The 57,671-nt window shown below is 45.4% G+C and carries 49 protein-coding genes and 1 tRNA gene (1 of these 50 running past the window's edge); 22 read left to right on the top strand and 28 right to left on the bottom strand.

Annotated elements, in window-relative coordinates:
• From Q0386_RS01995 to Q0386_RS02010, 4 genes are all read right to left on the bottom strand, one after another.
• Nucleotides 1-1,002 (bottom strand): primase-helicase family protein (locus Q0386_RS01995; RefSeq protein ID WP_299026315.1); only part of this gene is annotated, 1,002 nt, incomplete at its 3' end.
• A 164-nt stretch (nucleotides 1,003-1,166) separates the two neighbouring features.
• Nucleotides 1,167-1,253: transfer RNA gene (locus Q0386_RS02000), tRNA-Leu, on the bottom strand.
• Between the two features lie 90 nt (nucleotides 1,254-1,343).
• Entirely contained in the window at nucleotides 1,344-1,646 is a 303-nt protein-coding gene (locus Q0386_RS02005; RefSeq protein WP_002948071.1) for an HU family DNA-binding protein, read from the bottom strand.
• A 120-nt stretch (nucleotides 1,647-1,766) separates the two neighbouring features.
• Nucleotides 1,767-2,504, bottom strand: coding sequence for a YaaA family protein (locus Q0386_RS02010; RefSeq protein WP_299026318.1), 738 nt, complete (start codon nucleotides 2,502-2,504; stop codon nucleotides 1,767-1,769).
• 120 nt (nucleotides 2,505-2,624) lie between these two features.
• Between Q0386_RS02010 and Q0386_RS02015 the strand changes: the two genes are divergently transcribed.
• Together Q0386_RS02015 and Q0386_RS02020 are read left to right on the top strand one after the other, a co-directional pair.
• The gene (locus Q0386_RS02015; protein ID WP_299026321.1) at nucleotides 2,625-4,871 is read left to right on the top strand and encodes a flagellin; all 2,247 of its coding nucleotides are present in this window, start codon (nucleotides 2,625-2,627) and stop codon (nucleotides 4,869-4,871) included.
• Nucleotides 4,872-5,050: 179 nt separating this feature from the next.
• A complete protein-coding gene (locus Q0386_RS02020) occupies nucleotides 5,051-7,156 on the top strand; it encodes a DNA translocase FtsK (protein ID WP_299026324.1) in 2,106 nt (701 codons plus the stop codon).
• Between the two features lie 188 nt (nucleotides 7,157-7,344).
• On the opposite strand, the gene Q0386_RS02025 is transcribed toward Q0386_RS02020, so the two are convergent.
• The 8 genes from Q0386_RS02025 to glmU all read right to left on the bottom strand — a co-directional run bounded on the left by Q0386_RS02025 (nucleotide 7,345) and on the right by glmU (nucleotide 15,347).
• The gene (locus tag Q0386_RS02025; RefSeq protein ID WP_299026327.1) at nucleotides 7,345-8,223 is read right to left on the bottom strand and encodes a DUF3137 domain-containing protein; all 879 of its coding nucleotides are present in this window, start codon (nucleotides 8,221-8,223) and stop codon (nucleotides 7,345-7,347) included.
• A 93-nt stretch (nucleotides 8,224-8,316) separates the two neighbouring features.
• The gene (gene truA / locus Q0386_RS02030; RefSeq protein WP_299026330.1) at nucleotides 8,317-9,300 is read right to left on the bottom strand and encodes a tRNA pseudouridine(38-40) synthase TruA; all 984 of its coding nucleotides are present in this window, start codon (nucleotides 9,298-9,300) and stop codon (nucleotides 8,317-8,319) included.
• Entirely contained in the window at nucleotides 9,301-10,326 is a 1,026-nt protein-coding gene (locus Q0386_RS02035; protein ID WP_299026333.1) for an LptF/LptG family permease, read from the bottom strand.
• Complete coding sequence (locus tag Q0386_RS02040; RefSeq protein WP_299026340.1) at nucleotides 10,319-11,140, bottom strand: A24 family peptidase; 822 nt, start codon at nucleotides 11,138-11,140, stop codon at nucleotides 10,319-10,321. The genes Q0386_RS02035 and Q0386_RS02040 overlap by 8 nt, the downstream gene beginning before the upstream one ends.
• Nucleotides 11,141-11,482: 342 nt before the next feature.
• On the bottom strand, nucleotides 11,483-12,184 hold the full coding sequence (gene uppS, locus Q0386_RS02045; protein WP_299026343.1) for a polyprenyl diphosphate synthase: 702 nt from the start codon (nucleotides 12,182-12,184) through the stop codon (nucleotides 11,483-11,485).
• Nucleotide 12,185: 1 nt separating this feature from the next.
• The gene (locus Q0386_RS02050; RefSeq protein WP_299026346.1) at nucleotides 12,186-12,866 is read right to left on the bottom strand and encodes a hypothetical protein; all 681 of its coding nucleotides are present in this window, start codon (nucleotides 12,864-12,866) and stop codon (nucleotides 12,186-12,188) included.
• A complete protein-coding gene (coaBC, locus tag Q0386_RS02055) occupies nucleotides 12,863-14,038 on the bottom strand; it encodes a bifunctional phosphopantothenoylcysteine decarboxylase/phosphopantothenate--cysteine ligase CoaBC (RefSeq protein WP_299026349.1) in 1,176 nt (391 codons plus the stop codon). The genes Q0386_RS02050 and coaBC overlap by 4 nt, the downstream gene beginning before the upstream one ends.
• Nucleotides 14,025-15,347 carry a bifunctional UDP-N-acetylglucosamine diphosphorylase/glucosamine-1-phosphate N-acetyltransferase GlmU gene (gene glmU / locus Q0386_RS02060; RefSeq protein WP_299026352.1) on the bottom strand — a complete coding sequence of 441 codons (1,323 nt, stop codon included), beginning with the start codon at nucleotides 15,345-15,347 and terminating at the stop codon, nucleotides 14,025-14,027. Before glmU ends, coaBC begins: the two co-directional genes overlap by 14 nt.
• Before the next feature lie 148 nt (nucleotides 15,348-15,495).
• On the opposite strand from glmU, the gene Q0386_RS02065 reads away from it, so the two are divergent.
• From Q0386_RS02065 to Q0386_RS02095, 7 genes are all read left to right on the top strand, one after another.
• Complete coding sequence (locus Q0386_RS02065) at nucleotides 15,496-16,644, top strand: PepSY domain-containing protein (protein ID WP_299026354.1); 1,149 nt, start codon at nucleotides 15,496-15,498, stop codon at nucleotides 16,642-16,644.
• 305 nt (nucleotides 16,645-16,949) lie between these two features.
• On the top strand, nucleotides 16,950-17,717 hold the full coding sequence (locus Q0386_RS02070; RefSeq protein ID WP_002950161.1) for a motility protein A: 768 nt from the start codon (nucleotides 16,950-16,952) through the stop codon (nucleotides 17,715-17,717).
• A gap of 5 nt (nucleotides 17,718-17,722) precedes the next feature.
• Complete coding sequence (locus Q0386_RS02075; RefSeq protein WP_299026358.1) at nucleotides 17,723-18,493, top strand: flagellar motor protein MotB; 771 nt, start codon at nucleotides 17,723-17,725, stop codon at nucleotides 18,491-18,493.
• 2 nt (nucleotides 18,494-18,495) lie between these two features.
• Nucleotides 18,496-19,236, top strand: coding sequence for a flagellar type III secretion system pore protein FliP (gene fliP / locus Q0386_RS02080; RefSeq protein WP_299026361.1), 741 nt, complete (start codon nucleotides 18,496-18,498; stop codon nucleotides 19,234-19,236).
• A gap of 143 nt (nucleotides 19,237-19,379) precedes the next feature.
• Nucleotides 19,380-20,699, top strand: a complete 1,320-nt coding sequence (locus Q0386_RS02085) for a TolC family protein (protein ID WP_299026364.1) — start codon at nucleotides 19,380-19,382, stop codon at nucleotides 20,697-20,699.
• Nucleotides 20,696-21,844, top strand: coding sequence for an efflux RND transporter periplasmic adaptor subunit (locus tag Q0386_RS02090; RefSeq protein ID WP_299026367.1), 1,149 nt, complete (start codon nucleotides 20,696-20,698; stop codon nucleotides 21,842-21,844). Before Q0386_RS02085 ends, Q0386_RS02090 begins: the two co-directional genes overlap by 4 nt.
• Nucleotides 21,837-24,857, top strand: a complete 3,021-nt coding sequence (locus Q0386_RS02095) for an efflux RND transporter permease subunit (RefSeq protein WP_299026370.1) — start codon at nucleotides 21,837-21,839, stop codon at nucleotides 24,855-24,857. Before Q0386_RS02090 ends, Q0386_RS02095 begins: the two co-directional genes overlap by 8 nt.
• Nucleotides 24,858-25,194: 337 nt before the next feature.
• Here Q0386_RS02095 and Q0386_RS02100 read toward each other — a convergent pair whose 3' ends face one another.
• On the bottom strand, nucleotides 25,195-26,091 hold the full coding sequence (locus Q0386_RS02100) for a hypothetical protein (RefSeq protein ID WP_299026373.1): 897 nt from the start codon (nucleotides 26,089-26,091) through the stop codon (nucleotides 25,195-25,197).
• A gap of 98 nt (nucleotides 26,092-26,189) precedes the next feature.
• Here Q0386_RS02100 and Q0386_RS02105 point away from each other — a divergent pair, with 98 nt between their 5' ends.
• The 3 genes from Q0386_RS02105 (at nucleotide 26,190) to Q0386_RS02115 (ending at nucleotide 29,771) form a co-directional block, all read left to right on the top strand.
• The gene (locus Q0386_RS02105; protein ID WP_299026376.1) at nucleotides 26,190-26,720 is read left to right on the top strand and encodes a PepSY-associated TM helix domain-containing protein; all 531 of its coding nucleotides are present in this window, start codon (nucleotides 26,190-26,192) and stop codon (nucleotides 26,718-26,720) included.
• Entirely contained in the window at nucleotides 26,717-28,855 is a 2,139-nt protein-coding gene (locus Q0386_RS02110; protein WP_299026380.1) for a TonB-dependent siderophore receptor, read from the top strand. Before Q0386_RS02105 ends, Q0386_RS02110 begins: the two co-directional genes overlap by 4 nt.
• 298 nt (nucleotides 28,856-29,153) lie before the next feature.
• Complete coding sequence (locus tag Q0386_RS02115) at nucleotides 29,154-29,771, top strand: tetratricopeptide repeat protein (protein ID WP_299026383.1); 618 nt, start codon at nucleotides 29,154-29,156, stop codon at nucleotides 29,769-29,771.
• A gap of 148 nt (nucleotides 29,772-29,919) precedes the next feature.
• Here the strand turns inward: Q0386_RS02115 and Q0386_RS02120 are convergent, their stop codons facing one another.
• From Q0386_RS02120 to Q0386_RS02135, 4 genes are all read right to left on the bottom strand, one after another.
• Entirely contained in the window at nucleotides 29,920-31,092 is a 1,173-nt protein-coding gene (locus tag Q0386_RS02120; protein ID WP_299026386.1) for a HAMP domain-containing sensor histidine kinase, read from the bottom strand.
• Entirely contained in the window at nucleotides 31,085-31,747 is a 663-nt protein-coding gene (locus Q0386_RS02125) for a response regulator transcription factor (protein ID WP_299026389.1), read from the bottom strand. Before Q0386_RS02125 ends, Q0386_RS02120 begins: the two co-directional genes overlap by 8 nt.
• Nucleotides 31,747-32,013 (bottom strand): hypothetical protein, encoded by a 267-nt coding sequence (locus Q0386_RS02130; RefSeq protein WP_299026392.1) that lies wholly within the window; start codon nucleotides 32,011-32,013, stop codon nucleotides 31,747-31,749. Before Q0386_RS02130 ends, Q0386_RS02125 begins: the two co-directional genes overlap by 1 nt.
• Before the next feature lie 64 nt (nucleotides 32,014-32,077).
• The gene (locus Q0386_RS02135) at nucleotides 32,078-32,989 is read right to left on the bottom strand and encodes an AEC family transporter (protein WP_299026394.1); all 912 of its coding nucleotides are present in this window, start codon (nucleotides 32,987-32,989) and stop codon (nucleotides 32,078-32,080) included.
• A 146-nt stretch (nucleotides 32,990-33,135) separates the two neighbouring features.
• On the opposite strand from Q0386_RS02135, the gene Q0386_RS02140 reads away from it, so the two are divergent.
• The 3 genes from Q0386_RS02140 to Q0386_RS02150 are packed head-to-tail and all read left to right on the top strand — an operon-like array spanning nucleotide 33,136 to nucleotide 37,636.
• Nucleotides 33,136-34,347: an efflux RND transporter periplasmic adaptor subunit gene (locus Q0386_RS02140; RefSeq protein WP_299026397.1), complete on the top strand. Its 1,212-nt coding sequence runs from the start codon at nucleotides 33,136-33,138 to the stop codon at nucleotides 34,345-34,347.
• A gap of 18 nt (nucleotides 34,348-34,365) precedes the next feature.
• On the top strand, nucleotides 34,366-36,291 hold the full coding sequence (locus Q0386_RS02145) for a MacB family efflux pump subunit (protein WP_299026565.1): 1,926 nt from the start codon (nucleotides 34,366-34,368) through the stop codon (nucleotides 36,289-36,291).
• A gap of 1 nt (nucleotide 36,292) precedes the next feature.
• Nucleotides 36,293-37,636, top strand: coding sequence for a TolC family protein (locus tag Q0386_RS02150; RefSeq protein ID WP_299026399.1), 1,344 nt, complete (start codon nucleotides 36,293-36,295; stop codon nucleotides 37,634-37,636).
• Between the two features lie 100 nt (nucleotides 37,637-37,736).
• Here Q0386_RS02150 and Q0386_RS02155 read toward each other — a convergent pair whose 3' ends face one another.
• A complete protein-coding gene (locus Q0386_RS02155; protein ID WP_299026401.1) occupies nucleotides 37,737-38,429 on the bottom strand; it encodes a CorA family divalent cation transporter in 693 nt (230 codons plus the stop codon).
• A 9-nt stretch (nucleotides 38,430-38,438) separates the two neighbouring features.
• Nucleotides 38,439-39,575 (bottom strand): tRNA guanosine(34) transglycosylase Tgt, encoded by a 1,137-nt coding sequence (tgt, locus tag Q0386_RS02160; protein ID WP_299026403.1) that lies wholly within the window; start codon nucleotides 39,573-39,575, stop codon nucleotides 38,439-38,441.
• Between the two features lie 35 nt (nucleotides 39,576-39,610).
• On the opposite strand from tgt, the gene Q0386_RS02165 reads away from it, so the two are divergent.
• Genes Q0386_RS02165 through Q0386_RS02195 form a run of 7 tightly spaced genes read left to right on the top strand, consistent with a single transcriptional unit; the run spans nucleotide 39,611 to nucleotide 47,832 of the window.
• Nucleotides 39,611-41,014, top strand: a complete 1,404-nt coding sequence (locus Q0386_RS02165) for a COG3400 family protein (RefSeq protein WP_299026404.1) — start codon at nucleotides 39,611-39,613, stop codon at nucleotides 41,012-41,014.
• Between the two features lie 33 nt (nucleotides 41,015-41,047).
• Nucleotides 41,048-42,085, top strand: coding sequence for a 3-dehydroquinate synthase (aroB, locus tag Q0386_RS02170; protein ID WP_299026407.1), 1,038 nt, complete (start codon nucleotides 41,048-41,050; stop codon nucleotides 42,083-42,085).
• The gene (locus Q0386_RS02175) at nucleotides 42,082-43,677 is read left to right on the top strand and encodes a mechanosensitive ion channel domain-containing protein (RefSeq protein WP_299026410.1); all 1,596 of its coding nucleotides are present in this window, start codon (nucleotides 42,082-42,084) and stop codon (nucleotides 43,675-43,677) included. The genes aroB and Q0386_RS02175 overlap by 4 nt, the downstream gene beginning before the upstream one ends.
• Complete coding sequence (gene mtaB, locus Q0386_RS02180) at nucleotides 43,667-44,956, top strand: tRNA (N(6)-L-threonylcarbamoyladenosine(37)-C(2))-methylthiotransferase MtaB (protein ID WP_299026413.1); 1,290 nt, start codon at nucleotides 43,667-43,669, stop codon at nucleotides 44,954-44,956. Before Q0386_RS02175 ends, mtaB begins: the two co-directional genes overlap by 11 nt.
• Nucleotides 44,943-46,610 (top strand): ATP-dependent metallopeptidase FtsH/Yme1/Tma family protein, encoded by a 1,668-nt coding sequence (locus Q0386_RS02185; protein ID WP_299026416.1) that lies wholly within the window; start codon nucleotides 44,943-44,945, stop codon nucleotides 46,608-46,610. The genes mtaB and Q0386_RS02185 overlap by 14 nt, the downstream gene beginning before the upstream one ends.
• 15 nt (nucleotides 46,611-46,625) lie before the next feature.
• Nucleotides 46,626-47,165, top strand: coding sequence for a molybdopterin adenylyltransferase (mog, locus tag Q0386_RS02190; RefSeq protein ID WP_299026419.1), 540 nt, complete (start codon nucleotides 46,626-46,628; stop codon nucleotides 47,163-47,165).
• Nucleotides 47,166-47,172: 7 nt separating this feature from the next.
• A complete protein-coding gene (locus Q0386_RS02195; protein WP_299026421.1) occupies nucleotides 47,173-47,832 on the top strand; it encodes a nitrogen fixation protein NifR in 660 nt (219 codons plus the stop codon).
• 249 nt (nucleotides 47,833-48,081) lie between these two features.
• Here Q0386_RS02195 and Q0386_RS02200 read toward each other — a convergent pair whose 3' ends face one another.
• From Q0386_RS02200 to Q0386_RS02240, 9 genes are all read right to left on the bottom strand, one after another.
• Nucleotides 48,082-48,708, bottom strand: coding sequence for a DedA family protein (locus Q0386_RS02200; protein WP_299026424.1), 627 nt, complete (start codon nucleotides 48,706-48,708; stop codon nucleotides 48,082-48,084).
• Between the two features lie 375 nt (nucleotides 48,709-49,083).
• Nucleotides 49,084-49,863, bottom strand: a complete 780-nt coding sequence (locus tag Q0386_RS02205) for a MetQ/NlpA family ABC transporter substrate-binding protein (RefSeq protein WP_299026427.1) — start codon at nucleotides 49,861-49,863, stop codon at nucleotides 49,084-49,086.
• 192 nt (nucleotides 49,864-50,055) lie between these two features.
• Nucleotides 50,056-50,829: a MetQ/NlpA family ABC transporter substrate-binding protein gene (locus tag Q0386_RS02210; protein WP_299026430.1), complete on the bottom strand. Its 774-nt coding sequence runs from the start codon at nucleotides 50,827-50,829 to the stop codon at nucleotides 50,056-50,058.
• Between the two features lie 151 nt (nucleotides 50,830-50,980).
• Nucleotides 50,981-51,754, bottom strand: coding sequence for a MetQ/NlpA family ABC transporter substrate-binding protein (locus tag Q0386_RS02215; protein WP_299026433.1), 774 nt, complete (start codon nucleotides 51,752-51,754; stop codon nucleotides 50,981-50,983).
• 256 nt (nucleotides 51,755-52,010) lie between these two features.
• Nucleotides 52,011-52,685: a methionine ABC transporter permease gene (locus Q0386_RS02220; RefSeq protein ID WP_299026567.1), complete on the bottom strand. Its 675-nt coding sequence runs from the start codon at nucleotides 52,683-52,685 to the stop codon at nucleotides 52,011-52,013.
• Nucleotides 52,685-53,641 carry a methionine ABC transporter ATP-binding protein gene (locus Q0386_RS02225; protein WP_299026436.1) on the bottom strand — a complete coding sequence of 319 codons (957 nt, stop codon included), beginning with the start codon at nucleotides 53,639-53,641 and terminating at the stop codon, nucleotides 52,685-52,687. Before Q0386_RS02225 ends, Q0386_RS02220 begins: the two co-directional genes overlap by 1 nt.
• A 31-nt stretch (nucleotides 53,642-53,672) precedes the next feature.
• Complete coding sequence (locus Q0386_RS02230; protein WP_002952600.1) at nucleotides 53,673-54,659, bottom strand: diaminopimelate dehydrogenase; 987 nt, start codon at nucleotides 54,657-54,659, stop codon at nucleotides 53,673-53,675.
• A gap of 33 nt (nucleotides 54,660-54,692) precedes the next feature.
• Nucleotides 54,693-54,836, bottom strand: coding sequence for a hypothetical protein (locus tag Q0386_RS02235; protein ID WP_002952601.1), 144 nt, complete (start codon nucleotides 54,834-54,836; stop codon nucleotides 54,693-54,695).
• Between the two features lie 40 nt (nucleotides 54,837-54,876).
• Nucleotides 54,877-57,671, bottom strand: partial view of a valine--tRNA ligase gene (locus tag Q0386_RS02240; protein ID WP_299026441.1) — the 3' portion only. It continues 7 nt past the right edge of the window; 2,795 of the gene's 2,802 nt are visible here — the last part of the coding sequence; the start codon falls outside the window, past its right edge; it ends in the stop codon at nucleotides 54,877-54,879.

The raw sequence follows: 57,671 nt of genomic DNA on the forward strand, positions 1-57,671 counted from the left end.
ATATTTTGTATCTGTTGTTACAACAGTGCCCACTATGTTTTTATCTTGTTTTCCAAGAATATTATGAATAAGCCCTTTCTTTTCTATATCTTTAATGGAATCGCTTGAAATATTGTCAAAATTGTAGAAAATTTTATTAGATTGTTCTTTTTTAAAATTTTTGTGCGATATCAATTCATTGTCTATTTTTAGGCAATACTTTTCTCCAAAAAGTGGCTTTACTATATTATTAAAAAAAATCTCTTTACCTGTTTTTTCTTTGCCAACAAGAACCAATATGCTTTTTAGTAATTTTTGGTCAAATTCTTTATTGCTATTATTCGCAATATATTTAAACATATTGGCCAGCCAACACATAATATAGTTAAATTTGTCCTTATTGTATCCAGATATGTGGTATAAATATTGCATTGTAATAGAATAAATATCGGGGGTTTTCAAAATAAAGATATTATGTAAAAGATTATCGCACCGGTAAAATTTATTTATGTAAAATGTTTTTCCACCATCATATGTTGCAAATCTTTCTTTATGAATATCAAAAACATCACCAAGTACAATAGGTAAAGTATCTAGTGCTACACAAACAACATCATTCCTCGGTTTAAATACCAACTTTTTTAAGGGATCTTGTATTTTGTTATATTTTTCTTCGCACTTTGAAATCCATATGCTTAGTTCAATGCTTGTTTTAAATATTTTTGTTTTTTTCCCAGACAGTTTGTTTAAAAAAAATTCTAGCTTTTGAAAAAGTATTTGATTGGACTTATTCTGGTGGTTATAAATTATATTGCCGTTTTGATTAATCCAAAAATAGTGACCATCGTCTGCCAAGCACAAAAATATGTTGTTTGTATCCCTTAAAATGGAATTATTATTATAGGCCATATTGTTGTTATTGCTATTATTGATCAAAACTGGATATTGATAGAATAAAGCTACTTGGTTTAAAATATTCTGATAATCTAATTGTTTTATATAACTGCAGTCTTCTACGCCCATGACATATCCTTAAATAATGCAATGAATAATTATACAATATCTAGTTGCTGAATTAATATAGAAAAATATAAAAGTAAAAAAATGTGTACCCTAATGTGTACCCTTGATTAAAATTTTGTATCTTTTGGATTTTTATAAATGCTTTGTAATAACGACAGGATCGATGGTGCCCGAGGTCGGACTCGAACCGACACAAGGTTGCCCTTACCAGATTTTGAGTCTGGCGCGTCTACCGGTTTCACCACTCGGGCTAATCAAAGAAGTGAGATTTTACCTTGAAAGATATAAAAAAGAGATTAAAAAACATGAAAGCCCAATCTTGAGCTTTCATGAAAGGGTGATTATTTCTTTTTGCCTTTTTTGCCTGCGCCTGCTACTACTGCTTCTTTTAATTTTTTGCCTACTTTAAATTTAACCGCTTTGCTAGCAGGAACATCTATAACTTTCGTAGTTCCCGGTACTCTTGCTTTTCTAGCGGCTCTTTCGGCAGTAGCGAATGTACCAAAGCCTATAAAGCTAATGCTATCGCCGTTTTTAAGAACCTCTTCGATAGTCTCTAGTGCGGCATCAACTACCTTTAGAGAATCTTTTTTAGAAAGACCGGCCTTGTCGGCAACAGCTTGAATAAAATCAGCTTTTTTCATAGAACCATCCTTAATAAGAAGTGATATGCGGGCATTTTACAACGTTTTTATAAAAAATACAATAGTTTTTAGCCGAAAATTTAACGATTTTTGCGCGAATTTGACTAAAAAGCTCGAATTTTAGACTATTTGCACCAAAAACTCGCTTTTTAGTCCAGTTTTTTTGATGTCTATAAGGCGCAAATTTTCTATATCGGTTTTGCAAAGTTCGCTGAAGTTTTTTACCCCGTTTTGCGCTACTTGCCTCAAAACTATCCCGCGGTATGCTTTGGCATAGTGACTGACGACTTTACCGTTTTTTAGAAATTTAAATGTCGCAAACGGTTTTTGTATGCGGTAAAATTTCTCGTAAAACTCGGCTCTAAGGTCTAAAATGTCGTCATCTCCTAGCCATTTATCTATCTCGCCGCTGAAATTTTGGCTATAAAATTCCTCCAAATTTAGCCCGTTTATCCGCTCGCCTTGCTTTAGTTTATATTCGGGCAGGGCGTCTGCGGCAAGTACCGGGCCGAATAAATTTGAAAAAATCAGCGTATTTTTATCTATAAACTCCTGTGCGGCGCTATCAAGACAACGGTAGTCAAGGTGCTTATATGCTACTCCGTCGTATCGCAAGATGGCTTTTACCGCTCCTTTTTTAAAAAGGCTTTCGCGCAAACTCGGCTCATCGGTCAAATTTTTAACTCCAAAAAGTTTTGAAATTTGCTCCAATCCGGCCGTTTGCAAGAATTCATCGTAAATTTTTAAAATTTTGCACCGCTTTTCATATAAATTTGGAAAAATAAAGGCGTCCTTATCTATAAATTTGTTTGAACCAACGGCGGTTTTGGCTTCGCTTGGCGAAAAGAGTATTTTCATTTATTCTCCTTAAATTTGTCAAAATCATATCTAAAACTAAATAAATTTTGAAATTTGACGATATAACGAGTGGAACTTTATTTGCTTACAAGAGCTCAATTAAATTTAAGGAAAAATGCGATGAGAATGACGAATCAGCTGATGAAATTTACGAATAACTACGACTATCAGACCAATATGAAAGCGCTTTACAAGCTAAATACGCAAATTTCAAGCGGTCTAAAAATCCAAAATTCTTTTGAGGATAGTAGTGTTTACAATGATGGCATGAGGCTTGATTACGAGGTTGCGACGCTTGAACAGGTGCAAACGGCGACGTCAAAGGCGCAACACTTTTCAAAAAATACAGACAAGGCTTTGGGTGAATTTAAGCAGCAGCTTCAAACTTTTAAAACAAAGCTGGTTCAAGGCGCCAATGAAATCCACTCGCAAACATCTCGCGAGGCTATCGCAAACGACCTTCAAGGTATCAAAAATCATCTAGTAAATATCGCCAACACCTCGATAAACGGGCAGTTTTTGTTCTCTGGAAGCGCTATAAATACAAAACCTATAAACGGCGATACGAATGAATATTTCGGCAATGCGCAAACAATGAAAGCTGTAGGCGGAGCTCAGGTAAATTTGACCTACAACCAAAACGGGCAGGAGCTATTTTTGGGCAAGGACGGCGACTATAATAAAAAAGTCACCTCCAATACGATGTTAAAAGCGCAAAATTTGGACGATAAAAATAAAACCGTTTATATCGATAGCGAGCATAAAATGCGCGATCTAATCGGTTTTAAATATGTAAAAGACGAAAAAACTCTAACCAATCAGGATTTCACCGGCACGGGCGTGAGGCGGTTTCAGGATACGACGTTTTTCTTGCAGGGTAAAAAACCAAACGGTACGAGCTTTACGAGTAAATTTAAGATGACTTCAGACGCCTCTATAAACGATCTGCTGGAAAAAATCGGTACCGAATACGGCAACACTCCGACTAATAAAGTCGTCGAAGTAACGATAAATAACCAGGGTCAAATCAACGTAAAAGACCTAAGCAAAGGCAATCAGGTTATTGATTTTCACATGATAGCGGCGACGAAAAAAGTGGCAAATGCAGATGCTCTAGCGGGCGGTATAGCAGGAGCCTCAAGTGCCTTTGATACGGTAGATAGCCTAACTAGCGGCGCAAATCCGCTCGAAGCCATGGTGCAGGCAAACCCAGACGACTATGAAATCACTGAATTTGTTAAGAGCAAATATGAAGACTTAGACGGCGCCGTCACAAACGCTTACGACTACGACAAGATAAACTTTAAACAAGAGGGCAGAAACCTAATAGGCACTGTATCGCAAGTAGAGCGCGGTAGCGGTAAATTTGCCGACGATAACACGACGCTAAGCCAAGTCGTGGGCTCAAAAGAGCTATATCCCGGCGAAAGAGACAAATACGACATGAATGATCAGGCCTTAAAAATGCAGATCAAATCTAAAAGCGGCGGAGATTATAAGGTTGACGTGATTTTCGGTAGCGCCGTACCGCCTGCAACATCAGGTAATGCTCAGGTAAGCATAACAAGACCGGATGGCACCACATACACTACCGAGGTTTGGGATAGTTTTTACAACGACACCACAAACCCGCCGACCACCGAGGGTAGAGAAACGCAGTCAAAAAATATGACTTTTAGGCAACTAAATGACATTATCGGTATGGTAGCTAGTGACAATGTTCCTGCGGGCGCCGGCGGTAGTGCCCAGGCTGATTATGTCGCCTACAAACAAGCTATCGCAAAATCGCAAGGCAGCGTAGAGGCAAATATGGATCACCGCGGCCGCATAAAAGTAACCGACAAGCAAAACGCCGTCACGCCGATAAAAGTCGGAATTTATGACGAGGTAAATTCTGATCAATTTTACGGAGATAGCACCGGTACGACGCCTGCAACCATGCAAGGAGACGGTTCACTATGGAACTTTTCGGCAAACAACGGTATCGAAATAGATAGCCCGAGCGTGGATATTTTTGATGACCTGGATAGGATGATAGAGGCTGTAAGAAGCGGTCAATACCGTGCCGATAGCCAGAGTGAACACCCGCGTAACTCCGGTATCCAAGGCGCGATCGAGAGACTGGATCATATCGCCGATCACGTAAACAAAATCCACACTAAAGTTGGAAATCAAACCAATACGCTAATACAGACCAACACGCACGCTAGCGTCATGGAGGTAAACGTAAAAACCGTCAAGGCCGATATCACAAATGCCGACTATGGCGAGACCTATATGAATCTCATGCAAAAAATGATGTCGTATCAGGCGATGTTGCAGTCTGTGGCTAAAATAAACCAGCTCTCGTTATTAAACTATATGTAAAAACTCGCTATAATCTACGGTTTTATTAAAGTTTCGTTATCAAAGCGGGCGGAGCTAAAATAGGGTCAAATTTTGATAAATTTGGCTCAAAACTTAGCTCTCTCGCAAATTTAAATTTACTAAATTTAAAAGGACGCGCCATTTTAAGAGAATCGGTTTTAGTCGTAGTTGTTTGTTTTTTGATATTTTTCGGGATCGCCACCATCGCGCCCGCGGCAAATTTCGTCGGTAGTTTTGGCAACGCGATAGGACTTTGGAACTTCAAACTTTTCGGCTTTATAGCTTACGTTTACCCTTTTGTTTTTATATTTTTCGCGTATTATATTTACAAATATTTTAACGGCTTTAACGCCGAATTTGCCCAGACCGCGCTTGGAGCGACACTACTATTTTTGGCGTTTTTGATGTTTCAATCAGGTGCGGACGCTAGCTACGGCGGACTGGTCGCAAACAGCATAAATGATGCGCTAAAAGACGTCGCCGGCGTGATAGGCATGTGGGTATTTATCTTGATGCTTTTTGTGCTGAGCTTTGGTCTCATCGCGCAGGATAACATCATAGCTATCCTAAAAAAGGCTTTCGTTGAGCCCAGCTCCAATGAGGATAAATTTGAAAATATGGGTGAGGTTAAACCAAAATCGCAAAAAAAACCTAGACAAATCAAAAAGCCTAAAGCTCAAAGCGAGTCAAATTTGAGCGAGGAAAACAGCGAAAAGCTAGAGGACGTAGACGAGCCGGACGATGAAGACGATGCGCAGGATGAAAGCGAGTCAAATTTAGAAGAAAAAAGTACTACTATAAACGGCGTCGAGATTCTAAACGAAGTCGCCGAAAACAAAAAACTACTCGAACAAATGGAAAAAGGCAAGGTCGAAAAACCTAAGGATTTCGCACTGCCGCCGCTTAAATTTTTAGCCGATCCGCCTAAAAGATCAAACAGCGTAAACGAAGCCGAAATCGATCAAAAAATCTCCGATCTACTCGATAAACTACGCAAATTTAAAATAGACGGCGACGTCGTGCGCACCTACACAGGGCCGATCGTCACGACTTTTGAGTTTCGTCAGGCGCCGCACATCAAGGTGAGTAAAATTTTAACCCTGCAAGACGACCTCGCGATGGCTCTACGCGCGCAGACTATCCGTATCCAGGCGCCGATCCCTGGCAAAGACGTCGTGGGTATCGAAGTGCCGAATCAAAACATCGAAACTGTCTATCTAAAGGAAATTTTAGATAGCGAGGTTTTCAAAAACTCGAGCAGTCCGCTAACTATCGCGCTGGGCAAGGATATCGTCGGCGCGCCCTTTGTTACCGATCTAAAAAAACTGCCCCACCTGCTAATCGCGGGCACGACGGGATCTGGCAAGAGCGTAGGTATAAATGCAATGCTGCTAAGCCTTCTATATCGCAACAGCCCACAGACGCTTCGCCTGATGATGATAGATCCAAAGATGCTGGAGTTTAGTATCTATAACGACATCCCGCACCTACTCACGCCTGTCATCACGCAGGCCAAGCAGGCTATAACCGCGCTATCAAACATGGTCGCCGAGATGGAGCGCCGCTACAAGATCATGAGTCACACACGCACCAAAAATATCGAAAGCTACAACGAAAAGATGAAGGAGGAGGGCGGCGAGCAGTTCCCATACATTGTCGTGATCATCGACGAGCTGGCCGACCTCATGATGACTAGCGGCAAGGACGTGGAACTATATATCGGGCGCCTGGCGCAGATGGCTAGAGCCAGCGGCATACATCTCATCGTAGCCACCCAGCGCCCGAGCGTGGACGTCGTTACGGGGCTCATAAAGGCAAATTTGCCTAGCCGCATCAGCTACCGCGTAGGTCAGCGTATCGATAGTAAGGTGATCCTAGATCAAATGGGTGCGGAGAGCTTGCTAGGACGCGGCGATATGCTATTTACCCCTCCGGGAAGCCCCGGCGTCATCAGACTGCATGCGCCGTTTGCTAGCGAAAAAGAGATCGACACCATCGTAAATTTCCTAAAAGCGCAGCAAGAGGTGGTCTATGACGAGAGATTTTTAGCCGAGGAGGGCGCTAGCGGCGGTGCGGGCGCAGGCTCCGGTGCGGTAGCGGGCGAGCTAGACGAGCTCTACGAAGAGGCTAAAGAGATTGTGCTAAGCGAGCAAAAAACCTCGATCAGTTATCTACAACGCCGCCTAAAAATCGGCTACAACCGCGCAGCTACGATCATCGAACAGATGGAGCAAATGGGCGTGCTAAGCCCGATGAATGCAAAAGGGCAGAGGGATATTTTGTAAATTTGGCTCAATTGTAGACAGGCGCTGGCTGTATTTATTTTTAGCTTAGCGCCGTTAAACTTGAAAATAAGCGTCCGTTGGGGGCGGCAGGCTTTGCGCGGCGTTGCGGTATATTTAAATTTGCCGACCGAATTTACGGTCAAATTTTAAGCTCATCGTTGGCGAAATTTACCGCCGAAAAAGCAAAATCATTTATAAACATCAAGACTCAAATTTAGTTCGTCGATTATGCGCAGCAGTTGCGAGATCTCATCTTTTATGGCCTGCGCGTCCGCGAGGCTCGGCGGTGGAGCAAAGAGCGAACTCTCGAAACGGTCTTTTGCACCGTTTAGAAAAAGGTAAAATTTATCATCCATGAACGCCGCACTCAGCGATACCGCTCCGTCAAATTTGAGTTTCACATCATGCAGTCGCCGCATAAAACCGGGGCTTAAAAGATAGCGCGCCTCTATCTTATCGTCGGTAAATACGCGAAATTCGTTGTTAAACTCCGTATCGTCCAGCACCTCTTTTTCGCCTATCATTTTCGTGTTCATAGCCTTTTTATCCGCCAAAATCGTCACGCCTTTGAAGGTTTTATAAAATTCGCAGACAAAAACCGTATCCTTAAAATCCATATAAATATCAAACATCGCTTTAATCGCCATAAAAGAAATCACGTAGATATTGGTTGAAGTCGCGTATTTTCGCTTCTCGCCGATAGCTTCGCTTAGCTGAAATTTAACGTTATTATAAACGCCGCTGATGAGATCCTCGCTCCTAAACTCAAGCTCTCTGTAAATTTGAGCTTTCAAAAACTCACTTCTTGAGATGCCTTGAGCGGGTTCGTAGCTAAATTTGCCGTCGATACTTTTGATGACAGCGTTTATAAAAACGTTTTTATAAAACCGCTTGTACTCTGCCATTGCATTTTTGTTTAGCTTCTCGCCGTTTATCTTATATAAAATATCTGCTATAAAAGTTGCTAGCGCTGCTTGTACAAACAGTGCGATGACGAGCAGTACGCCTACGACTTCAAACGACGGATCGATAAGCAGCGCATAAACGCCAGCAAAAAACAAACGCAACGGAGTTTATGGTTAAAAACTAGGCGTAAATACTGCGTAGAGCCTTTTGCTTTTGCGTTACGGCAGCAATAGCTTCTTTTATTTTTTGATTTCTCATTCGTAAAAAACTCGGTTTAAATAAAGACCGTTTGGCGGCGCGGGGATGCGCGTGAGCGGCTTTTGCTCGTAGATAGCCTGGCGCAAAAGCTCTTTTGCTTTGAGGAAATTTGTATCTCGGCAGTTGTTTGCGACTTCGTTTAAATTTGAGTTTTTATCGTCAAATTTTGAAGCGACGTAAACCACGTGTTCGGCGGTTAAATTTGTGTTTTTTTCAAATTTCGCCAAATTTACGCTTTCGTGACTTGCCGTCAGGATATTATCGTGGCTGTTTTTGTTTAAATTTGTATCCAAATTTGCCGCCTCTGCGCGCTCAAATTTAAACTCCTGTGCCTGCGTTTGTCTAAATTTACCGTTTTTTGCAAGCTCCAGCGCCTTTAAAACGCTAGCGACCATGAGGCGAACCTGGGCGCGCAAAAAGCCGTTTGCTTTAAAAACGATGATCGACCGCTCGCCGCGCGCGTAACAAAAAGCCTTTGAGATGCGCCGCACTGGACTTTTGATATCGCTGCCAAGCTTCATAAACGCGCTAAAATCGTGCTCTCCGACAAAAAGCGCGAGTAGTTCGTTTGCTAAATTTAGGTCAAATTTTGGTAAAAAAGTCTCGTAAGACGATAAAAAAGGAGAAAACTCGCCGTGATTGATGACGTATCGATATGCGCGCGCCGTAGCGTAGTAGCGCGGGTGAAAGTCGTCTTTAACGCGGCTTATAAATTTGACGTGAACGGCCGGGTGGGCGTGGCGGTTGATGAGAGCTTTTAGACGCGTAAAGTCCTTAAAATGCTCGCCGCACTCGACGCAGGCTACTTGGTTGTTTGCGTGCACGCCCTTGTCTGTGCGCGAGCTAGAGATTATCTTGCTAAAAATACCCACGTGCGCTAGAGCAGCGCCCAGAGCGTCCTCAACGCCGTTTTCGTGCGGCTGTGTCTGCGAGCCTTGAAATTTCGACCCATCGTAGCTAAAAACGAGTTTAAGCCGCACTTAGTATCTTTTTAAAATTTTAGCCCTAAAGCTAAAAATAGAGGCGATAAAAAATAGCGAAAATATCGCTGCAATCGCGACAAAAACGCGCGAACTAAAGAGCATGATGAGCGTAAAATAGCCAAACAGTACACCAAATATCCCAAAATACACAAAACCTTTTTCGTAGCGGTAGGTTACGATACCAAGGCTCAAAGCAAAAAGCGTCGTAGCTAGCGGAAAAAGCGCGATGAGAACGTAGGTTGCGAAGTCTTTGGCGCGCTTTTTATCCTCGCTCATTGCCTGCCAATACTGCACAAACGACTTCGTCTGCGCGACGCTGTCCTCTTGGACGGTGCTGATTTTCATCGTGCCAAAGTCTGTTTTATGCCACGAGGCGTCTCTGATATCGTAAATTTTGCCGTCTGATAGCGTAAACTCAAGCACGGCGTTGTTGTTGGTTAGTCGAGCGTTTTTAGCAAGGACGAATCGGTGCGCGCCTTCTTTTGGCGAATAAAGCGTCACGCCCTCGTAAAGAGTACCGTTTTCGTCGTTTTTTTCGTTTTGGATGAAGACCATCCAGTCGGAAAATTTTTGCCCAAATTCGGTTGTTTTCAAATTTAGCTTGGCGACGGTTTTTTTGTACGAGACGAAATTTGAGTTTAGCTCTGCGGCCGTAGGGATCAGCACTATCGCGGTGACGATGAGAAAGATTGAGACCGCGCCGCTAACGATGAGGAAAAATTTAGCGATCCTAACGGGCGAATATCCGAGCGTAAAAAGCACGATGCTCTCGTTTTCGCGCGAAAGTCTGAAAAACATGAGCGCAAGCGATGCGAAAAACGCGATAGGTACGGTAAAAAGCAACACTCTAGGCAGCATAAACATATAGAGTTTAAAAAGCTCTATAAACGTAATCTCGATGTATGATGTGATACGCGCTATCTGGATGAAAAACACGATCGACATTATGAGAAAAAGCGTCGCAAATAGTGATGCAAACGTACTTAGGAAGTTTGAGAAAAGATAACGCGCCGTCCTATCCATAAATCAGCCTCAAGATGTAGATAAACTGCTCCTTAAACGCATAAACTATAAGCGTAGCAAGGCTCAAAAACGGCACGAAAGGCAGCTCGTATCCGCGCTTTCGCACGATGACGTAGGCTGGCAGCGTCAGTAGCGCCGAGACATAGATCGCCATGAGGCCAAGCTTGATACCTAGTATCGCACCCATAACGCCCGCTATAAAAATATCCGCAGAGCCCATGGCTTCGCGCTTAAGAGCTAGGCTGACGACAGCGCGCAGTAGCCAAAATGCAAACATAAAAATCGCGGCGTTTATAAACGAATCAAAGGCGCGCAAAAGCTCATCAGAGTCAAAAGAGGCGGGTAGATTAAAACCGTAAAGTAGCGAAAATGCGACGCTGGCAAAAAGCAGAGAATCCGGAACAGCCTTGTAACGAAAGTCGATCAGACTAAGCGCTAGCAGCAAGATAAAGCAGACGCCAAGCATCGCCGCCTTAAAAATCGCGGCGTAAAAATCGTCCGCAAGAGGCTCTAGTCCGTGCGTTTCAACGCAATACGCAAGCACGCAAAGCAGGGCGCTAGCGAGTTCTACGAGCGGATACTGAAAGCTGATTTTTTCGCCGCAAAACGCGCATTTGCCGCGCAAAAACAGCCACGCAAAAATCGGGATGTTATGATACGGTTTTAGCGGAGTTTTGCAGCTTTGGCAGTGCGAGGCGGGGAAATTTATGCTCTCGCCGCGCGGTATGCGGTAGATCAGGACGTTGCTAAAGCTGCCGACTACGGCGCCCAAGATAAAAAATAATAAAATAAAAAATACAACGGCAAAAATCATAACTCTCCTAATTTAATTTATAATGCATTTGGCTGCTTGCGATTATTTTTGAGCTAGCGGCGACGTTTTTAAGTAATGTTTGTGCAAATTTGCTGCGCTGATTTGAACTAAAATTTGACTCGTTATTTGCGCCGCAAAAAGCATAAAAACAGAAATTTAAAGGCGATTTTAGCGAAATATTGCCTTGAATGATTTTAAATTTAAAGATTTCGGTTCAAAATTTATGCAAAACGGCCTTGCGGCAAGGCTTTTATTTGTCAAATTTAAAGGCACTTTTTTAGCGAGCGAATCAAATAAAACGACGTAAATTTAAAAGATAGCGGCAGTCAAAAACATCAAATTTTAAAGCCCGCCAAACCTTCTATCTTTTTTCTTAAATTTTGCCGTTATCAAGGCTAGCTCCTCGCGCGTAAAATCGGGCCAAAGCGTAGGCGTAAAGGCAAACTCGGCGTATGAAGCCTGCCAAAGCATAAAATTTGACAGTCTCTGCTCGCCGCCGGTGCGCACGAGAAGGTCGATGGGCGCGGGCTCATCGAGGCACTTTTGCAAGCTATCTTCGTTCAAATTTAAAGCTAGTATTTCGGAGTCAAATTCGCCGCCGTTTTTTTCGCAAAATCTCCTAAAAGCTCTTAAAATTTCATCTTTTGCGCCGTAGTTTAGGGCTAAATTTAGCTTTAACCGCGAGTTTTGTGCAGTTGCGTTTTTGATCTCGTTTATCTCGTTTTTTAGCTTATCGCTTAGCGGGTTTTCGTCGCCTATGACGTTAAATTTGATACCGTTTTTGATAAAACTCTCGCGTTTTGAGAGCAAAAATTTATGTAAAAGCTCCATCAAAAACGCGACTTCGCTCTTCGGGCGCTTCCAGTTTTCGGTGCTAAATGCATAAAGGCTCAGCACCGCCACGCCTTCGTCGATACAAAACTCGCACATCTGCTCCACGACGTTTGCGCCAGTTTCGTGCCCTTTGGTGCGTAGCAAACCGCGGCGTTTGGCCCATCTGCCGTTGCCGTCCATGATGATAGCGAGGTGATTTAGCTCGTTCATTTTAGCCCTTAAAATCAATTATTTTTCCACTTGGATCAAAAAAAGCGGCGATGTTTTGAGTCGTTTGTGTTTCGCAGCTAAACTCGTCTCGCAATAGCCTGGCAACCTTGTCAAACGGCGTTTGCGCGCTGATTATTTGAGCGCCTTTTAGCGTAAAAATAATCGGAGCAAAATTTGAAAAAACAAGGTAAATTTGACTCGTTTTAGCGCCATCAAATTTCATCTGAAAAACGCCTTTTACGCCGTTATAAACAAACGAAATATTAATGATATTTTTTTGTAGCGCAAGTATCATTTGAGCTAGATTTTCAAACGATTCCCGCGAGTCTGCCGTACTAAGACCGTTAAATATATATTCATAAAACCAGTTTAGATCGGGCTCGCTTATCAGTCTTTCTATTAGCGCTAGCCCATCAGGTGCGGCGTAGGCTAAATTTGGCTTTTTAAAAAGATTTCTTATCACGATATTTTCGGTGCCGCTTGCGATCTCGCCCCAGTATTCGCCCTCCACGTCGAGGCTTTTCATGCTTTTTGTACTCAGGATTTTGTTGCCCATTTTGAGATTGTAGCGATTGTAGCCCGTCTTTTCGGCGACTTTGATGCTGATTGGCAGACTCGCGTTTAGAGCCGTGCCCGCGCCGCCGCTTGCGATTTTTTGCACTCGTGAGACGGGATTTATCATAGCTTGCTTGCTAAATTTACGATTTGCCGCGCCGCGTCATCTTTAGATGTTAGCGCGATATTTTGCGCGTCACGGGTCGTTATAAAGGCGATTTGCGTGCTATTAGAGCCAAAATTTATATCGCCGCCAAGCACGTTTAGGCAAACGGCGTCGAGGCTCTTTTTCTCAAGCATATTTTTTGCGTTTCGCATGGCGTTTGCGCCGTCCGTTTCCATTTTAAAGCCGATTTTCTTTACGTTTTTAAAATCTGCCAAAGAGCCCAAAACATCGCCGTTTTGCGCTAGCTCTAGCGTCCAAATTTCGCCTAAATTTTGCTTTTTTAGCTTGCCTTCAAATTTGGTTTTTGGAACGTAGTCGCTAACCGCAGCCGCCATCGCGAGCAAATTTGCGTCCGCTAAATTTTCGCGTAGCAGCTCTTTTAGCTCCGACGAGCTTTGAAATTTGAGCGTTTTATAGGGCGCGTTTGTCGTCTCAAAGCTAGCTATCAGCGTCACGTCCGCGCCCGTGTAGTAAAATGCGTCAGCAAGCGCTCGCGACATCTTGCCGCTGGATAGATTCGTCACGGCTCTTACGTCGTCGATCTTTTCGCTCGTGGCGCCGCCCGTTACGATCACTTTTTGCCCTTTAAATTTGGGTTCAGCGAGCATCCTTTTGGTTTCGTGGATGATCGTAGAAACGTCTGCCAGCGCGCCTTTGCCCGTGTCACCGCAGGCTAGGGTTTTTTCTACAGGCTCGATAAATCTCGCGCCGTTTGCCGCTAAAAACTCGAAATTTTTGCGCGTAGAGAAGTGATTTAGCATTTTGTCGTTGGCTGCGGGCGCGATGAGTAGAGGAGCCGGGCTAGCGATCAGAGTCTGCATGAAGACGTTATCGCAGATGCCGCCAGCAAGCTTGTTTATCGTATTTACGCTAGCAGGCGCGATCAAGATGAGATCGGTTTTGGCGTAGGCGATGTGATTTAGTCCGTCCTGCCAGTTTTCCGTGCGTGAGGTTAAAATTTTATGCTCGCACAGCGCCTCAAAGCCCGCTTCCGAGCAAAATTTAAGCGCTCCTTCGCTAAGCATTACTCGCACGTCCGCGCCCTCTTTTTTTAGCGCGGATAAAATTTCATAAGCCTTATAAAATGCGATACTGCCGCAAACAGCGAGCAAAATTTTTTTATTTTTTAGCATTTTCGTCGCCGCTTTTGGTTTCGTTAAAAAATTTATAGAAAAAGCCTTCTTTATTTACCTGTTTCGTGCGGCTGATGGCTAGTGCGCCGCTTGGTACGTCGCTAGTTACGGTGCTTCCCGCGGCGATTAGTACGTCATCGCCGACTTTTACGGGAGCGACTAGTTGCGTATCAGAGCCGATAAAGACGTTTTTGCCGATTATCGTTTTGTGCTTAGCTTTGCCGTCGTAGTTGCACGTGATCGTGCCGCAGCCTACGTTTGTGCCACTGCCTATCTCGCAGTCACCCAGATAGCTTAGGTGGCCTGCTTTGACGCCGTTTAGCTTGGCGGCTTTTAGCTCGACGAAGTTTCCGATGTGGGTGTTTTTGATCTCGCATTTTGGGCGTATGTGCGCGAGCGGGCCGACGTCCGAGTCCTCGATGACGGAGTTTTCTACGACTGAGCCACTTTTGATGACGGAGTTTTTGATGAGGCAATCTCCTATGATGCTTACGTTTTCTTCGATGATGCACTCGCCTTCAAATTTGGCTCTAGAGTCGATATAAACGCTATTTGGTAGCCGCATTAGCACGCCGCTTTTCATCAAATTTTTCTTGATCTCCTCCTGCATCAAATTTTGGGCGATGCTGAGCTGAAATTTATCGTTTATGCCCATGAAATTTTGTTCTTCGACGCTGATGGCCCAGCATTTTAGGCTGCGCTCGTTTGCGATTTTTATCGCGTCGGTTAGATAGAATTCTTTCTGCGAGTTTTCGTTGCCGATGAGTGGTAAAATCTCGCGCAAAACTTCGCTTTTAAAGCAGTAGCAGCCGGCGTTTGCGCTTTTTATCATTTTTTGTGTCTCGGTTGCGTCTTTTTGCTCGACTATGGCTTCTACTTTGCCGTTATTTACGATCACGCGGCCGTATCCGTACGGGTCTGCCGCCTCAAAAACGCTAAGCGAGATGTCTGCATTGCCAGCGCTTAGGCGGATTAGGTCGTTGATTTTTATAAGCGGCATATCTCCGCACAAAATCAGCGTTTTTTCGCTATTTAGCGGGATGTTTTTTAGCGCGCCCGCAGTGCCAGGGAACTCTTTTAAATTTTGCTCATAAATTTTAGTTTGAGGGAAAATTTCTTTGATTTTGGCTTCGACGAGCTCTTTTTGATAGCTCAAAACCACGCTCACGTCGCTACTGATCTCATAAGCTTTGCGCAAAATATGGATAATCATCGGCTCTCCGCAAAGCTCGAAAAGCACCTTTGGTTTAGTTGATTTCATCCTTGTGCCAAGCCCCGCGGCAAGCACCACTACGCCGATATCGCTCATCTTTTTTCCTTATTTAAATTTGAGCGATTTTATCTCAAATTTGCTAAATGCGGGATTAATGCTTTTTGGACTTAACAAATTCTTAAGCATTAATCAATATAATCACGAGTTTTAAAAATAATCAAAATCATAATTTAAAGGATGCGGCTTGCTTTCATTTTTAAAAAAGGTCTTAAGAAGAAATCAGTTTTTGTTTAACCTCCACCTGATTTTATCGATTATTTTTGCCGTTCCGCTACTCGTTATCGGCGTTACGGGCTCGATTTTATCGTATCAACATGAGCTTGAGGAGATCATAAATTTAAACGCTGCCAAGGTTGAAAAAATGGGCGAAATGCTAAGCGTTGAGAAAATCTTGCAAAGCTTTAGCGAGCAAACGGGCGTTAAGCAACCCGCAAGGCTCGTGCTACCTAAAAGCGAAAACGAGGCGATCAAAATTTATGCGAACAATAGTGATGCCTATCTGGTCGATCCATATACTGCGCAGATCATCGGCAAGGACTACGGAGTCGCCTTTGTGCGCGTAGCGATGTCGCTGCACCGAAATTTGGGCTTTGCGCTAACGGGTAACAAAACCGCAGGCGAAGTAGGCAAGCAGATCGTAGGCGCTAGTACGGTCGCGATGATAGTGCTCGTGATAAGCGGCGTTTGGCTACATTTTCCAAGGATAAAACGCAAATTTGCCGAGGCGATAAAGCCGAATTTTAAACTCAAAAAATACGCCCTTTTTCACAACCTGCACACGAGTTTAGGCGCCTTAAGCGCGGTGATTTATCTCGTCATCTGTCTAACGGGGCTCATGTGGTCGTACCGCTGGTATAACGGCGCGGTGATGGAGCTTTTCGTTAGCGAGCAAAATTTACCAAAAGAGACCGCGCAAAAAGACGGAGCGCCCGCAAAAGCAGAGGGCAAAAAGAACGCCGAGTATAAATTTAGCGATGTGCAGAAAGCTTATGAGATATTTAAATCAAGCGGCATAGAGTATAAAGAATTTAGCCTAATGCTCGCGGCTGGAGATAAGATAAACGTCAGATACTACGAACCTGACGAGCCAAACACCGCTCGTCCGAAAATGGCGACCGTGAACGTAAAAGAAGGCAAGATGGCTGAGCAAAAGCAGACCGATGGCATAACCGTTGGCATGGTAAAAAGTACGAACTATCAGCTACATACGGGGTATTTTTTCGGGCTTTCGGGTAAAATTTTGTGGTCGGTCGTTTCGCTTTTGATGGCGCTATTTATCTTTAGCGGCTTTTATATGACGGCAAAAAGGGCGTTTAAGCCGAAAAAGGCCTAGTTAAATTTGCCCTTTACGCGCGCGAGCTATAAATTTGCCGAAATTTACGCTCGCCGCAAGACGCTACCTTTTGTTTTTGTTTAAAATTTCGCTTCGCTTTTTAAATCAAATTTTTAGAAAAAATTAGCATTCAAATTTGATCAAGAAAAGTGCCAAAAAAACGAAATATGACCAAAAACGCAAAATTTAAAAAATTTTACATCGATTTGGAACGCCTTTTGCAAAAAGCTAATCTAAGTTTAACTGTTTTTTCAACTAAAAAAAACTAAAATACAAACTAAAATTTTTAAATAGAAAGTTGCAAGATGGATTTAGGTAGCCTCGTCGGTTGGATAGTTATTATGGTGCTTTTGCTAGGTTCCATGCAGATGGGCGTCGGAATCGGAGCTTACATCGATATTCCCTCTGTTTTGATCGTTTTTGGCGGTACGATTTGCGCGCTAATGATCGGCTTTAAGATGGAGCAGATAAAAAAGCTAGGCACGTTTTACGGCATCGCGGTAAAACCAAAAACCTACAATCTCCCAGAAATCGTAAAAAAAATGGTCGAGTACTCCACGAAAGCTCGCCGCGACGGCATCCTGGCTCTTGAGAGCGATGCAAATAACGAAACCGACCCGTTTCTAAAAAAAGGCTTATCTATGGCGGTTGACGGCAACGAACCAGACGCCATTAGAACGCTGCTTGAGATAGATATGGAGCAGGCTAGCTCTAGACACGGCGATAATATCAAAATTTTCGAGCAAATCGCGGGTTTTGCGGGCTCGATGGGTATGATCGGTACGCTCATCGGCCTGGTTGCGATGCTCATGAACATGTCCGATCCTTCGGCTATCGGTCCGTCGATGGCGGTCGCACTCATCACGACGCTTTACGGCGCGATGATAGGAAACATCCTTGGCTCGCCCGTGGCAAACATCCTAAGTATCCGCGATAAGGACGAAGGTACGGCAAAGGTGCTGATGCTAGAGGGCATAATGGCGATCCAGGCGGGCGACAACCCTAGGACGCTCGAGATGAAGTTGCTATCGTTTTTACCGCCTAAAGACCGCGTCAGTCAGTTTGATAAGTAGTAAAAATGGCTAAAAAATTAATCGATCCGGGCGACTGCCCCAAATGCTTACCCGAGTGGCTCGCGGCGTTTGGCGACTTAATGTCGCTGTTGCTTTGCTTTTTCGTACTGCTTCTTTCTATGAGTACGATGGACGCAAAGAAGCTAGAGGCCGCGATCGGCTCGCTAAGCGGGGCTTTGGGTGTGCTTGAGGGCGGCGCAAAACCCGACGTCAGCGCCGAACAAAACCAAGACGACCACGCCACCTCAAACAAAGAGCGCACGGGTGTAAAGTCAAATTTCGAGCAAACCCTGCGCTCTATCAACGAGCTTTTGCACGCTAGCGGCTCGCCCGAGGTTACCTTTGAGGAGAGCGAGAGCGGCTTTGTGATCAGGCTACCTGCAAATTTACTCTTTGCAAAAGATAGCGCCCAGCTGCAAAACGACGACGCGCTGCTGTTTTTAAAACGTATCGCGATGGTGATAGCAAAGCTGCCGCCAGACGTCGTAGCAAATGTGATCGGACATACCGACAGCGAGCAGCCGGCGTCTGCTGAGTTTAAAGACAACTGGCAGCTATCGTCGGCTAGAGCTATCAGCGTAGTTAGCGAGCTCATCAAAGATGGCGTCGATCCTAAAAAACTAACCGCATCCGCAAAGGCTGAATTTGAGCCGTTTGCAACGAATTTCACCGAGCAAGGCAGGGAGAAAAACCGCAGGGTTGAGATTCACTTTGTTTCGTTAAATTTAGACGACAAAGCCAAAACGCAAAAAAGCATACTGGACGCGCAGGAGTAAATTTGAAAAAACTGACGTTTTTGCTGTTTTTTATATTTGCGGCGGTCGCGATCGGCGAGGATAATGTAACGATCCCGACCGTAAATCTCAGCCTAAGCGCGCCCACTACGCCAACGCAGCTAGTTAGCTCGCTAAACGTCCTACTAGTCCTAACCGTCCTCACGCTCGCGCCATCGCTAGTTTTTATGATGACGAGCTTTTTACGGCTCATTATCGTCTTTTCGTTTTTGCGCCAGGCGATGGGTACGCAGCAGATGCCGCCATCTACGGTGCTTATTAGCCTTGCGATGGTGCTTACGTTTTTTATCATGGAGCCTGTGGGCAAGCAAGCCTATGAAGCGGGCGTGCAGCCGTATCTAAGCGAGCAAATCGGCCATCAAGAGGCCTTTGAGCGCGGCGTAAAGCCGTTTCGCGAGTTTATGATAAAAAATACGCGCGAAAAGGATCTGGCGCTGTTTTTACGTATCAGAAATATGCCAAACCCGCAAAGCTTCGATGATATCCCGCTCACGGTCGTGATGAGCGCGTTTATGATCAGCGAGATGAAAACGGCGTTTGAGATCGCGTTTTTGCTCTATCTGCCGTTTTTGGTCATCGATATGGTCGTTAGCTCCGTGCTCATGGCGATGGGTATGATGATGCTGCCGCCGACGATGATTTCACTGCCTTTTAAGCTACTTATTTTCGTACTCGTCGACGGGTGGAATTTGCTCGTCATGAACCTCGTTAAAAGCTTTCATTAGGTTTTTTGTCGCTATAATCTTAAAAAAGCTCCGCGCGCCGCTTAAATTTTCATTTTGTTTTACCTACGGCGCCAGACTTCAGACGGCGCAAATCAGCTCAAATTTAGCCCGCGCCGCCCAGAGCTAATAGGGGAAGGCTTCAGATGAAAAAAATTTATATATTTTTGAGTTTTTGCGTTGTTTTAGGTGGTTCGGAGATTAAATTTGACGGAAATTTGCCCGAGCTGATTTTGGCTGCGCAGAGCTCAAATTTAGCTCAAATCTCAAACTACGAACCGCAAAAAGCGCAGCTGCAAAAAGAGGCTGTAAAAAGTGCATATATGCCAAGTCTTACGATCGATGGCGGATACAGCTTTTTAAGCGGCGACATAAACGTCCTGCGCCCACAAAGAGCCGCCACGGCAAGGGCGATTTTGGAGCTTGCAGTTTATGACGGCGGTAAGCGCGAAGCGCTGCTAAGCTCGCTTTCGCATCTTAGCGCGGCTGGAATTTTAAAGAACGAGGATTATCAAAACCTGCTCGCGTTTAACGCGACCAAGCTTTATTTTAGTTTTTTGTCGCTGGGCGAGCTCGCGACCGCAAAAGAAGGCGAGATAAACTACCTAAAAAATGCGCTAAATAGGCTGGAAAAATACTACCGCGCGGGACTTAGCGACGAGAGCGAATATGAAGCGATAAACGCTAGATACGCCATGGCGCTCGCCGAACGCCTCGAAATCACGCAAAATCAAAACGAGATAAAAAATCAAATTTACGCGCTAACGGGCAGAGATATAAAGCCTGTGGCGGGCTCTAGGATCGCTTTTACGGACGATGAAAACTCCGCGCCGCAAAAAAGCGCAAAGCCAGAGCTTGAGGCGCTTAGTCTAAATTTTGCCGCGGCTTTGGAGGACGAAAAGATAACCGCATCCGAGACGAACCCGCAAATTTTCATCAAAAACACCTACACCTTTATGCGCACTCATTACGATAGAAATTTGCTGCCAGCACAGTATAGAAGCGCGCTGGAGCCGTATTTCGACGACTTTTTTAAGCCAAATTTAAATACCAACGAGCTGATTTTGGGCTTTAGCTGGAAGGCGTTTGATTTTGGCGCGAACAAAAAGCAGCGCGAAATAAAGCGCATAAGCGCGCTGCAAGCGAAGCTAAATTTAGATCAAAAGCGCTTGCAAAACGAGCTAAATTTGACGAATATCAAAAACGACCTAAAGACGCTAGAGCAAAAGATAGCCGCGGGCGAAAGTGCGCTAAACTCGGCGCAAACCTCGCTAAATGCCGTTAGCAAAAAGTACGAGGCGGGGCTGCTCGGATACGTCGAGTTTTTAAACGCGACCGCGCAGAGCTTTAGCGCAGGTAGCGCGCTGGAGCTAAGCAAGAGTAAATTTGAGATCAAAAAGGCGGAGTATCTATACGAGCGCGGCGGCAAGATCGCCGAAAATATCGAAAAAACGGAGCGCAAATGAATAAAATTTTACTTTTTTTACTGAGCGCGGCGGTTGCGCTTTGCGCGCAGGATAAAATTTACGCGAGCTTTGACGTCGCGCCCGCAAAAGACGCGCAGCTCGCGCTAAAAGCCGTCGGTATCGTAAAGGCCGTAAACGTAGAAATAGGCTCTGCGGTAAAGCGCGGCGACGTGCTACTCGAGCTTGAAAACGAGAGCGAAAAGCTAGCCGTAAAGCTCGCTCAAAACGACCTAGAGAGCGCGCAGACGGCAAAAGCCCACGCAAAAAGTGTGCTGGATAAATTTAAGCTCGTTCAAAGCGTGAGCTCGAAGCAGGCTTTTGAAAATGCGGAATTTGATTTTAAAAACGCCGCGCTAGCTGAAAACAGGGCGCATCTGGCGCTAAATTTGGCGCAAAAGCGGCTAGAAGACACGCGACTACTAGCACCTTTTGACGGGACGATCTCAGGCAAGAGCATCGAGGTCGGCGAGGGTGTTGGCGGCGTAGCGCAAAAGCTGATGTTGATTTTTTCGTATCCGGACGTGAAGCTCAAACTTAGCTTTGATGAAAAATTTAAAGACCGCGTGAAAATCGGCAGCGAATTTATCTATAAATTAGACGGTGAAAATAAGGAAAGACGCGGCGAGATCAGCCTCATCTATCCGACTATCGACACGAAAAACGGCAAAATTTACGCCGAAGTACGGGCGCGAAATTTGACGCCGGGGCTTTTTGGCGAGGGATATATCGTCTCAGATTCGCAGGTTGAAACGGATGCCGAGCCTAAAAAAGAGGACGCAAATAAAACGTCTGGGCTTAAATTTGACGGCTTTAAAAACGGCGGGCATGCCGCTAGCGGCGCGAAGTTTGACGATAAAAAAGCTAGCTTCGGCATGGCTTGGTTTTTAAATTTGACGCTGCAAACGAAAGACAAGGTAAATTTGAGCTCAAATTCGGCGCGCGTTAAATTTGACTCCACCGCAAAAAATGCAAATTTAACGAGCGAGTCAAATTTATCGCATAAAAAAGGCGACCCAAATTTAAACGCCGTATTTAACTCGGCGCAAATTTTGCTCGCCGCTAATCGCCAAACGCTTTATGCAGGGCAGGGCGGCCGGGTAAATTTGACGCAAAAGGCAGTTTTGGCGAAGGCGCAAAATGTATAAACTAGCCATAAATCGCCCGATTACGACGCTGATGTTTTTTGTCGCGCTCGTATTTTTCGGCGCGATGTCGCTTTTTAGGATGCCGGTAAATCTCTTTCCCGAGGTCGTCATCCCGCTGGTTAAGATCACGACCTATGCGCCGGGCGATATGAGCCTCATCGAGAGTAGGGTCACCAAAAAGATCGAGGACGAGGTCTCGACGATAGACGGTATCAAAAAGATTAGATCCTATACATTTAACAACCTCAGCATCGTCATGGTTGAGTTTAATCTCAAGAAAAACATCGACGTCGCCGCGAACGACGTGCGCGACAAGGTTGCAAAGGCAAAGCTCGACGCCCAGCCCGAGATAGAGAAAATTAGCAGCGACAGTGGCAAGGTGGCGAGCTTTTTCGTTAGCCGAAAGGACGAAAATTTAACCGCGCTCATGCAGGCGGTAAAAGACGAGGCAAAGCCGTTTTTGCAGCGCGTAAAAGGCGTTGGCAAGGTCGATGACAAGGGCTTTTTGGAGCCTGAGATCAAAATTTACCTTGATCCGTTTAAACTCGATAAATACGCTCTAACCGCGGCCTCGGTCATAAATATAATCAAATCGCAAAATTTAAAAGCGCCGCTTGGCAAGCTGGAAAATAGCGAGTTCGAGATATTTTTAAAGAGCGAATTTGACGCCAAAAGCGTGCGCGAGCTAGAGGAAATTCGCCTGCAAAAGGACGTATTTTTAAAAGACGTCGCGCGCATAGAGCTATCTCATCACGACACCGACGCCGTTGCGATGTATAACGGCAAGCGCGGAGTGCTGCTTGACGCTATAAAAGTAAGCGGCGCAAACACGATCGAGACGGTAAACGCGCTCAAAGCTAAAACGGACGATCTAGCGGCGAGACTAGGCGCAAACTACGAAGTAGAGCGAGTTTATGAAAAGAGTGAGAGTATCCTAAAGCACATAAATCAGGTCAAATTTGACATGATGCTGGGCGTCGCGCTCACGGTCGTCATCGTCTTTTTCTTTTTGCGAAGCTTTAGCGCGACTATCATCGCCGCGCTCGCGATCCCGGCTAGTATCGTGGGGACGTTTTTTATCATCGACGTTTTGGGCTTTGATCTAAACCGCCTCACGCTACTGGCTCTCACGCTTGGTATCGGTATATTTATCGACGATGCGATCGTGGTCGTGGAAAATATCTCCAAGAAGATGCAAGAGGGCGAGAGCAATCCGCTAAAAGCGAGCTTTGAGGGCGTGCGCGAGATAGCCTTTAGCGTGCTTAGCATTAGTGCGGTGCTGCTTTGCGTGTTTGTGCCGATTGCCTTTATGGAGGGCATCGTCGGGCAGTATTTTAACTCCTTTGGTATGAGCGTGAGCGGCGGTATCGTGGTGTCGTTTTTGGTTTGCATCATGCTGATACCCAGCCTGGCGGCGAGGTTTTTGAGCGAGGGCGAGAGTAAATTTTACCGCGTGACGGAGCCATTTTTTGAGGCGCTTGAGAGCGGTTACGAGCGGCTTTTGAAGCTTATTTTGAGGTTTAAAACCGCGTTTGTTATCCTCACTTTAGGCGTGCTGGCTCTTTGTATGAGCCTAGCCGGCAAGGTCGGCATGGACTTTTTGCCCGTCGAGGACGAAGGGCAGTTTGAGATATTTTTAAAAGCAAGCCCCGGCATCTCGGTTGAAGCTATGAGCGCTAGAGCTAGCGAGGTCGTGCGCGAGGTAGATAGCGATCCGCACGTCGAGTACTCGTATATGATCGCTGGCTACACGGACTCAAAGGACGCGTACAAGGCTAAAATTTACGTCCGATTAAAGGGCTTTGAGTCGCGAAAAGAGCGCCAAACGCAGATAATGGACGAGTATAGAAAAAAGCTTAAATTTGATGACCTCAGCGTCAAAGTCCTGCAGATACCATACGTCGATACCGGTAGCGACAGCGAGCCTGTGCAGCTAACGATCACTGGCGATAGCCTAGAAAAGCTAGACGAAATCCTGCCAAAAGCCATCGCCATGGTGCGCGCGATAGAGGGCACGACGGACGTGGGCAGCGATAACGAGGATAAGATAAACGAGCTACAAATCAGCGTAAATAAAGACAAAGCCAAGCGCCTAAACGTCGATCCTAGCGCGGTGGCGCAGGTGATATACGCGTCCTTTGGGCAAAATAGGCTTGGTAGCTTTGATAACGGCGACGCGCAGTACGATATGATACTGAGGTTTGACGACGAGTACCGCAAGGACGCGCAGGCGCTGCAAAAACTAAAGATCAAAAACGCTCACGGCGAGAGTATAAGCCTAAGCGCGGTGGCGGAGTTTAAGACGAGCAAGACCTTTTCCGTGATAAACCGCTTTAACAAACAGCGTCAGATCAGGATCGTCGCAAACGTGGATAACGTCCCGCTAGGCGCCGTGCAAAAGGGCATCGATGAAAATATCGGTCAAATTTTGCCTGAGGGCTTTGATTACGTGATGACGGGCTTTATCGAGATGATGAACGACACGAACGCGGCCTTTGTATTTACGATCAGCCTTAGCGTCGTGCTCATCTATATGATCCTGGCCGCGCTTTACGAGAGCTTCGTGCTGCCGCTCATCATCATGATCTCGATGCCGCTGGCGTTTGGCGGCGTGGCGGTCGGGTTGTACCTTAGCGGTAACTCCTTTAGCCTATTTGTGATGGTCGGCGCGATCTTGCTTTTTGGCATGGTGGGCAAAAACGCGATTTTAGTTGTGGATTTTGCCAACCGCTACGCAAACGAGGGCGCGCCGCTAAACGAAGCTATCGTGCGAGCCGGCGTTAAGAGGCTACGAGCGATACTGATGACTACTTTTGCGATGATATTTTCGATGTTGCCGCTTGCTCTTAGCAGAGGCGCGGGATATGAGGGCAACTCCCCGATGGCGATCTCGATCATTTCTGGGCTTATTAGCTCGACGCTACTAACGCTGCTGGTGGTGCCTGCGCTCTTTGGCGCGGTGTATAAGATAGATAAATTCGTGAGTAAAATTTATAAAAGAGAGGAAATTTAGGGCTTAAATTTAAGCTTGCTTTAGGCTGAGCCTGCATCAAATTTGCGCTCGGCATTTGCTCTACCGTTGGGCGCTGATTTTGTTTAAACTAAAAAGCCGATTTTGCTTTGAGACCACATTAAACGCATTTGTATCCACACATCAAATGAGAGTGATTGGAATCTCACTATGTTTTATCCTTATTTTAAATGCCTGTAGACAGTACTTAAACACCTTTAATTCAATATAAGTTTATAAATTTTTACCACACAATACTCTCTAAGTATATTAATATTATATGTTTTATATGCATAGTCTTTAAAGTATTTTAAAATACCTTAAAGACAATTTGTCTAAACTAATTATTTGATTTTATATACTTTTTTGCGTTAACTTCATCAATTATTTTTTGTCTTGACTCTTTCGTTATTTTTGAATCTGGCTCAATAAATCCAGTCGTAAAAAAATACCAAATTAGATTGGTTAAATTATCATCTAAAACTATCATGCTATCAGATGAAATATTTATCTCTTTACCTATTTCATATCCTGACAAATAGTCAATCCCACAACTCCCCCAAATATTTATAAGAAACACACAATTTAGGGCAAAAGATAAAATATAACACTCTTTAAAACTATCTGTTTGATCCATTGTTCTTATGCTACCACCAACAAATCTTTTTTCAAGTAAATCTGGTATTCTTCCTGCATCAATCATTATGTTATTTATATCCTGCACAACCTCCAGTTTTTTTGTTGGTAAAAAATACATTTTTATTTCTTTAATATTGTCATGATTTTCACTTAACAATAGTTTTCTATACTTTTCTAAAATTTCTTTTATTTTAGATATCTCATTATCAGTAAATTTTTCACTTTCATCTTCTATTTTATTTTGATTATGATAAAGCTCAAACGTGCCTACTCTCCACAAAAGAGATAGAATAAAGTATTTAAAATCTTTATTGTCTGTATTTATCTTAGTTTTTGCTTCATTTTTAACTATATCAAAAAAATCATTTTTAAAAATTCGTTCGTATTTACTAAATTTTGACTCACATTCAGAGCATAAAAATAAAAACTTTAATCCATCTTGACTTCTTGTGTTTACATTATCTGATGTTCTAAATTTTTTAGTGGGCGATATTTCCTTAACTGCGTTAAAGAAAAATTTTGGATGTATATGGCTTTTGCATAATTTTTTCTCATTTCTACACAATCCACACTTGCTATCAATTTTAATTTCATACATGAGACTCCTTTTATGCAATATTGTATCATAAATCTCACCCATCAAACTCTGCATCTATTATATAGTTCGTGGCACTTAGATTATGTGATACCGATTTTATGCTAACTTCTATATTTTCAAGACCTGTGACGCCTGGTATCTTTAGCTTTCTGCCTGCTCTCATTTCCTGTTCAGCTCAAGTTAGGTTTATGTTTATGCCGCCCTTTGACAACTCCAAATTTGTTATCAGCCGGCAAATTTACGACAAAAATATCTCAATCGACGCCCTGGTACAAAAAGCAGCCTCGGATATGCCAGGATTTAGGACGCACTACGTTAGTTTTCCGTTTTATGATGGCGCAAATATCACGCTTTACGGGCAAAAACCGAGTCAAGGTTTCCTTCATAGCCAGTACTCAAGCACCGTTTCTTACAATAAAAACAGCGCAAATTTAATCGACGTAAAAGATATAGAGCTAGCAAGCAAAACGGACAAGTTTTTATCGACGTTTAGACGCGCTCACTACGGCGATTATAACGCCGCGACTAAGTTTTTCTGGTTTTTGTGCGGGCTAGCTCCGCTTGCGCTTAGCGTTTCGGGCATTTATTTATGGATAAAAAGATCAAATTTTAAAAGGAGAAAAAGATGAAAAATAAAATTTTGTTTTCGGTTGCGGCGATAAATTTGCTAGCGTCCGTTCAAATTTTAGCCGCCCAAAACGGCGAGAACGCAGCGGGCAAAGAGACGCTTCGTGCCGTCGAGGTAACTAGCGAACAAAGGCGCGACGACGTCAAATACAACGCAAAAGAGCTAGTAAAAAGCACCACGAGACTGGATCTCACCTCGCGTCAGACGCCTCAGTCACTTACCGTCATAACGGAGGCCAGACTAAAGGATCAAAACATCAACGACTATCAGGTGCTTTTGCGAAATATCCCGGGCGTCACGCTTAACAAGTGGGACGAGCGCGTATATCCTACGGCAAGAGGCTTTAAGATAGATTATTATTTGCTTGATTCGATGCCAAGCTTTGGCGGATTTAGCCTAGGCGCAAACGATATGAGCATGTTGCCCTATGAGCGCGTCGAAGTCGTAAAGGGCGCAAACGGCCTGCTAGCGGGTGCAGGCAATCCAGCGGCTAGCTTAGATTTCATCCGAAAAAGAGCAAATTCAAAAGAATTGACGGGAAATTTCAAACTAAGTGCGGGCTCTTACGATAGATACGGCGTATCGGGCGACGTGCAGACTCCCGTAACTGCCGATGGTAACGTGCGAGCTAGAGCGTCGTTTATGCACGAGAAGTCTCGCTCGTATATGGACTACTATAACCGTAAAAACACCGCTATCTACGGCGTTGTTGATGCAGATATCATGGATAGCTCGTGGCTGAGCCTAGGCGCTTTTTATCAGGAGCTAAAGCGTCACGGCATACGCTGGGGAGGAATGCCCGCGTTTTACAAAAACGACGCTAGGCGCGAATTTAGCAAAAACGAAATTTTTTCGCAGCCTTGGACTAGGTGGGATATCAAGACTTTTGACGTTTATGCCGATTTTAAGCACTATTTTGAAAACGAAGCCAGCCTAAATCTATCCTACTCTTTCCGCCGCGCAAATACGGATACTAATTTGCTTTACTACGGCGGCAAGGTAAATTTAGACGGTACGGGCGATGTTAGCGGACTTAGCGTCTATGCAAACAAGCGTGAGGAAAATATCCACAACGTAGACGCCTACGTAAACCTGCCCTACGAGGCGTTTAGCTTGCCTCACGAGGCGGTTTTCGGCGCTATGTACAACAACTATAAAAAAAGCTCCGACAACGTCAGTAGCTACTGGAATAGCCGCACGACTCCGGCAGGCCTAGCCTATGCGGCGCGCACTAGGATAGATTTTAACAACCTGCACCTAGACGACCCGAAGCTACCTTACGCCGATCAAAACAACGCCGATAAAACGGTGCAAAAGGCCATATATTTGGCTAATAAATTCTCAATCACGGACGAGCTTAAGTTTTTGCTAGGAGCTAGGATGAGCTACTATAAGTACCGCATAACAGGCGGCAACGGCAATAGAAACTTTACGCAAGAAATCACTCCGTATCTAGGCATCACGTACGACATCGGCGAAAACCACACGCTTTATGCTAGCTATACAAGCATCTTTAAACCCCAAACCGTAAAGGATATCAACGACAAATACTTAGATCCAATCCAAGGTAAAGACTATGAGCTTGGCATAAAGGGAGATTATTTTGACGGCGCGCTATCGGCCTCTTTTGGCGTATTTAAGGTCGTACAAGATAAGCTAGGCGCAAAAACCGGACAAAAGATCCCAGGCACTACGACTGATGCGTACGAAGCTAAAAAAGGCGTAACGAGTAAGGGTTTTGAGGTGGACGTAAACGGCGAGATAAATCAAAACTTAAGCCTCGGCCTTGGGCTTACTCACTTTAACGCCAAGGACGCAGACGGTAAGAAATTTGACACCGAAAGCTCGCGCACTACGGCAAATCTATTTGCCAAATACTCTATAGCGGACTTTAGAGCGGGTGCCGGAGTGCAGTATAAAAGTAAAATTTACGTCGGTAGCGGCGCAAATGAAATTACGCAAAAGGCCTACACGCTGGCAAATTTGATGTTTGGCTACAGGATAGGCAAAAACTTTGACATCCAGCTAAACATCGATAACGTATTTAACAAAAAATACTTCGAGGGTATCGGAAACAACAGGATGGTTTACGGTGATCCGCGAACGTTTAATCTAGGCTTTACGTATAGTTTCTAAGTGATTTTTGGATTTTGCCGCGCGGCTTGATTTACGAGCGCGGCAATCTGATCTATAAATTTGGCGCTTTTTGTCGGTATTAAATTTGTAAATTTACGAATGACGATAGGCGCCAAATTTAGATATAAAATTAAGCGTAAATTTGTCTTAACGTGCTAGAAATGCCCTTTTAACGAGCGATAAATTTGTTACAAATTTGGCTCCGTTTGGTTACTACCAAGGATTTTAAAGTTTATTTTAAGCGTTATTTTGGCGAGCGTAAGGTAAGATTAAGGCAAAATTTTCTTAAGGCTAAATTTTGAAACGCGCTTTTTTTCAAGCTATCTCGCATATTGCCGTTTTTGCGCTGGTTGCGGCGTTTGCTAGCGGTTGCGCCGCGCCGAAAAAGGCGACCCCCGCACCGCCAAAGCCCGTTACGCAGTCTGAAATAAAAAACATCTGCGATGGCAAAAGCCCAAAAGAGTGCAATGATATGGGCGTAAAATTTGAAAACAGTAAAGACTACGAGCGCGCAAAGCTCTGCTACCAAAAAGCCTGCGACGATAACGAGGGTATCGCCTGCTCAAATCTAGGCTCGCTACATCAAAAGCTAAAAAGCAAAGAGGAGAGCGAGATTTTGGCGATATTTGCAAAGTCCTGCAAACTCGGTAACAAATACGGCTGCTATAATGCAGCTAACTTCTACCGTCTCGGGCGCGGCACGGAGCACGATTTTGCCGCAGCGCGTAAGCTATACGAAAAGTCGTGCCTAGAGCTAAATCACGCGCAAAGCTGCTCAAATCTGGGCGGTATGTATCAGTTCTCGCTAGGCGTAAAAACCGCTGATTCTAAAACGGCAAAAAAATTTTACAAAATGGGCTGTGAGATGGGCGATGAGATAGGTTGCAGAAACCTTTCGCTTATCGGAGACGAGTAAAATTTATTTACACTTTCTTGATTTTACCGCCAAATTTGACGATTCTACAACTATCCTAATCAAAATTTGACTGAGAGTGTTTGTGATTTGAGCCAAATTTGCCAGTTTGGAGAAAAGCACCGTGGCTTTTATGACGCAAAATCTAAATTTAAGACTTCCACCTAAGCGTAAAGGTTGTTTCTTTACCAGGCTCACTTTCGCAGGTTACGGATATGGCGTTGTTTTCACAGGCTCTTTTTACCAAATTTAACCCTATGCCAAAGCCACCTTGGTCTTCGTTAAACCGAGTGTATCGCTCGAAAATTTTATCTTGCTGCTCTTTGCTTAACCCCTCGCCGCTATTTGAGATTTTTAGCTCGCCGTCTTGCAAACTAACCGCGACGTAGCCGCCTTGGTTTGTGTATTTTACGGCGTTGCTTAGTAGGTTATCCACCGCACGTTTTAGCTCATAGCCATTTGCATTTATGAGAGCGTCTTTTAAATTTAGCCTTAAATCAAGCCCCCGTTTAGCAAAAAACGGAGCAAAAAATTCGAGCCGCTCATTTAAAATATCTCTAAAATTTAGCTCCTCTTTTAGTGCGGAGCTTGAGGCGCCAAAGGATAAATACGTGAGGTCCTCGTAGATGTGGCTTAGCGTTTTGGCGGCGGTTTGGATGTTGTTTAGGCGCTTTAGATTTCTCTGGCTTAGGCTACTTTTATCTGCCGTTTCGATGCTCATAAGTATGACGCTAAGGGGCGCGTTTATCTCGTGAGTAGAGTCTTTTATAAAGCGATTTAGCGCGGCGATCTTGGCGTGTAGCGGCGCTAGTGCGGTCTTTGCTAGATAAAAGGCGATTATCATGATAACGCCTAAAACGATAAGCAAATTTAGCGCCGTACGCAGCCGTAGCAAATTTAGCTCGCTCGTGACGTCCTTGCCGCTTAGCGCGATTTTTGCCGTGGCTAGCTCGTCCGCGCCGCCTTCGTCCATGTTTTGTAGCGCCTCAAATATTGTCACCTTGCCGTCCGATACGACTGCACCACTCTGTGCGTCGTCAAATTTAGCGCAGCCCGCCTCGCCGTATAAAATTTGACCGCTTTTAGCTACGATGCAGGCTTTGACGTCTTTTTCGGCGGTGAAGTTTTTTACCGCGCCAAGCCCGTCCATACGCGCTTTCATATAGATACCCATCTTGATCTCTTTTAGGTTTTTGACCTCGTTTGAGATGAGGGCTTCTTTTTTCATCTTATAGTCGTTCGTGAAAAAATATCCCAAAAATAGGGCGCTAGTGATGAGATAAAGCGAGAGGATTTTGGCTATAACGGCGGAGCGCTCAGACATAGATATAGCCGTCGCCGCGCCTATTTATGATCGCGTCCTTGCCTAAAATTCGGCGTAAATTTTTAACGTAAACCCGCAGGCTCAGTTCGCTGGGCTCCTCGCCGTAGTTCCAAATTTTATCAAATATCGTCTCCTTGCTCAGCAGCGTGTTTTTATTCTCCAAAAATAGCGCCAAAAGCTCGCTTTCTTTGTTTGAGAGGTTTACGATTTGCCCGTTTTGCCTGAGAGTTTTGGAGCTTGGATAAAATTTATATCCGCCGCCAAGCTCGATAAATTCGTCGTTAACGTGAGAAAATTTTCGTTTGAGTAAAATTTGAATACGAAGCAAAAGCTCTTTTAGCTCGTACGGCTTTTTAAGGTAGTCGTCGCAGCCGCTTTTGTAGCCGATCTCTAGGTCTTGTAGCGCGTTTAGCGAGGTGGTAAAGATCGCAGGCGTGTCGTCGCCAAGCCGCCTAAGTTCGCGCAAAAGGGAGAAACCGTCGCCCTTAGGCAGCTTGACGTCGAGGATGAGGATATCAAAATTTCGCTCGTAGGCGGTATCTAGAGCTGCTTTAGCATCGGCTCGAACGGTCACGTCGTAGCCTTGTTCGCTCAGATACTCGCTGATGAGTTCGCTTAGCGTCTCATCGTCCTCTACGAGCAAAATTTGCGTCATTACATCTTATCCTTTTTCATATCTTTCATGTCGTCTTCCTTTTTACCCATATCGTCTTTCATCTCTTTCATGTCGCCCTTCATTTCGTCCTTTTTTATCATCATATCGTCTTTTTTCTCCATCATGGCGTCCTTCTTTCCCATCATGGTATCTTTTTTCTCCATCATGGTATTTTTTTTCTCCATCATATCGCCTTTCATCTCGGCAGCAAAGATAGAACCTGTAACAAACAACGCGCTAAGCGCAACTAAAGCTAACTTTTTCATAGCATCTCCTTTAGGAAAATTTATGATGGAAGTTTAGCTAAGAAATGTGAAACGAGCGTGAAATTTACGCCATCAGGCTAAATACATACGATAAAAGCGGCAGACTAACGAAGCTAAACGCCACTCCTACGGCCACGGCGGCGACTGCCAGCTGGCTATCAAGCTCTGCTTTCATGATCATCGCGCTTGCTAGCACCATCGGCGGCATGGCACACTGCAGGATACCAATCATCCATGTTTGTCCAAACTCTACGCCAAAGATGATGGTAATAAGTATAAACAAAAAAGGCGCTACTAGCATCTTGCCGATGATAACGACTGCGGTTGATTTATAGCAGCTTTTGATACTGCGAAAACCAAGCCCGATGCCGATCGCAAAAAGCGCGACTGGAACGACGCTCTGAGCAAAAAGAGTAAGCGCGTCAAATAGCACGCTTGGAAGCGGAACGCCGCGAAGCAAAAAGCCTAAAATAAGCGCGACAAACGGCGGAAATTTGATCACTTTCATGACGTTTTGCACGATCGAAACCTTTGCCGGAGCGCCAAAAGCTAACACAAAAGGCCCAAAAATACTAATAGGGATCGAGGTGGCTAGCTGATCGTAAAAGATAACTTCGTTCATCGCGCCCTCGCCAAAAAAACCCTTGATGATAGGCATGCCCATAAATATGGTATTTCCAAACATCCCAAGCAGCACGGCGCTCACGGTCGTGGCTTTGTTAAATTTTAAAAATTTGCACGCGAGAAATATCGCCGCAGCGCCCATCATCGAACAAGCAAAACCCGTGGCGATGACGTTGATAAGCGTAGTGTCGATGTTTACGTGGTAAATTTTGTCGAAAATCAGCGCCGGAAGAGCGAAACAAAGCGCGTAGTTTATGAATACGGAAGCGTTTTTTTGCTCGAAGACTTTAAATTTTTTCGCCCCGTAGCCCGAAGCAATAATAATAAAAATAGATAATAATTGCGTAAACATTTGCGTAATCCGAAGTTATAAATTTTAAAAAACCGATTATACGGCGGCTCGCATTAAAGAAAAATAAAATTTAATTGAATTACTTAACATCGCCTTAACGGGTTTTTGTATATAATCTCGCGTTAAATTTAAAAAAGCGAGAAATAATGAAAAAATTTATCAAATTTATCGCGGTTTTAGCCGTGCTGGCTGGGGTCGGTTACTATTTTTACGATAAAAATTTTAACGTCCCGCAAGGCGATCAGTTTATAACCTCAAAAGCCGTTCGCGGCGAGCTCGTAAAAAGCATCGAAAGCAACGGCGAGATCTACGCTACCGAGCTAATCGACGTGGGCGCGCAGGTAGGCGGCCAGATCAAAAAACTCTACGTCAAATTAGGAGACGTCGTAAAAGCCGGCGACATGATAGCTGAAATCGACTCGGCGACCCAGCAAAATAACGTAGATACCAAAAAAGCGCAGCTTGGGATTTACGAAGCGAAGTTAAATTCAGCCAAAGTCGCACTTGAGATATCAAAGACCAAATTTAAGCGCGAGCAAGAGCTTTTTGCTAAAAACGCAACCTCAAAAGAGGAGTTTGAAAACGCAAAAAATACCCTAGCCGCAAACGAAGCCTCGCTAAAAGAGATCGAAGCGCAAATCGCGCAGGCTAAAATCTCTCTAAACACCGCCCAGATCGACCTTGGCTATACCAAAATCACAGCTCCAAAAGGCGGTGTCGTGGTCTCCGTGCAGGTTGAGGAAGGTCAAACCGTAAACTCAAACCAAACTACGCCAACTATCGTAAATATTGCCGATTTAAGCAAAGTTCAGCTAAAAATGGAGATCGCCGAGGGCGACATAACTAAAATCAAGGTCGGCTCGAAAGTCGAATACTCGATACTCTCCGAGCCAAATCGTAAATTTTACGCCCGTATTAGCTCGATCGACCCGGGCCTCACCACGCTAAGCAACGGCAAATACACCACGACTACAAGCTCAGGCTCGACCGCCTCAAGCTCCAGCAGCTCGGCGATCTACTACTACGCTAAGGCCGTTGTAGATAATCCTGACGGCACGCTAAGGATCGGCATGACCACGCAAAATACCATCATCCTAGATAGCGTAAAAGACGCGATCATCGTACCATCGATCGCTATCAAAAAAGAGGACGGCAAAAGCGTGGTTTACGTATTAAAAAAAGGTAAAGACGGGCTAGATACGGCTGAGCGAAGAGAGGTACAGACGGGACTAATAGATAGCCTAAAAACTCAAATTTTAAGCGGAGTAGAGGAAGGCGAGGAAGTCGTGACGAAGCGAAATTCGGCGGCTGAGATCAGCGAAATGCTTGAAAAAGAGAAAAGAAAAATGGGCTTTTAAGGTAGCATCTTGAAAAATTTGATAGAACTTAAAAATTTAAGTAAGAAATTTAAACTCGGCGATAACGTGTTTGACGCGCTAAAAGACGTAAATTTAACCATAAAAAAGGGCGAGTTTATCGCTATCATCGGGCAGAGCGGCTCGGGAAAATCTACGCTCATGAACATCCTTGGCTGCCTGGATAATCCAAGCGGCGGGCAGTATCTGCTAGAAGAGCGCGACATATCTAAATTTGAAGGCGACGAGCTAGCGCGTTTGCGTAGGGAAAAATTCGGCTTTATCTTTCAGCGCTATAACCTTTTATCTACGCTATCTACGCTGCAAAACGTAGCGCTACCTAGCGTATATGCCGGCGTTTCTAAAAAAGATCGCGAGAAAAAGGCCGGCGAACTTTTAGAAGGGCTCGGTCTTGGCGAAAAGCTACAAAATCTGCCTAGCAAACTTAGCGGCGGACAGCAGCAGCGAGTCTCGATCGCTAGAGCGCTCATAAACGGCGGCGAGATCATCCTCGCAGACGAGCCGACGGGTGCGCTAGATAGCAAAAGCGGCCTCATGGTGATGGAAATTTTAACAAATTTGCACAAGCAAGGCCACACCATCATCATCGTCACGCACGACCCAAATATCGCTGCATACGCCAATCGCGTCATCGAGATAAAAGACGGTAAAATTTTGAGCGATACGGTAAAAAGCGAGGAAATTTTCGCCTCCGAAAAACCGTCGCCGAAGCAAAAAAATATCTTTAGCTTTTATAAAGATCAGTTTATCGAGAGCTTTAAAATGTCGATAAACGCGATCCTTAGCCACAAACTGCGCTCGGTGCTAACAATGCTTGGCATCATCATCGGCATCACCTCCGTCATCTGCGTAGTCGCTCTTGGAAAGGGCTCACAAGAGCAGATCCTCTCCGATATCCGCGGCATCGGCACAAATACGATCGACATCTACAACGGCAAGGGTTTTGGCGACAGATCAGAGCGCATCAAGGCTCTAACGATCAGCGACGCGACGCTACTTTCAAAGCAAGATTATCTCGATAGCGTCACGCCAAACGCCTCGACCGCCGCGACTTTGACGTATCGAAATAAATCCGCCAGTGCGACCGTCAGAGGCGGCAGCGAAGATAGCCTTGATGTCATGGGCTACAAGATGGAGGCTGGACGCGAATTTACCGCTGATGATGTGAAGGACTCAGCTTCTGTTGCGATCATCGACCAAGCAACGAAGGATGAATTTTTCAAAAACGCCGACCCGGTTGGAGAGACGCTACTTATTAACCGCCGTCCATTTAAGATAATTGGCGTCTTGCAAAAGAAAGAAAAGGGCTTTGATGATGGCAGTACATTAAAGGTCTATACGACCTACACGGCAATCATCAATAAACTAACTGGCGACAAGCACATAAGCTCGATCACAGCAAAGGTAAAAGACAATGTAAATGCCCAAATCGCCGAGCAGAGCATAACTGAAATTTTGACCGCAAAGCACGGCAAAAAGGACTTTAAAACAAGAAATTCTGATAGCATAAAAGTAACGATAGAGGAGGCAACCAAGACGATGACGCTGCTGATCTCTTGTATCGCCTTTATCTCTCTGCTAGTGGGCGGTATCGGCGTGATGAACATCATGCTAGTTTCAGTGACCGAGCGCACTAAAGAGATCGGCATCAGGATGGCGATCGGCGCGCGTCAGGGAAATATCCTGGAGCAGTTTTTGATCGAGGCTGTGCTACTGTGTCTGATCGGCGGGCTAATCGGCGTCGGATCGGCATTTGGTATCGGCTATCTAGCAGAAAATTTCGCGCCCGATATAAAGATGATATTTTCACAGACCTCTATCGTGGTCGCGCTCGTCGTTTCTAGCGCGATAGGCGTAATATTTGGCTACATGCCTGCTCGCAGCGCCTCAAAGCTAAATCCGATCGACGCTCTAACAAGGGAATAAAATGAAAAAAATCTCCATAATCCTAGCCGCCTTTTTGCTCGGCGGCTGTGCAGCAACGCAGATAAACGAAAACTACGAGCAAATTTTGCTAAAAGAGGACGCAAGCGCCGATATAAAAATAAACCGCGAGTGGTGGACGGGCTACGGCGAAGCGCGCCTAAACGAGCTAATCGGCCTCGCGCTAAAAAATAATATAGATCTGGCAAAATCAGCCATCGCGGTAAATAAAGCCCTAGCGCAAGCAGGCGTCTTGCAGGCCGATCTCGTGCCTAGCTTTAACGCAAATTTGGGCGCAGAAACCGGTAAAAATATAAAAACGGGCGGCAGCTGGAGCGAAAGCTACAAAAGCGGCATCTCGCTAAGCTACGAGATCGATCTGTGGCGCAAGCTCGCAAACTCCGCAGACGCCGCCATGTGGGAGGCAAACGCGACGAAATACGACCTGCAGGCCGCTAGACTCGCACTCATTAACTCTATCGCAGATGCGTATTTTGAAGCGAAATATCAAAAAGAGAGCATAAATCTATATGAAAAAACGCTAAAAAATTACGAAGAGCTAGAAGCCATCATAAAGGCTAAATTTGAGCTCGGCAAAGAAGAGGAGCTAAGCCTAAAGCAAATAAAAAGCTCGGTAATCTCGGCTAAAAATAGAATTTTAAACGCGAGCAAGAGCCTTGACACGGCGGAAAAAACGCTAAGAAATCTGCTAAACGTTAGGCCCGAGTTTGATTTAAATTTGAGCGGAAATTTGAGCGATATCCAGCCGCAGGGCGTAAATTTAAACGTGCCGCTTTACGTTATCGGCGCGCGTCCTGATTTGCAAGCCGCAATCTCGCGCATAAAAGAGGCGCTTTTGGGGGTCAAGGTTAGCGAAAAGAACTTCTACCCAAGCATCACGGTAGGCGCGGGTCTTAGCGGTAGCGGAGATAGCGCTAGCGAGGGGCTGAAGCTAAATTTTTTAAGCGGCAATATCGCGATAAATTTGCCGTTTTTAAACTACTCCAAGCTCAAATCAAAGCTAAAAATCTCCGAGCTTGAGTTTGAAACGATGAAGCTAAACTACGCGCAGACGCTAACAACCGCGCTAAACGAGATCGACGCTGGCTACAAAAACCTGCAAAAAGACGAGGCGGTTTTGCGAAATTTAAACGAAAATTTGCGAAATTTAAGCTCTATCAGCGACATATATAAGCTCAAATACGACTACGGTAAAACCGAGTTGAAAAACTATCTAGAGGCGCAAAATTCGCTACTTGAAGGCAGGATCAGTGCGCTAGCTCAAAAATATAAAATTTTGCAAGACGAAATCGGTATCTATAAAGCTGCGGCTGGGCGGGTGGAGTAAATTTGGCTAGGCCGCGCGCCTGATTTTGGGGTTTAAATTTGCAGCTAGCTAAATTTGACGGTGAGCTAAATTTAGCTAACTGCTAAATTACCTTACAAATTTACTCGCGTCGTTTGCCTAGAAAATAAAACAGTCCCGCTAGCGTCGCAAAAAGAGCAAGCATGGATCCAGCGACGATAGCCGTGCCGTTTTGAAAGCCGTTTAAAAACATCCCGTTCGTATTCATCCCAAAAAATCCCGTGATAAAATTTAGCGGCAAAAATAGCGCCGAAAGCAGCGTCAGTATATAGATGTTTCGGTTGATTTTGTCGTTTTTTAGGCTTTGGATATGCGCGTAGATATCGTCTATCCTAGCGGCATTTTCGCAGGCTGCGTTTTTTAGCACACCGGCTTCGTATACGTAGTTTTTGAGCTGTTTTTTAAGCTCGGGCCTTTCGTTTTGACAGATCGCCAGAGCCTCGTAAAAGTGTGAAATTTTATTTTGAAATTTACGTATTTCGTATTTTAAGATCGCGTGCTTTTTGATAAATTTAGTAAAATCCCTCTTGCCCGCGTAGATTTTCTCGTAGCTTTCAAGCTGGGCGGAGTGCTCGGCGATCTTGGCGCGAAACTCGCTCGTTATCTTTTTTACTACGCGTATAAACTCCTGTACGCCGCTATTGCTACCGTCCTGGGCGTAAATTTTGTCGTCTTTAAAGATAAATTTGTAGTTTTGCTCGCCACCGTCCGTCACTAGATAGACGTACTCGCACTCCTCATCGTAGAAGTAACCCGAGATATCGCGCTCGCTCATTGTTTTGCCTTATATACTTGGCGCGTCTTTACCGCGTTTGGTGTAGAAATTTCGCCTAAATTTTTCAAATTCGCCCGCCGTTATCGCTTCTCTCATTTGCTTCATCAAATTTAGATAATAGTGCAAGTTGTGCAAGCTCGCTAGTCGGAAAAACGTTAGCTCGCCGGCGCGGTAGAGGTGGCTAAGGTATGCGCGCGAGTAGTTTTGGCACGCGTAGCAGTCGCACTCGGGATCTATCGGAGCGCGGTCGGTTGCAAATCTTGCGGATTTTATATTTATCTTACCAAAACTCGTAAATAGCGTGCCGTTACGAGCGTTTCGCGTCGGCATCACGCAGTCAAACATATCCACGCCGCGAGCCACGTTTTCTACGAGGTCTTCGGGGGTGCCTACGCCCATGAGATAGCGCGGACGCGCCGCGTCGATGTAGGGCATCACGGCCTGCACGGTGTCGTACATCTCTTGGTTGCTTTCGCCTACGCTAAGACCGCCGATAGCAAGCCCGTCAAAGGGCATCTCGCACAGCGCCTCGGCGCAAAATTTACGCGCCGCCTCGTCCGTGCCGCCTTGGATTATGCCGAATATATTTTGCGTGAGCCCTTCGCCTTTGTCTTGCTTAAATTTATGATAATCTATCGCCTCGCGCGCCCATTTTATCGTGCGTTTGATACTTAGCTCCACGCGCTTTTTTTCGGCAGGAAGCGCGACTAGGTCGTCTAGTATCATCATGATGTCGGAGTTTAGGTCGTACTGGGTATCTAGCACCGAGCGCGGCGTGAAATAGTGCGCGCTGCCGTCTATATGGCTTTTAAATTTGATACCGTTTTCGTCCGGCTTTGAGATCTTGCTCAGAGAAAAGGCCTGGAATCCGCCGCTATCGGTCAAAAACGAGCGGTTAAATTTAGTAAAACCGTGCAGGCCGCCCAGCTGCTTTACGACCTTGCTGCCGGGGCGCAAGTAGAGGTGATAGGTGTTGCCTAGGATGATTTGGGCGTCTAAAATCTGCATCATATCCACGGCGTCTAGGCTTTTTACAGCGCCGACGGTGCCAACTGGCATAAACACGGGCGTTTTTATCGTCGAGTGGGCGGTCGTTAGCGTGCCCGCGCGCGCCGCACCGTCCGTTTTATCTATACTAAAAGTCATTTTGATATAATAGTCCCTTTAAATTTGGAGTTTTAATGAAAAATATCTTGATAGTTGCAGACGGCATTGTAGCTAAATATTTCTTAGAAAGACTATTCGTAGCGCGAAATAACGCTCATCACTACACGGTTATCGCTATGGACGAGGAGATTTTAGGAGGGGAAAATTTAGAAAATTTTACCTTTTACCGCTTTGATCCGACGAGTTTTGACCGTCTTAAGCAGGTAGTTAGCGGCTATTTTAGCCAGTTTATGATAATGCTAAAAGACGGCTTTGAGACGGTTAGCGTCTATAACAATCTGCGTCAAATCAGCAAAAAAACGGAAATTTTGATGCTTGATCTTTGGGGGCTAGGCGGGCTGGAGGACGACTCGCACCTAACGGTTTTAGACGGGCGAGGTATCGTGACTGCCAGGCTCATGGATTATTTGCCAGATATCCCCGTAGTAGCCGATAACGTAGGGCTTGGACAAGGCGAGATAATGGAGGTCAAAGTACCCGTAGGAAGCTCGTTTATGTACCGCCATATCAGCTCCATAACGCAGAAAAAATGGCGCATTGCGATGGTTTATAGGGGCTCAAATTTTATGATCGCAAAGCCAAATTTAATGATCCTGCCAAACGACGTTTTACTCATCGTAGGCGAGCCTAGCGTACTTTTAAGCGTATTTAGAAGCGTTAAAAAAGAAACTGGGCAGTTTCCAAGCCCTTTTGGGCATAACACTTATCTGTTTTTAGATATGCGCGCTATGGGCGAAGAGGCTTGTTTGCGACTGCTAGAACAGAGCTTAAAACTGCACGAAAAGCTAAATAGCAAACGCCTCTACGTCAAGGTCGTAAATCCGACGTTAAATTTAGCCTACGAGAGGCTAAAATCGGTCGGAGACGAGAGGGTTGCGGTAACGTTTGATTTTTTCGGCCGCGGCGTAGAACAGATAAAAGACGACGTATTTAAAAACGACGTCGGGTTAATAGTAACCGATAATAAATTTTTCTCGGCTCATAAAAGGATGCTTTTTGAGCTTAAAAGGCCGGTAACTACTATCGGCCGAGGCGACGTGGACGAGATAAAGAAAGGCGTGATATTAAGTAGCGGTTTTGGCGACGAGATAGAAAACCAATCAGCCGTCATTATGGACTGCTGTGCGCAGCTAGATACGCAAATCTCGCTATATCACTTCGGCGCGCTTAGCGGCGGCGAGGGCGCGGAGGAGCATTTTGACAGTTTGGCTAAGATTTTCGGACGCAAGATCGAGGTAGTCGAGGATAAAAACTCAAATCCGATCTTAAAGCTAAAAAAAGAGCGAAATTTGCTCCAGTTCGTGCCTTTTACGAAAAAGATCAGCAAAAAAGACGCATTTGCGGCGTTTTCAAACGATATGAACCGCCTATACGCGCGCCTTAGCGACAACTATCAGATTTTTATACCGATAAATTAGGCTATTTTGGATAAAATAAAAGCGGAGAATAAGATGAAAATAGATATAAAATTTGACGGCAAGCCAGGCTACGGCGTCTACATAAACGAGCTCAAAGAGCTTAAATTTGATGCTAAAGTCGCTATCGTGACCAACGCAAAGGTAGGCGGGCTTTATCTGCAAAATTTACTCTCTCGCATAGACTGTCCGCAAAAATTTATCATCAGCGTCCCCGACGGCGAAGAGTATAAAAATATGCAAACGATAGAGGCGATCTTAGAGCAGCTTTTCGTCAGCCGCCTTGATCGCAGCAGCGTGATCATCGCGCTTGGCGGCGGCGTGGTTAGCGATATGGCTGGCTTTGCGGCGAGCATTTTCGAGCGCGGGATCAAATTTATAAACATCCCGACTACTCTGCTAGCGCAAGTGGACGCGAGCGTAGGCGGAAAAACGGGCGTAAATAACAAATTCGGCAAAAATCTGATCGGCTCGTTTTATCAACCTAGCGCCGTTTATTGCGAGACAGGGTTTTTAAAGACGCTTGAAAAGCGCGAATTTGCAGCGGGACTTGCAGAGGTTGCAAAGATGGCCGTAACCTTTGACGAAAATCTATTTTCGTGGATGGAGGGCGCAAATTTGACGGATGAGGCGAATTTGCAAAATTTGATCTACCGCTGCGTGCAGATAAAAGCCGCCGCCGTAGAAGCCGACGAGCGCGAAAAGGGCGTGCGCGCGGTGCTAAACTACGGTCACACCTTTGCTCACGTGATAGAAAACGAAACGAACTATAAAAAATATCTACACGGCGAGGCTGTGGCGATCGGGGTGAACATGGCTAACGCGCTAGCGGTGAAGCTAGGCCTCATGAGCGAGGAGCAAAAGGCGCGCGTGGCGGAGCTGCTAGTTAAATTTGACCTACCGATAAGCTACAAGGTGCCAAACACAAGTAGCTTTTACGAGGCGTTTTTCCTCGATAAAAAGGCGGAAAACTCCGCGATCAAATTTATCCTGCCGCGAGGTATCGGAGACTACGAGATACGAAAAGACGTGCCGCGAGAGCTCGTGATGGATGTTTTAAGAGAGTTTGAATGATAAAAATTTTATTTATTTTATTTTTTGCGATCTTTGCCCATGCGCTTGATGATATACCTAGTGAATTTAACGCAACAAAAGAAGCTCAGCTATCCGAGCTAAACGCGTCTTTGTCGTTTATCGAGGACGAGTTAGCCGATAACATCTGGGCGACTCGCTACTCAAACTATAACACCTTTCAAAAACTAAGCGCGGAGCTCGACGAAATCGAAGCAGCGATAAAAAAGCAAGCAAAAAATACCGAAAAAGTACTCGAGCTACAAAAAAAACAAAGCACGCTAAAAGAGCAGATCGAGCTTTTAAGAGAGTTTCAAAAAGCGCCGTTTTCTAGCATGATAACGGCTCCCGAGGTAGAAATTTTACAAAAGATAACCAATCCCGTCGCCGTGATCTCTGGCTTTTCGCACATAAAGCAGCTAAAAAGCGAAAAAGACGAGTATAAACGCCGACTAGACGGGCTTTCTAAGACGACCGACGAGCTAGCTAGAAAAGAGCAAATTTTAACTCAGATCGTAAATTTGAGCGACGATGCGCGCTTTCAAGCCGAGCTTGCCGAGGCTAGGCAGGAGCTAGCGGAATTTAACGCCGCGGCCGACATCGCAAAGACCACCTACGGCGTGTATGAAAAGCGCGTAAACGAGGCGATAAACCGCACCAGCGAGGATATCAAAGCGCAGATGAAAAAGGCGCTAGATATCGGTATATTTATCGTCGTCGTTATCGGACTTTCCTTTTTGTTCAAATTTATCATCAAAAAGACGATCACCGACAATGAGCGCCTCTACACGGCGAATAAATTTATAAATCTCGTAAACATCACGCTCATCATCATGATTCTGCTTTTTGCCTATATCGAAAACGTAACCTATCTCGTTACGGTGCTGGGCTTTGCGTCTGCGGGTATTGCGATTGCCATGAAAGATATGTTTATGAGTATGCTCGGTTGGACGGTCATCGTTTTTGGCGGTAGCTTTCACGTCGGCGACCGCATCAAGGTGCGCAAGGACGGAGAGGACGTCGTGGGCGATATCATCGATATCTCGCTGCTTAGGATGACTATTTACGAGGACGTCACGATCGTCACGGTAAACTCAAATCGCAGAGCCGGGCGCATTATATTTGTGCCAAATAATTATATCTTCACCGATCTTATCGCAAACTACTCGCACCACGGCATGAAAACCGTCTGGGACGGCATCGACGTCGTTTGCAGTTTTGATTCTAACCACAAAAAAGCCGCTCATATCATCAAAGATATCGCGCGAAAATACTCCAAAGGCTACACTGAGATCGCCAAAAAACAAATGAGCAAGCTGCGAAACCAATACAGCATAAAAAACCCGAACGTCGAGCCGCGCGTATTTACCTTTATCGAGCCTCACGGCGTGAAAATTTCTGTCTGGTATATGGCAAATACCTTCGCCACGCTATCTTTGCGAAGCACGATAAGTGCCGAAATAATGGAAGCCATAGCTAGCCACGACGACATCGTGATAGCCTATCCGACACAGACCTTATATATGGATAGGCGCGTAAAAGCAGGCGAGTCAAAGCCGATGGGCGAAGGCGGCGAGGAGAAGCATGAAGTCTAACTCAAATTTGACCCAGCAAGAGTCGCGCCGAGAGAAGGTGTTTTTTAAAACATTCGGCTGCCGCACGAACATCTACGACACCGAGCTGATGAAAAGCTACGTCAAAGACTACGATATCGTTAGCGACGAAAACGAAGCCGACATCGTAGTGGTAAACTCCTGCACGGTCACAAACTCCGCCGATAGCGGCGCGCGTAGCTACATAAACGGCATAAAAAAACGCGGCGCTAGAGTGATACTAACGGGCTGCGGCGCGGTGAGTAAGGGCAAAGAGCTGTTTAACAAAAGCGCGGTTTTCGGCGTCATAGGCGCTAGTAAAAAAGAGGATATAAATGCACTACTAAAGTCGCAAGACCCGTTTTTCGAGCTTGGAAATTTAAAAAGTATCGACAAAAATATCGTAACCAACTACGAAAATCACACCAAAGCCTTTATCAAAATCCAAGAGGGCTGCGACTTTGCCTGCAGCTACTGCATCATCCCTGCCGTTCGCGGCAAGGCGCGCAGTATGGATGAGGAGGCGATTTTAAAAGAGGCTAAAATTTTAGCCTACAACGGTTACAACGAGCTAGTACTAACGGGCACGAACATCGGCAGCTACGGCAAGGATACTGGCTCAAGCCTAGGTCGCTTGCTAGGCAGGCTCGGTAAAATAGGCGGCATAAAGCGCATAAGGCTCGGTAGCATAGAGCCCAGCCAGATAGATGAGAGCTTTCGCGAGATCTTGCGCGAGAGCTGGCTGGAGCGGCACCTGCACATCGCGCTTCAGCACACGAGCGAGGCGATGCTGCGTATCATGCGGCGGCGAAATCAAGCCTTTAGGGACTTGGAGCTGTTTTTAGAGCTTAGCCAGATGGGCTTTGCACTAGGAACCGACTACATCGTGGGGCATCCGGGCGAGAGCGAGGAAATTTGGAGCGAGGCGCTGGTAAATTTTAAAAAATTTCCGCTCACGCATTTGCACTGCTTTGCTTATTCGCCGCGAAGTGGTACGCACTCGGCGGATATGAAAATGGACGTTAGTGGCGACGTGGCGAAGGCTAGACTTAAAATTTTAAAGCAAATCGTAGCGGAAAATAATTTTAAATTTAGGCAAGAGCACGCCAAAAAGGGCGGAAGCCTAAACGTGCTCGTCGAGCAGCTAAACGGCGAATTTTACGAAGGTTTCGATCAGTTTTATAATAAAGTAAAAATTAAAACGGATAAGCAAATTTTAAAAGAGTGGGCGGTCATAGATAAATTTGAAGTAAAAAGCGAGGGCGACTATGCACAAATTTAAGCTAAATAAACAAAAGATTATCATGATTTTGACGGCTATTTTGGCGGTTTTGCTAGCCGTTGCGGTAGGTAGAAGTCAGCCCAAAAGCATAATGTACGAAAGCTACGAAAAGCTGCTAGAAGGCGATATGATCGCAAGCGCGACCGTAAACGGCGGCGAGCTAGAGCTCACGACAAAAGGCGGTAACAAATATATCATCGTAAAAGACGGCGTAGATATGCGCGCTCTGGTGCAAAAAGTACCCGTCGATCTAAAAAAAGAGACGCCAGTACTGGATGAAATTTTAGCCGTGCTGGCGCTACTTGTTATCTGTTTTGCGGGGCTTGCTATTTATGCGAGGTTTAAAAAGCAAAAACTCGCCGCACAAAACGAAAATCAAAAAGCAAACGTCTACGAATACGACAATATCGCCGCTAGCTCGGTAGCCCCTGCTATCTCAAACGTCAAATTTGACGACGTGGCAGGCATAAAAGAGGTCAAATTTGAGTTAAGCGAGATCGTGGATTTTCTAAAAAATCCGACGAAATATAAAAAATTCGGCATCAAAATGCCAAAAGGCGTGCTGATGGTCGGGCCTCCTGGCGTGGGTAAAACGCTGGTGGCAAAGGCCGTTGCGGGCGAGGCGGGAGTGCCGTTTTTTTATCAAAGCGGCGCGAGTTTCGTGCAAATTTACGTCGGTATGGGTGCAAAACGCGTGCATGAGCTGTTTTTAAAAGCTAAAGCCTATGCACCATCCATCATCTTTATCGACGAGATCGACGCTGTGGGCAAGGTGCGCGGCGGTAACCGAAACGACGAGCGCGAGGCTACGCTAAATCAGCTGCTGACTGAAATGGACGGCTTTGAGGATAACTCCGGCGTCATCGTGATCGCCGCGACCAACCGCATCGAGATGATAGACGAGGCGTTGCTACGCTCGGGGCGATTTGATAGACGCATTTTCCTTTCTATGCCCGATTTTACCGATAGGGTCGAGATTTTAAAATCCTATCTAAAAGACAAAAACACTAGCGTAGAGGCGCAGGACGTAGCGCGTATCAGCGTCGGTTTTAGCGGGGCGGCGCTTTCTACGCTGGTAAATGAAGCTGCGATAAACGCGCTAAGACGCGGCGGCGAGATAATCGAATTTAGCGATTTTGAAAGCGTTTTAAACAAAGTCTTGCTCGGTAAAAGAAGGATTTTAAGCTACAACGACGAGGAAAAGCGCATTCAGGCGCTATATCAGGGCGCAAAGGCTTTGGCTGCGTATTGGTTTGGGATAGAATTTGAAAAAATTTCGCTCGTTGAGGAGCAGTTTATGCGCCCTGAGCGAGAGATAGAGTCGCGCTCGCAGATGTTTGCGCGTATCAAGGTCTGTTTGGCTGGCATGAGTGCGCTAAAGATGGTCAAAGACGATACCTTTTCAAACTCTAACGCCGACATCCAAAAGGCCCGTGAGATCGCGCAAAACATGGTTTTTGAGTACGGCATGGGGCATACATTTACGCCAAGTGCGGCTGAGGCCGAGGAGCTACTGCAAGAGGCATACGCCGAGGTCGGAACGTTTTTGGCGGGCATGAAAACGCAGCTAGAGCGCATCAGCGAGCATATCGAGATATATGAAAGTATCGACAAAGACGCGCTGGGCAGGATAATCAAAGAGTATTACAACTAAATTTAAGGAGAAAAAATGAAAGCAAAAATAGGCATTTTGACGCTGAGCGACCGCGCTAGCGAAGGCAAATACGACGATCTATCGGGCGCGGCGATAAAAGAGGTTTTGGATGGCTGGATAACGAGCGAGCGCGAGTATTTTTACGAGGTGATCCCTGATGATATCGAGCTCATAAAAGAGCGCCTAAAACACATGATAGACGTGCTAGGCTGCGATCTAGTGCTAACGACGGGCGGCACGGGACCTGCTGCTCGCGACGTGACGCCTGAGGCTACTGAGGCCGTGTGCGAAAAGATGATGCCGGGCTTTGGCGAGCTAATGAGAACGGCTAGCCTAAAATACGTCCCCACGGCGATCTTATCGCGCCAAACGGCCGGTATCAGGGGGCACGCGCTCATCGTAAATTTACCCGGCCAGCCAAAGGCTATCAGAGAGTGCCTAGAGCCCGTATTTCCAGCGATTCCGTATTGCATCGACCTGATCGGCGGCGCATTTATCGAGACTGATGAGAGCGTGATGAAGGTATTTCGTCCGAAACAAAAGAAGATCTCATAGACTGCGCGTGTTAAACTTTTTTGAAAACATAAATTTAAAAGCTACTAGGCTGCTTGAGGGCTATTATTCGCTCTTTTGCGGCCTATTTGCGCTTTGTTTGGGCATTTATGTGTTTGCACTGGTTTTTGCTATCGAGTGGCTTTTACTTGCCGCTAGCGCTTGTATCTATGCGTGTTTCGTCCTGCTTGCATTTCGTTCGCTTTTTTGGTTCGTCTTGAGTCTGATTTTCTCGCCCGTTTTTGCTATAGTCGTACGCGAGCGTTATGATGAAAATTTGCTTTTAGATGCCGTTTTCGCGCTAGTTTGGATATTTTGCTGGTTATTTTTGTCGCTAGCCGTGAGTGAAAATATCTCAAAACTGGGCAACGAAATCGTATCTAAAATTTTACGTATCGCCGCGCTTTTTGCCGTGATCGGCGTTTATTACGTTAGTATCGAAAACAGCCTAAATTTACAAGCTATTTTACAAGATACCGTTACGCTTCGCATCGTACTTATCGCCATAAATATCTATATGTTTCCATCTCTTATCGCGCTTTTGGCGCTTGATTTGCGTGGGTATTATTTGAAAAGCAAAGACGTAAAAAGGGCTAAATTTTCATTTTTTAATTTCACTAAAGAAGCTTTAAAAGTAATCAAATTTATTGCTTTAAGGCGTAAAATTTAAACGCATAAATCAAATTTGCGTTTTACATGATCTCTAAATTTAAGCCGAAATTTGGCTGCAATAGAGATAAAATTCCAGATTTTTCTGCATTTTTAGGGTTTTGGTTAAATGAAAGGTCGTAAGACACGAAGTTCTTAGCCGCGATATGCCCGTAAAATTTGCCGTAGTTTTTATGGTGCGCTATAAATTTGATAAAGCAAGCAAGGCCAAATTTTGATTTCGGTCTTGCTTGTTAGCTTACTCAGCGTCTTATTCTAGCTCTTTTGCACCGACTTTTGATTTTTTACTTAGGCGTTTTACGTAAAAAATATAAAGCGCAGTGAGTAGGCCGACGGCGGCGAGTAGGGCGACCACAATGTGGCTAAACGCGCTCTTGTCGTAGTTTTTGCCTAGATACCAGCCCACGGCTAGCAGTACGGCGACCCAGATACCCGCACCAAGAGTCGTGTAGAGACTAAATTTAAAAAGATTCATCTTAGCAAGGCCCGCCGGCAGGCTGATGTACTGGCGGATTCCCGGTATCAAACGGCAGTTAAAGGTCGAAATCTCGCCGTGCCTTTTGAAAAACGCCTCGAATTTTCGCATTTTTACCTTCGTTATGCCGACGTATTTGCCGTATTTTAGCACGAGTTCGCGCCCGAAAAAGTAGCATAGATAGTAGTTAAACACGGCTCCTGCAAGGCTGCCAGCCGTACCCGCACACCACGCTAGAACTAGGCTCATCTGTCCCTGATGCGCTAGATATCCCGCCGGGATCATCGCCACTTCGCTTGGAAATGGGAAAAACGAACTCTCTAAAAACATCATCAAAAATATGCCCGCATATCCCCACTCGCCGACGGTTTGGACGATAAAATTTATAAAATCGCCTAGCATTTTTCTCCTTAAATTTAAAATTATGATTTTAGCAAACTACGGTAAATTTTAGCTTTATACGGGCGTCATTTGGGGCTAGGGTCGTCTGCGGCGGTTAAATTTGACGGCACTACGGGCGAGTTTTAAATTTGATTGCAAGATAAATTTGCGAGATAAAGATTTGGGTTTTACCCACACCTTTATAAAGTTTTGTGGGGCATTGCCGAGTTTAAAAAAAGGCGTGTCGCGGTCAAATTTGTGCCTTAAATTTAACCGCGTCAGTTTGAGAGTCAAATTTGACGTTTGAAGTCAAAATTTGACTCAAATTTTATCGGCCGACTTTAAAATCGGCCAAAAAAGCTTCCGTCCCTGCGTCAAAGCGCAAGCGGCGCGTAATCAAAATACCGGCAGTATCGCTCCGTTGTATCTTTTTAGAATAAACTCTTTCGTCTCGGGGCTGGTTGCGGCTTTAACGAGAGCTTTGATTTTTGGGCTATTTTCGTTGCCGGCTTTGACTGCGATGATGTTGGCGTACGGGCTTTCGGTACCTTCGATAGCTAGCGCGTCTTTTTTAGGATTCATGCCGATATCAAGGACGAAATTCGTGCTTATAGCGGCAAGATCGACTTCATCTAGCGTGCGAGGTATCTGCGCGCCCTCAAGCTCGACGAAATTTAGGCGCTTTGGATTTTTCACGATGTCTTTTGGCGTGGCTAGCTTAGCGCTTTTATCAAGCTCGATGAGGCCGGCTTTTTGCAGTATGTTTAGCGCTCTGTTGCCGTTAGTCGGATCGTAGGCGATCGCGACTTTAGCGCCGTCTTTTAGCTCGCTTAGGTTTTTTATCTTTTTAGAGTAAAAGCCCAGCGGCTCGAGATGTATCGCCGCGGCAGTTATCAAGGTCGTGCCTTTTGTTTCATTGTGATTTTTTAGATACGGCCAGTGCTGAAAGAAATTCGCGTCCAAATCACCGTCTTGCGTCGCTAAATTTGGAATCGAATAGTCGTTTATCTCTTTGATGACTAGATCGTAGCCCTCTTTTGCTAGGACAGGTTTGATAAACTCCATGATTTCTGCGTGAGGTACAGGCGAGACGGCTACTACGATAGTGTGATCTTTGTCTGCTGCGTAGAGGTTAAAGGCTAGCGCCAAACTTGCTAAAATTTTAAAAACTTTCATTATATTTTCCTTTTTTCTTTTGAAAAACGGCGCTAAAAAGGTAAAAGCTTTTACGCCGTTTTATTTTTTGGAGATTTTTCTCGACTATTTTTCTTTTTTGCCAAATTTGAGTCATAAAATTTAGGCAAAAAACGCCTGTTGTGATTTTAAAAACTAAATTTTACGATGGCAAATCGGTTAAATTTGACGCGATCAGAAGCTCGGTATCACCGCGCCTTGGTAGCGCTTTACGATAAAGTCTTTAACCTCGGGAGTTAGTATGGCTTTATCTAGAGCCTTGATTTTCGGGTTATTTTCGTTACCGGCCTTGGTCGCTACGTAGTTGGTGTACGGACTATCCTTATCCTCGAGGATCAGCGCGTCTTTAGTCGGTTGGAGGCCGACGTCTAGGGCGTAGTTTACGTTGATAAAGGCTAGCGCGACGTCATCGAGAGAGCGTGGCGTCTGTGCGGACTCCATCTCTTTAAATTTGAGATTTTTCGGATTTTCTATGATATCTAGCGGCGACTTGTATTCGCCCTCTTTAGCCTTTACGATGCCGGCTTTTTCGAGCAAATTTATCGAACGCGTCGAGTCTGCGGCGTTGTTTGAGATAGCGATGATATCGCCGTCTTTTAGCTCGTCTAGGCTTTTTATCTTTTTAGAATACGCGCCCATAGGCTCGACGTGTACGCCCACGGTCGGCACGATGTGAGTGCCTTTGTCTTTGTTAAACGACTTCATATACGGCAGGCCTTGGAAGTAGTTGGCGTCGAGTTCGCCGTTTTCGACGGCTATGTTTGGGATCACGTAGTCGTTAAAGATTTTGACGTCGAGCTTGTAGCCCTCTTTTTCTAAGATCGGCTTTACGACCTCTTCTAAAATCTCGGCGTGAGGTACTGGAGATGCGCCTACGGTGATGGTTTTGTCGCTAGCATACAGGCCGCTAGCTAAAAGCGCGCCCAGAAGTATTTTTGAAAATTGCATTATCATTCCTTTTTTTGATAAAAACGGCGCTAAAAAGGTAAAAGCTTTTACGCCGTTTTGTTTTAAGAGCGGTCTCTAAACTAAATTTGGATTCGTCGTTTCGTTAAATTTGCCCGCGCCGCTAAATTTGAGCGGGCGGGGCTAAATTTGATTAAAACGTCGGGATTATCGCGCCTTTATATTTTTCCTCAATAAATTTCTTTACCTCCGGGCTCGTGACTGCTTTGTCTAGAGCTTTGATTTTCGGGCTATTTTCGTTGCCGACTTTGACCACGACGTAGTTGGTGTACGGGCTATCTTTGCTCTCAAGCACGAGTGCGTCTTTGGTCGGGTTTAGGTTGGCGTTTAGAGCGTAGTTCGTGTTGATAACGGCGATGGCGACGTCATCTAGCGTACGAGGAACTTGAGCTGTCTCGATCTCTTCAAATTTTAGCTTTTTTGGGTTTTCCGTGATATCAAGCGGTGTTTTTAGGGGGTTGTCGTTTAGCTTGATAAGACCTGCGCTAGCTAGCACGTCAAGCGCGCGGCTCTCGTTTGTCGGGTCGTTTGGTATCGCTACGGTGCTGCCGTCTTTTAGCTCTTTGATATTTTTTATCTTTTTAGAGTAAACGCCCATAGGCTCGAGGTGAACGCCCACGGTTTTAACTAGATGAGTGCCTTTGTTTTTGTTAAATTCCTCAAGATACGGCAGGTGCTGGAAGTAGTTAGCGTCTAGATCGCCGTCTTCGGTGGCCAAATTTGGAGTAGAGTAGTCGTTAAATTCTTTGATCTCAAGAGTAAAGCCGTCTTTTGCAAGGATGGGTTTTACGACTTCTAAAATTTCAGCATGCGGAACCGGCGTAGCGCCTACGACGATTTTCTCGGCTGCATTTGCGGCGATTGTTAGGCTTAGAGCGACTAGAGAGTATTTAAGTAGATTTTTCATTTTATATCCTTTTTAAAATTTGGCTAGCATTTAAAAAAGGATATGAGCGGAGGCTTAAATTTCTTTTTAAATGCTTAGCAAGACTAAGCGCTTAAAAAGAAATTTTGCGCTTAGCGTTAGTCTTTCGACGACTTAAGTTGAGTGAAGCGACGCATTTCGCACATATCTGATTTCATTTTCTATCCTTTCTTTGTAAAATTAATTTCGGGATTTTATGCAAAAAAAGTTTAAAAGAAAATAAAATCAGACGGAAAAATCATTTCTTTGTGATCTTATAAATAAAATTTCCTAATGATTGGAAAATTTGAACCATTATGATTAAAATCACGACGGTATAAAGCATGATATCGGGACGAAATCTCTGATAGCCGTAGTTTATCGCAACAGATCCCAGCCCGCCGCCGCCGACCGCGCCCGCCATCGCCGAAAAGCCGATGATAACGATAAGCGTGAGCGTGATGGAGGCTACGATACCCGGCAATGCCTCTACAAACATCACCTTAAAAATGATCTGAAAATTTGAGCTACCAAAGCTTCTGGCGGCCTCGATGATGCCTTTATCGACCTCTTTTAGCGCGCTCTCTATAAGCCTAGCGATAAACGGCGCCGCACCGATAGTAAGCGGAACGATAGCCGCAGTAGTGCCGATACTGGTACCTACGATCAGACGCGTGAGCGGGAAAAGCACGATGATGAGGATGATAAATGGAAAGCTTCTTAGCGTATTTACCGTGATGTCAAGCGCGATAAATAGCGGTCTATTTGGCTTTAGACCGTCCTTTGCCGAAAGGACTAGCAAGATAGCGGGCACTAGGCCTATCAAAAACGCTAAAAGCGTCGAAACCACGCTCATATAGAGCGTCTCGCCGATGGCTGGGAGCAAAATGCGCTCGAAAACGTCGGAAAATTTAGAAAAATCTATGCCAAACATCACGCCACCTCCCATAATACGCCGCTTTGCTTGATATACTCGGTCACGCGTGCCTCGTCTTTTGGATCGACGTTGATGACGAGCGAGCCTAGTACGTTTTCGTTTAGTTTTTCAAGCTTGCCCCAAACGATGTTAAAGTCGATATTTAGCGTGCGCGCCATGTGCGTGATGACGCTGTTTTGCGCGACTTCTTTTGGGAAAAAAAGTCTTATATTTACGCCCTCGCTCGGCAAAATTTCATCCTCGCCGAGGAATTCCTTCATCTTTTCGTCCGGTTTTAAAAATAGCTCCTCGATCGTACCGCTACCGATTATCTTGCCGCTTTCTAGTAGCACTGCGCGGCGCGCGATACTTTTTACGACCTCCATCTCGTGCGTGACCAAAACGACGCTGATGTTTAGCGTTTGATTGATCTGTTTTAAAAGCTCGAGTATCGAATTTGTCGTGTTTGGATCAAGCGCAGAGGTCGCCTCGTCGGAGAGTAAAATTTTTGGACTTAGCGCAAGAGCGCGGGCGATAGCGACGCGTTGCTTTTGGCCGCCGCTTAGCTCGCTGGGATAACTTGCGGCTTTGTTTGCAAGGCCTACTAGCTCTAGTAGCTCGCTCACTCTTTTTTTGATTTCGCCGTCTGAGTAACCCCAAAATTTAAGCGGAGTCGCTACGTTTTCAAACGCCGTTTTTCTAGCCATCAGCGCAAAGTGCTGAAATATCATCCCCACGTCGCGCCTAAGCTCTCTTAGCTCCCTATCTTTTAGCGCCGAGATTTCTTTGTCAAATACCTTCAGGCTGCCGCTTTGATAGTCCTCTAGGCCGTTTATGCAGCGAAGCAGGGTGGATTTACCCGCGCCGCTGTGACCTACGATGGCGAAAATTTCGCCTTTTTCTACGTTAAGGCTGACGTCATCTATGATCTGCGTCGCCCCGTAAAATTTCTTTAAATTTTCTATTTTTATCACTAATTTTCCTTGTTTTTAAAACCGCATAAATTTATAAAATTTCGCGCCTTAGCTCATCGGCGCTCTTTGGCGAAAGAAGCGCAGGGGCGATGTCAAATACGCTAAACGCACCGCTTTCGCCCTTTTTTACTAGGCGGTACGCCGCGCGGGCGTAGGCTACGAGCACGCTTGCGGTAAATTCGGGATTTGAATCAAGCTTTAGCGAAAACTCGATCAAATGTTTATTTTCGCCGCGCTCGCCCGTCACCCCGCTTCGCAAAACGAATCCTCCGTGAGGGATGCCGCCGTGCTCCTTTTTAAGCGTTGCAAGATCGATAAAATGCACGCTCGTGTCGTAGTCGGCGAAGTAGTTTGGCATCGTTTTTATCTCACGCTCGATGCGCGCTTTATCTACGCCGTCCTGCACCACTACGTAGCACTCGCGCAGGTGCTTTTCGCGCGTTGAAAGCTTTGGATTTTCGCCCGCGCGAACTCGCTCCAAGGCGCTTTCTATCGGCACGGTGTATTGGCGTGCGTCCACGACGCCCTTGATCCTGCGGATGGCGTCTGAGTGACCTTGGCTCACGCCTTTACCCCAAAACGTATAACTGCTGCCGTTTTCTAGCACGCTCTCGCCAAATAGTCTGTTTAGCGAAAACAGACCCGGATCCCAGCCCACGGCGATGATGCCTACGTTTCCGCCTTTTTTAGCGGCGGCGTCTACTGCGGCGAAGTGCTCTGGGATTTTCGCGTGCGTATCGAAGCTATCGACGACATTAAAGCTCTGCGCAAACTCGGGCGTTTGCGTCGGAAGATCCGTTGCGCTACCGCCGCAAAGCACCAAAACGTCAAATTTGCCCTTGTGCGATAAAATTTCGTCCATGCTAAACACCGGCGCACCGTATGTTTTTACCTCGCTTGGATTTCTGCGGCTAAAAACTGCTGTTAATTCCAAATCCTTGCTATTTTGTGCGGCAAGCTCTACGCCGCGACCCAAATTTCCATATCCCAAAACTGCTATTTTTATCTTTTGACTCATTTTTATCCTTTAAATTTAACTAGCGACAAAGTTTCACTTCATCAGCAAATAATAAATCACGTATATCCAACTTAAAAATCCGTGAATTATTGCCCACAATATGCTTTTATTTGCTCCCCACGATAGCGCGACGGCTATGACCGTGCCTAACGTAAATCCACCGATACTACCTTTCATTTTTTCTCCTTGATTTAAAATTTAGGCTCAAACGAGCGGACTACTCGCCAAACGCCTTTAGCTCGTCGCATACTTTGGCGAATTTCTCCTGCGCGCTTTGCAGCCCTTCGCGGTTGGCTTCGACCACGGCTTGCGGAGCGGAGGCCACGAATTTCTCGTTATTTAGCATAGCAGAAAGCTTTGCTATCTCTTTTTCTAGTTTGGTTTTTTGCGACCGCAGTCGCATGATCACCGCGCTCATATCCACGCCTTCAAGCGGTACGAATACTTCTAAATTTTCGCTCACGTCGCGTGTGGCGTTTTCTATTTTAGCGTCGCAAAACTCGATCTGCTCGCATTTAGCTAGCAGCGAGATGTAGTTTGTCGCCTCGGTCAAATTTTCGTTTCCGTTTAGCTTGATGAAAGCTTTTGGGATTTTTGAGTTTCCTTGCTCGATGGTCGCCTTTGCACGGCGGATCGCGACGATAGCCTCGATCACCAGCTCAAAGGTCTTTTCTATCTGCATGTCGCGCTCGTTAGCCTGCGGATACGCCTCTATCATGATCGAGCTCGCGCTTTCTAAATTTGAGCCGCTAAGCTCGTGGAAAAGAAATTCTGAGATAAACGGCATAAATGGGCTAAGCAGCCTCATAGCCTCTTTAAATATCGCTCCAAGCTCCCTTACGCTGCCTTTGTCGGCTTTGCTAAGCTCGATACCCCAGTCGCAAAACTCGTCCCATAAAAATTTATAAATCGCGTTTGCCGCATCGTTAAAGCGGTAGGCATCGATGTTTTCTCGCACCTCGCGTACGCACTCGTTAAATCGGCTTAGCATGTATTTGCCAAGCTTCGTTTCGATTTTGGCGTCGCTTAAATTTGCAAATTTAGACTCGTTTAGCAGCAGATATTTGCTCGCGTTGTAAAGCTTGTTCGTGAAATTTCGCACGAGCTTCATCTTTTCGTCGCTTAGTTTTATGTCGCGTCCCTGCACGGCTAGTAGCGCAAGCGTAAAGCGCAGGACGTCGGCGCTATACTCCTCGATGCTAACGAGCGGGTCGATGACGTTGCCTAGGCTCTTGCTCATCTTTCTGCCTTGCTCGTCTTTAACCAGAGCGTGTAGATAAATATCGTCAAACGGTAGCTTGCCTAGCGCGTTTTCGCCCTGAAACATCATCCTGGCCACCCAGAAAAACAAAATATCAAAGCCGGTGATTAGCAGGTTGTTTGGGTAAAATTCGGCCAAATCGCCGTCAAACCATTTCTCGTTTTTTAGCTCCTCGCCGTTACCCCAGCCAAGCGTGCTAAACGGCCAAAGCCCCGAGCTAAACCAGGTATCTAGGACATCCGGGTCTTGATGGAAATTTGTGCTTTTGCATTTTGGGCACTGCGTCGGCTCGTCTTCGTCCGCCCACTCGTGTCCGCACGCGTCACAGTAAAATACCGGGATCTGATGCCCCCACCATAGCTGGCGCGAGATACACCAGTCGCGAAGCTCGCGCATCCAGGCGTTAAAGCTGTTTATCCAGTGAGCCGGGTAAAATTTGGCTAATCCTTCGCCGACCTTTGCGATCGCGTCGTCCGCGATCTGTTTTTTGACGAACCACTGCTTTGAGATGTATGGCTCGACGACGTTTTTGCAGCGGTAGCAGTAGCCGACTTGATTTTCGTAGTCTTCGATCTTCTCGACGTTTCCGAGCTTTTCTAGCTCTGCTACGATGGCGTCTCTAGCCTCTAGTCGCTCAAGCCCTTTAAACTGCGCGCACTGCTCGTTTAGGATGCCTTTTTCATCAAAAACGGTTATAAATTTTAGATCATGCCTTTTGCCGACCTCGTAGTCGTTGGTGTCGTGCGCTGGCGTGACTTTTACTAGGCCCGTTCCAAACTCCATATCGACATGCTCGTCGGCTATGATCTCGATCTCGCGACCGATTATCGGCAGGACGACTTTTTTGCCGATCAAATTTTTATATCGTTCGTCGTTCGGGTTTACCATTACCGCGGTATCGCCGAAGTAGGTTTCGGGCCTTGTCGTTGCCACAACGATATACGGCAAATTCTCGCTTTGATATGCTTTGTTAGAGCGGATTTCTCCTCGGTCACGCACGACCAGTGCACTCCCGTCGTCAAAATCCACTCCGCCTCGCCTATCTTTGCGATAATTCGCCTCGTCGTTTTGAGGCGAATTTGTGTTACTCTTGTCAAAATTTAATGCGGAATTTTCGCTCAAATTTGAAGCTTCGTCTGCGAGATAGTACCTCAAATGATAAAGCTTGCCTTTGTTTTCCTTATGCTCGACCTCGATGTCGCTGAGCGCGCCGTCGTGCGTACACCAGTTTATCATGTAGTTTTCGCGTACGATGAGCCCTTTTTCGTAGAGATTTACGAAAGCCTTTTTGACGGCTATTCTTAGTCCCTCATCCATCGTAAATCTTTGGCGCGACCATGCCGGCGAGATACCTAGTTTTCGCATTTGATGCACGATCATGCCGCCGCTTTTTTCTTTCCATTCCCAGACTTTTTCTACGAATTTTTCGCGTCCGAGCTCTTCTTTTTTGATGCCTTGGGCTAGGAGCTGCTTTTCAACGACGTTTTGCGTGGCGATACCTGCGTGATCAAGGCCCGGCTGCCACAGCGTTTTGTAGCCGTCCATTCTTTTGTAGCGCGTCATTATGTCTTGTAGGGTAAAGGTTAGGGCGTGTCCGATATGAAGCGAGCCCGTTACGTTTGGAGGCGGCATCATGATGCAAAATTTACGGCCGTCTTTGCGTATGTTTTTGTTCGCATCTATCTCGAAATATCCGCGTTCTTCCCAAATTTTATAAAATTTATCTTCTACTTCTTTTGCGTCGTAAAATT

It is taken from the genome of uncultured Campylobacter sp. (assembly GCF_938045625.1).
Taxonomy (GTDB): Bacteria; Campylobacterota; Campylobacteria; order Campylobacterales; family Campylobacteraceae; genus Campylobacter_A.

Coding starts and splice junctions, on each gene's coding strand:
- Q0386_RS02005 (WP_002948071.1), bottom strand. CDS start 1,646: ATGAAAAAAGCTGATTTTATTCAAGCTGTTGCCGACAAGGCCGGTCTT.
- Q0386_RS02010 (WP_299026318.1), bottom strand. CDS start 2,504: ATGAAAATACTCTTTTCGCCAAGCGAAGCCAAAACCGCCGTTGGTTCA.
- Q0386_RS02015 (WP_299026321.1), top strand. CDS start 2,625: ATGAGAATGACGAATCAGCTGATGAAATTTACGAATAACTACGACTAT.
- Q0386_RS02035 (WP_299026333.1), bottom strand. CDS start 10,326: ATGGATAGGACGGCGCGTTATCTTTTCTCAAACTTCCTAAGTACGTTT.
- Q0386_RS02040 (WP_299026340.1), bottom strand. CDS start 11,140: ATGATTTTTGCCGTTGTATTTTTTATTTTATTATTTTTTATCTTGGGC.
- uppS (WP_299026343.1), bottom strand. CDS start 12,184: ATGAACGAGCTAAATCACCTCGCTATCATCATGGACGGCAACGGCAGA.
- Q0386_RS02050 (WP_299026346.1), bottom strand. CDS start 12,866: ATGATAAATCCCGTCTCACGAGTGCAAAAAATCGCAAGCGGCGGCGCG.
- coaBC (WP_299026349.1), bottom strand. CDS start 14,038: ATGCTAAAAAATAAAAAAATTTTGCTCGCTGTTTGCGGCAGTATCGCA.
- glmU (WP_299026352.1), bottom strand. CDS start 15,347: ATGAGCGATATCGGCGTAGTGGTGCTTGCCGCGGGGCTTGGCACAAGG.
- Q0386_RS02070 (WP_002950161.1), top strand. CDS start 16,950: ATGGATTTAGGTAGCCTCGTCGGTTGGATAGTTATTATGGTGCTTTTG.
- Q0386_RS02075 (WP_299026358.1), top strand. CDS start 17,723: ATGGCTAAAAAATTAATCGATCCGGGCGACTGCCCCAAATGCTTACCC.
- Q0386_RS02085 (WP_299026364.1), top strand. CDS start 19,380: ATGAAAAAAATTTATATATTTTTGAGTTTTTGCGTTGTTTTAGGTGGT.
- Q0386_RS02090 (WP_299026367.1), top strand. CDS start 20,696: ATGAATAAAATTTTACTTTTTTTACTGAGCGCGGCGGTTGCGCTTTGC.
- Q0386_RS02095 (WP_299026370.1), top strand. CDS start 21,837: ATGTATAAACTAGCCATAAATCGCCCGATTACGACGCTGATGTTTTTT.
- Q0386_RS02100 (WP_299026373.1), bottom strand. CDS start 26,091: ATGTATGAAATTAAAATTGATAGCAAGTGTGGATTGTGTAGAAATGAG.
- Q0386_RS02105 (WP_299026376.1), top strand. CDS start 26,190: ATGCTAACTTCTATATTTTCAAGACCTGTGACGCCTGGTATCTTTAGC.
- Q0386_RS02110 (WP_299026380.1), top strand. CDS start 26,717: ATGAAAAATAAAATTTTGTTTTCGGTTGCGGCGATAAATTTGCTAGCG.
- Q0386_RS02120 (WP_299026386.1), bottom strand. CDS start 31,092: ATGTCTGAGCGCTCCGCCGTTATAGCCAAAATCCTCTCGCTTTATCTC.
- Q0386_RS02125 (WP_299026389.1), bottom strand. CDS start 31,747: ATGACGCAAATTTTGCTCGTAGAGGACGATGAGACGCTAAGCGAACTC.
- Q0386_RS02130 (WP_299026392.1), bottom strand. CDS start 32,013: ATGAAAAAGTTAGCTTTAGTTGCGCTTAGCGCGTTGTTTGTTACAGGT.
- Q0386_RS02135 (WP_299026394.1), bottom strand. CDS start 32,989: ATGTTTACGCAATTATTATCTATTTTTATTATTATTGCTTCGGGCTAC.
- Q0386_RS02140 (WP_299026397.1), top strand. CDS start 33,136: ATGAAAAAATTTATCAAATTTATCGCGGTTTTAGCCGTGCTGGCTGGG.
- Q0386_RS02150 (WP_299026399.1), top strand. CDS start 36,293: ATGAAAAAAATCTCCATAATCCTAGCCGCCTTTTTGCTCGGCGGCTGT.
- Q0386_RS02155 (WP_299026401.1), bottom strand. CDS start 38,429: ATGAGCGAGCGCGATATCTCGGGTTACTTCTACGATGAGGAGTGCGAG.
- tgt (WP_299026403.1), bottom strand. CDS start 39,575: ATGACTTTTAGTATAGATAAAACGGACGGTGCGGCGCGCGCGGGCACG.
- Q0386_RS02165 (WP_299026404.1), top strand. CDS start 39,611: ATGAAAAATATCTTGATAGTTGCAGACGGCATTGTAGCTAAATATTTC.
- aroB (WP_299026407.1), top strand. CDS start 41,048: ATGAAAATAGATATAAAATTTGACGGCAAGCCAGGCTACGGCGTCTAC.
- Q0386_RS02175 (WP_299026410.1), top strand. CDS start 42,082: ATGATAAAAATTTTATTTATTTTATTTTTTGCGATCTTTGCCCATGCG.
- mtaB (WP_299026413.1), top strand. CDS start 43,667: ATGAAGTCTAACTCAAATTTGACCCAGCAAGAGTCGCGCCGAGAGAAG.
- Q0386_RS02185 (WP_299026416.1), top strand. CDS start 44,943: ATGCACAAATTTAAGCTAAATAAACAAAAGATTATCATGATTTTGACG.
- mog (WP_299026419.1), top strand. CDS start 46,626: ATGAAAGCAAAAATAGGCATTTTGACGCTGAGCGACCGCGCTAGCGAA.
- Q0386_RS02200 (WP_299026424.1), bottom strand. CDS start 48,708: ATGCTAGGCGATTTTATAAATTTTATCGTCCAAACCGTCGGCGAGTGG.
- Q0386_RS02205 (WP_299026427.1), bottom strand. CDS start 49,863: ATGAAAGTTTTTAAAATTTTAGCAAGTTTGGCGCTAGCCTTTAACCTC.
- Q0386_RS02210 (WP_299026430.1), bottom strand. CDS start 50,829: ATGCAATTTTCAAAAATACTTCTGGGCGCGCTTTTAGCTAGCGGCCTG.
- Q0386_RS02215 (WP_299026433.1), bottom strand. CDS start 51,754: ATGAAAAATCTACTTAAATACTCTCTAGTCGCTCTAAGCCTAACAATC.
- Q0386_RS02220 (WP_299026567.1), bottom strand. CDS start 52,685: ATGTTTGGCATAGATTTTTCTAAATTTTCCGACGTTTTCGAGCGCATT.
- Q0386_RS02230 (WP_002952600.1), bottom strand. CDS start 54,659: ATGAGTCAAAAGATAAAAATAGCAGTTTTGGGATATGGAAATTTGGGT.
- Q0386_RS02235 (WP_002952601.1), bottom strand. CDS start 54,836: ATGAAAGGTAGTATCGGTGGATTTACGTTAGGCACGGTCATAGCCGTC.